The sequence below is a fragment of the Micromonospora sp. NPDC048842 genome (assembly GCF_040649935.1).
Lineage (GTDB): Bacteria > Actinomycetota > Actinomycetes > Mycobacteriales > Micromonosporaceae > Micromonospora > Micromonospora hortensis.
Genome location: NZ_JBEZGK010000001.1, coordinates 458,285 through 515,514, shown reverse-complemented (window position 1 = coordinate 515,514; position 57,230 = coordinate 458,285). Strand labels below are relative to the sequence as shown.

The 57,230-nt window shown below is 68.9% G+C and carries 51 protein-coding genes, 1 tRNA gene and 3 pseudogenes (2 of these 55 running past the window's edge); 33 read left to right on the top strand and 22 right to left on the bottom strand.

What is annotated here, in order from left to right; translation table 11 throughout:
* A protein-coding gene (locus AB0C19_RS02230) for a fibronectin type III domain-containing protein (protein ID WP_357178117.1) crosses the window boundary here: on the bottom strand, positions 1-2,529 show its 5' portion. The gene continues 99 nt to the left of window position 1, outside the view; 2,529 of the gene's 2,628 nt are visible here — the first part of the coding sequence; its start codon is at positions 2,527-2,529; the stop codon falls past the left edge of the window.
* Positions 2,530-2,722: 193 nt separating this feature from the next.
* The gene (locus tag AB0C19_RS02225) at positions 2,723-5,386 is read right to left on the bottom strand and encodes a tetratricopeptide repeat protein (protein WP_357178114.1); all 2,664 of its coding nucleotides are present in this window, start codon (positions 5,384-5,386) and stop codon (positions 2,723-2,725) included.
* 232 nt (positions 5,387-5,618) lie between these two features.
* On the opposite strand from AB0C19_RS02225, the gene AB0C19_RS02220 reads away from it, so the two are divergent.
* From AB0C19_RS02220 to AB0C19_RS02210, 3 genes are all read left to right on the top strand, one after another.
* Positions 5,619-5,705 (top strand) — tRNA-Leu (locus AB0C19_RS02220).
* A gap of 280 nt (positions 5,706-5,985) precedes the next feature.
* Positions 5,986-6,321: a hypothetical protein gene (locus AB0C19_RS02215; protein ID WP_357178112.1), complete on the top strand. Its 336-nt coding sequence runs from the start codon at positions 5,986-5,988 to the stop codon at positions 6,319-6,321.
* The gene (locus tag AB0C19_RS02210) at positions 6,318-7,376 is read left to right on the top strand and encodes a site-specific integrase (protein ID WP_357178109.1); all 1,059 of its coding nucleotides are present in this window, start codon (positions 6,318-6,320) and stop codon (positions 7,374-7,376) included. Before AB0C19_RS02215 ends, AB0C19_RS02210 begins: the two co-directional genes overlap by 4 nt.
* Here the strand turns inward: AB0C19_RS02210 and AB0C19_RS02205 are convergent.
* A complete protein-coding gene (locus AB0C19_RS02205; RefSeq protein WP_357178266.1) occupies positions 7,298-7,702 on the bottom strand; it encodes a hypothetical protein in 405 nt (134 codons plus the stop codon). The genes AB0C19_RS02210 and AB0C19_RS02205 overlap by 79 nt on opposite strands.
* A 404-nt stretch (positions 7,703-8,106) precedes the next feature.
* Between AB0C19_RS02205 and AB0C19_RS02200 the strand changes: the two genes are divergently transcribed.
* Complete coding sequence (locus AB0C19_RS02200; protein WP_357178105.1) at positions 8,107-9,582, top strand: arabinofuranosidase catalytic domain-containing protein; 1,476 nt, start codon at positions 8,107-8,109, stop codon at positions 9,580-9,582.
* A gap of 1,393 nt (positions 9,583-10,975) precedes the next feature.
* Here the strand turns inward: AB0C19_RS02200 and AB0C19_RS02195 are convergent.
* A complete protein-coding gene (locus tag AB0C19_RS02195; RefSeq protein ID WP_357178101.1) occupies positions 10,976-11,764 on the bottom strand; it encodes an SGNH/GDSL hydrolase family protein in 789 nt (262 codons plus the stop codon).
* Between the two features lie 53 nt (positions 11,765-11,817).
* Between AB0C19_RS02195 and AB0C19_RS02190 the strand changes: the two genes are divergently transcribed.
* Positions 11,818-12,459, top strand: coding sequence for a TetR/AcrR family transcriptional regulator (locus AB0C19_RS02190; protein ID WP_357178098.1), 642 nt, complete (start codon positions 11,818-11,820; stop codon positions 12,457-12,459).
* A 36-nt stretch (positions 12,460-12,495) separates the two neighbouring features.
* Positions 12,496-12,658 (top strand): annotated as a pseudogene (locus AB0C19_RS02185) (nucleotidyltransferase domain-containing protein); the annotation flags it as partial.
* An 827-nt stretch (positions 12,659-13,485) separates the two neighbouring features.
* On the opposite strand, the gene AB0C19_RS02180 reads toward AB0C19_RS02185, so the two are convergent.
* The 5 genes from AB0C19_RS02180 to AB0C19_RS02160 all read right to left on the bottom strand — a co-directional run bounded on the left by AB0C19_RS02180 (position 13,486) and on the right by AB0C19_RS02160 (position 18,578).
* Positions 13,486-14,322, bottom strand: a complete 837-nt coding sequence (locus AB0C19_RS02180) for an NAD(P)H-binding protein (RefSeq protein WP_357178095.1) — start codon at positions 14,320-14,322, stop codon at positions 13,486-13,488.
* Entirely contained in the window at positions 14,319-15,212 is an 894-nt protein-coding gene (locus tag AB0C19_RS02175) for an NAD(P)H-binding protein (protein WP_357178092.1), read from the bottom strand. Before AB0C19_RS02175 ends, AB0C19_RS02180 begins: the two co-directional genes overlap by 4 nt.
* Before the next feature lie 794 nt (positions 15,213-16,006).
* Positions 16,007-16,525, bottom strand: coding sequence for a hypothetical protein (locus AB0C19_RS02170; RefSeq protein WP_357178089.1), 519 nt, complete (start codon positions 16,523-16,525; stop codon positions 16,007-16,009).
* 326 nt (positions 16,526-16,851) lie between these two features.
* Positions 16,852-17,919, bottom strand: a complete 1,068-nt coding sequence (locus tag AB0C19_RS02165; protein ID WP_357178086.1) for a HAMP domain-containing sensor histidine kinase — start codon at positions 17,917-17,919, stop codon at positions 16,852-16,854.
* Positions 17,916-18,578, bottom strand: coding sequence for a response regulator transcription factor (locus AB0C19_RS02160; protein ID WP_357178083.1), 663 nt, complete (start codon positions 18,576-18,578; stop codon positions 17,916-17,918). The genes AB0C19_RS02165 and AB0C19_RS02160 overlap by 4 nt, the downstream gene beginning before the upstream one ends.
* An 86-nt stretch (positions 18,579-18,664) precedes the next feature.
* Between AB0C19_RS02160 and AB0C19_RS02155 the strand changes: the two genes are divergently transcribed.
* The 6 genes and pseudogenes from AB0C19_RS02155 to AB0C19_RS02130 all read left to right on the top strand — a co-directional run.
* Positions 18,665-19,600: an ATP-binding cassette domain-containing protein gene (locus tag AB0C19_RS02155; RefSeq protein ID WP_357178080.1), complete on the top strand. Its 936-nt coding sequence runs from the start codon at positions 18,665-18,667 to the stop codon at positions 19,598-19,600.
* Positions 19,597-21,141, top strand: coding sequence for an ABC transporter permease subunit (locus AB0C19_RS02150; RefSeq protein ID WP_357178077.1), 1,545 nt, complete (start codon positions 19,597-19,599; stop codon positions 21,139-21,141). The genes AB0C19_RS02155 and AB0C19_RS02150 overlap by 4 nt, the downstream gene beginning before the upstream one ends.
* 103 nt (positions 21,142-21,244) lie before the next feature.
* The gene (locus AB0C19_RS02145) at positions 21,245-21,973 is read left to right on the top strand and encodes an ABC transporter permease (protein ID WP_357178074.1); all 729 of its coding nucleotides are present in this window, start codon (positions 21,245-21,247) and stop codon (positions 21,971-21,973) included.
* Positions 21,974-22,278: 305 nt separating this feature from the next.
* Positions 22,279-22,416, top strand: coding sequence for a hypothetical protein (locus tag AB0C19_RS02140; protein WP_357178071.1), 138 nt, complete (start codon positions 22,279-22,281; stop codon positions 22,414-22,416).
* 194 nt (positions 22,417-22,610) lie between these two features.
* Complete coding sequence (locus AB0C19_RS02135; RefSeq protein ID WP_357178069.1) at positions 22,611-22,820, top strand: hypothetical protein; 210 nt, start codon at positions 22,611-22,613, stop codon at positions 22,818-22,820.
* 622 nt (positions 22,821-23,442) lie between these two features.
* A pseudogene (locus AB0C19_RS02130) lies at positions 23,443-23,600 on the top strand (GNAT family N-acetyltransferase); the annotation flags it as partial.
* Between the two features lie 28 nt (positions 23,601-23,628).
* Here the strand turns inward: AB0C19_RS02130 and AB0C19_RS02125 are convergent.
* Complete coding sequence (locus tag AB0C19_RS02125; protein WP_357178066.1) at positions 23,629-24,624, bottom strand: DUF418 domain-containing protein; 996 nt, start codon at positions 24,622-24,624, stop codon at positions 23,629-23,631.
* Between the two features lie 146 nt (positions 24,625-24,770).
* Between AB0C19_RS02125 and AB0C19_RS02120 the strand changes: the two genes are divergently transcribed.
* From AB0C19_RS02120 to AB0C19_RS02110, 3 genes are all read left to right on the top strand, one after another.
* A complete protein-coding gene (locus tag AB0C19_RS02120) occupies positions 24,771-25,928 on the top strand; it encodes a histidine kinase (protein ID WP_357178063.1) in 1,158 nt (385 codons plus the stop codon).
* Positions 25,925-26,563, top strand: coding sequence for a response regulator transcription factor (locus AB0C19_RS02115; protein WP_357178060.1), 639 nt, complete (start codon positions 25,925-25,927; stop codon positions 26,561-26,563). The genes AB0C19_RS02120 and AB0C19_RS02115 overlap by 4 nt, the downstream gene beginning before the upstream one ends.
* 649 nt (positions 26,564-27,212) lie before the next feature.
* On the top strand, positions 27,213-28,289 hold the full coding sequence (locus tag AB0C19_RS02110; RefSeq protein ID WP_357178057.1) for a cellulose binding domain-containing protein: 1,077 nt from the start codon (positions 27,213-27,215) through the stop codon (positions 28,287-28,289).
* Positions 28,290-28,316: 27 nt separating this feature from the next.
* Here AB0C19_RS02110 and AB0C19_RS02105 read toward each other — a convergent pair.
* Positions 28,317-28,490, bottom strand: a pseudogene (locus AB0C19_RS02105) (SMI1/KNR4 family protein); the annotation flags it as partial.
* Positions 28,491-28,721: 231 nt separating this feature from the next.
* Between AB0C19_RS02105 and AB0C19_RS02100 the strand changes: the two are divergent.
* The 3 genes from AB0C19_RS02100 (at position 28,722) to AB0C19_RS02090 (ending at position 31,215) form a co-directional block, all read left to right on the top strand.
* On the top strand, positions 28,722-29,012 hold the full coding sequence (locus tag AB0C19_RS02100) for a hypothetical protein (protein WP_357178054.1): 291 nt from the start codon (positions 28,722-28,724) through the stop codon (positions 29,010-29,012).
* Between the two features lie 196 nt (positions 29,013-29,208).
* Positions 29,209-30,246, top strand: coding sequence for a DUF808 domain-containing protein (locus AB0C19_RS02095; RefSeq protein ID WP_357178052.1), 1,038 nt, complete (start codon positions 29,209-29,211; stop codon positions 30,244-30,246).
* A 735-nt stretch (positions 30,247-30,981) separates the two neighbouring features.
* Positions 30,982-31,215, top strand: a complete 234-nt coding sequence (locus tag AB0C19_RS02090; RefSeq protein WP_357178049.1) for a hypothetical protein — start codon at positions 30,982-30,984, stop codon at positions 31,213-31,215.
* Positions 31,216-31,411: 196 nt separating this feature from the next.
* Here the strand turns inward: AB0C19_RS02090 and AB0C19_RS02085 are convergent, their stop codons facing one another.
* From AB0C19_RS02085 to AB0C19_RS02065, 5 genes are all read right to left on the bottom strand, one after another.
* Positions 31,412-32,251, bottom strand: coding sequence for a DUF4253 domain-containing protein (locus tag AB0C19_RS02085; RefSeq protein WP_357178046.1), 840 nt, complete (start codon positions 32,249-32,251; stop codon positions 31,412-31,414).
* A 110-nt stretch (positions 32,252-32,361) separates the two neighbouring features.
* Positions 32,362-32,730 (bottom strand): cyclic-phosphate processing receiver domain-containing protein, encoded by a 369-nt coding sequence (locus AB0C19_RS02080; protein ID WP_357178043.1) that lies wholly within the window; start codon positions 32,728-32,730, stop codon positions 32,362-32,364.
* 77 nt (positions 32,731-32,807) lie between these two features.
* The gene (locus tag AB0C19_RS02075; protein ID WP_357178040.1) at positions 32,808-33,254 is read right to left on the bottom strand and encodes a PH domain-containing protein; all 447 of its coding nucleotides are present in this window, start codon (positions 33,252-33,254) and stop codon (positions 32,808-32,810) included.
* A gap of 429 nt (positions 33,255-33,683) precedes the next feature.
* Complete coding sequence (locus AB0C19_RS02070) at positions 33,684-34,190, bottom strand: hypothetical protein (RefSeq protein WP_357178037.1); 507 nt, start codon at positions 34,188-34,190, stop codon at positions 33,684-33,686.
* Positions 34,191-34,215: 25 nt separating this feature from the next.
* Positions 34,216-34,377 (bottom strand): hypothetical protein, encoded by a 162-nt coding sequence (locus AB0C19_RS02065; protein WP_238684360.1) that lies wholly within the window; start codon positions 34,375-34,377, stop codon positions 34,216-34,218.
* Positions 34,378-34,535: 158 nt separating this feature from the next.
* On the opposite strand from AB0C19_RS02065, the gene AB0C19_RS02060 reads away from it, so the two are divergent.
* The gene (locus tag AB0C19_RS02060) at positions 34,536-35,300 is read left to right on the top strand and encodes an ATP-grasp domain-containing protein (RefSeq protein WP_357178033.1); all 765 of its coding nucleotides are present in this window, start codon (positions 34,536-34,538) and stop codon (positions 35,298-35,300) included.
* Positions 35,301-35,918: 618 nt separating this feature from the next.
* Here the strand turns inward: AB0C19_RS02060 and AB0C19_RS02055 are convergent.
* On the bottom strand, positions 35,919-36,302 hold the full coding sequence (locus AB0C19_RS02055) for a cyclic-phosphate processing receiver domain-containing protein (protein ID WP_357178031.1): 384 nt from the start codon (positions 36,300-36,302) through the stop codon (positions 35,919-35,921).
* Positions 36,303-36,623: 321 nt separating this feature from the next.
* Between AB0C19_RS02055 and AB0C19_RS02050 the strand changes: the two genes are divergently transcribed.
* The 3 genes from AB0C19_RS02050 (at position 36,624) to AB0C19_RS02040 (ending at position 38,898) form a co-directional block, all read left to right on the top strand.
* On the top strand, positions 36,624-37,196 hold the full coding sequence (locus AB0C19_RS02050; protein ID WP_357178028.1) for a sigma-70 family RNA polymerase sigma factor: 573 nt from the start codon (positions 36,624-36,626) through the stop codon (positions 37,194-37,196).
* A complete protein-coding gene (locus tag AB0C19_RS02045; protein ID WP_357178026.1) occupies positions 37,193-38,338 on the top strand; it encodes a hypothetical protein in 1,146 nt (381 codons plus the stop codon). The genes AB0C19_RS02050 and AB0C19_RS02045 overlap by 4 nt, the downstream gene beginning before the upstream one ends.
* Before the next feature lie 143 nt (positions 38,339-38,481).
* Entirely contained in the window at positions 38,482-38,898 is a 417-nt protein-coding gene (locus AB0C19_RS02040; RefSeq protein WP_357178023.1) for a hypothetical protein, read from the top strand.
* A gap of 457 nt (positions 38,899-39,355) precedes the next feature.
* On the opposite strand, the gene AB0C19_RS02035 is transcribed toward AB0C19_RS02040, so the two are convergent.
* Positions 39,356-39,622: a hypothetical protein gene (locus AB0C19_RS02035; protein WP_357178020.1), complete on the bottom strand. Its 267-nt coding sequence runs from the start codon at positions 39,620-39,622 to the stop codon at positions 39,356-39,358.
* Between AB0C19_RS02035 and AB0C19_RS02030 the strand changes: the two genes are divergently transcribed.
* Together AB0C19_RS02030 and AB0C19_RS02025 are read left to right on the top strand one after the other, a co-directional pair.
* Complete coding sequence (locus AB0C19_RS02030) at positions 39,599-40,024, top strand: pyridoxamine 5'-phosphate oxidase family protein (protein WP_357178017.1); 426 nt, start codon at positions 39,599-39,601, stop codon at positions 40,022-40,024. The genes AB0C19_RS02035 and AB0C19_RS02030 overlap by 24 nt on opposite strands.
* A gap of 163 nt (positions 40,025-40,187) precedes the next feature.
* Positions 40,188-42,725: an excinuclease ABC subunit UvrA gene (locus AB0C19_RS02025; RefSeq protein WP_357178263.1), complete on the top strand. Its 2,538-nt coding sequence runs from the start codon at positions 40,188-40,190 to the stop codon at positions 42,723-42,725.
* A gap of 110 nt (positions 42,726-42,835) precedes the next feature.
* Here the strand turns inward: AB0C19_RS02025 and AB0C19_RS02020 are convergent, their stop codons facing one another.
* Positions 42,836-44,917 (bottom strand): MMPL family transporter, encoded by a 2,082-nt coding sequence (locus AB0C19_RS02020; RefSeq protein ID WP_357178014.1) that lies wholly within the window; start codon positions 44,915-44,917, stop codon positions 42,836-42,838.
* A 104-nt stretch (positions 44,918-45,021) separates the two neighbouring features.
* Complete coding sequence (gene sigJ, locus AB0C19_RS02015; RefSeq protein ID WP_357178011.1) at positions 45,022-45,963, bottom strand: RNA polymerase sigma factor SigJ; 942 nt, start codon at positions 45,961-45,963, stop codon at positions 45,022-45,024.
* 329 nt (positions 45,964-46,292) lie between these two features.
* Between sigJ and AB0C19_RS02010 the strand changes: the two genes are divergently transcribed.
* Together AB0C19_RS02010 and AB0C19_RS02005 are read left to right on the top strand one after the other, a co-directional pair.
* A complete protein-coding gene (locus tag AB0C19_RS02010; RefSeq protein ID WP_357178009.1) occupies positions 46,293-46,955 on the top strand; it encodes a DoxX family protein in 663 nt (220 codons plus the stop codon).
* Positions 46,956-47,080: 125 nt separating this feature from the next.
* On the top strand, positions 47,081-48,202 hold the full coding sequence (locus tag AB0C19_RS02005; RefSeq protein ID WP_357178006.1) for an FAD-dependent oxidoreductase: 1,122 nt from the start codon (positions 47,081-47,083) through the stop codon (positions 48,200-48,202).
* Between the two features lie 169 nt (positions 48,203-48,371).
* Here the strand turns inward: AB0C19_RS02005 and AB0C19_RS02000 are convergent, their stop codons facing one another.
* Positions 48,372-49,916: an OmpA family protein gene (locus tag AB0C19_RS02000; protein ID WP_357178003.1), complete on the bottom strand. Its 1,545-nt coding sequence runs from the start codon at positions 49,914-49,916 to the stop codon at positions 48,372-48,374.
* 326 nt (positions 49,917-50,242) lie between these two features.
* On the opposite strand from AB0C19_RS02000, the gene AB0C19_RS01995 reads away from it, so the two are divergent.
* On the top strand, positions 50,243-50,890 hold the full coding sequence (locus AB0C19_RS01995) for a TetR/AcrR family transcriptional regulator (protein ID WP_357178000.1): 648 nt from the start codon (positions 50,243-50,245) through the stop codon (positions 50,888-50,890).
* A 50-nt stretch (positions 50,891-50,940) separates the two neighbouring features.
* Positions 50,941-52,002, top strand: a complete 1,062-nt coding sequence (locus tag AB0C19_RS01990; RefSeq protein ID WP_330438202.1) for an amidohydrolase family protein — start codon at positions 50,941-50,943, stop codon at positions 52,000-52,002.
* 159 nt (positions 52,003-52,161) lie between these two features.
* On the opposite strand, the gene AB0C19_RS01985 is transcribed toward AB0C19_RS01990, so the two are convergent.
* Positions 52,162-52,530, bottom strand: a complete 369-nt coding sequence (locus AB0C19_RS01985) for a DoxX family protein (RefSeq protein ID WP_238684345.1) — start codon at positions 52,528-52,530, stop codon at positions 52,162-52,164.
* A gap of 120 nt (positions 52,531-52,650) precedes the next feature.
* Here AB0C19_RS01985 and AB0C19_RS01980 point away from each other — a divergent pair, with 120 nt between their 5' ends.
* The 5 genes from AB0C19_RS01980 to AB0C19_RS01960 form a co-directional block, all read left to right on the top strand.
* Positions 52,651-53,505, top strand: coding sequence for a sigma-70 family RNA polymerase sigma factor (locus tag AB0C19_RS01980; protein WP_357177996.1), 855 nt, complete (start codon positions 52,651-52,653; stop codon positions 53,503-53,505).
* Between the two features lie 41 nt (positions 53,506-53,546).
* Positions 53,547-54,086: a hypothetical protein gene (locus tag AB0C19_RS01975; protein ID WP_357177993.1), complete on the top strand. Its 540-nt coding sequence runs from the start codon at positions 53,547-53,549 to the stop codon at positions 54,084-54,086.
* Positions 54,087-54,200: 114 nt separating this feature from the next.
* On the top strand, positions 54,201-55,835 hold the full coding sequence (locus AB0C19_RS01970) for an FAD-dependent oxidoreductase (RefSeq protein ID WP_357177990.1): 1,635 nt from the start codon (positions 54,201-54,203) through the stop codon (positions 55,833-55,835).
* A 180-nt stretch (positions 55,836-56,015) separates the two neighbouring features.
* A complete protein-coding gene (locus tag AB0C19_RS01965) occupies positions 56,016-56,369 on the top strand; it encodes a DoxX family protein (protein ID WP_196924178.1) in 354 nt (117 codons plus the stop codon).
* A 165-nt stretch (positions 56,370-56,534) separates the two neighbouring features.
* Positions 56,535-57,230: the 5' portion of a tetratricopeptide repeat protein gene (locus tag AB0C19_RS01960; RefSeq protein ID WP_357177986.1), read on the top strand. It continues 2,346 nt past the right edge of the window; the window shows 696 of its 3,042 coding nt (coding positions 1-696); its start codon is at positions 56,535-56,537; the stop codon falls past the right edge of the window.

Sequence of the window (57,230 nt, the reverse complement as noted above, 5' to 3'; positions counted from 1 at the left end):
CCAGGTGCTGCGCTTCTCGTTGTTGTAGATGTAGGCGTACACCTCTTCGCCCGACTTCTTGCAGTACGCCTGTAGCCGGCTGCCGGGCTTCGCCCAACCCACCTGCTTGTCGTTGTCCTGTCGGGTTACCGAGAAGATCTCGTTGCCGTTGCGGCCGTCCCGGTCCCGGTCACAGTAGGTCGACTCGGGCCCGGACGCGCCGTTGCGGCAGGTCGCGATCCCGTACTGCGCCTGGGTTGCCTGCGCCCTCTTGGCGGTGCCCTTGCCGGCGGCGTTGCTCGCCGTCACCGTGAACGTGTAGTTGGTGCCCGGCGTCAGGCCCGTCATCGTGATGCTGGAGCACGCCCCGGCCTTCGTCGGCTCGCCCGTCGTGGTCAGCGTGCAGGTGGCCTGACCGCCACCGGCATCCACTGTGAACGTGACAGTCGCCCCGGTGGCCGTCGACGACGAGCCGGTCACCGTGATTCGCGGCTCGGCCACAGTGCGGGCGGTGGCGGTGGCCTCCGGGCCCGGCCCGGCCTCGTTGACCGCCTTCACCTTCACCGTGACGTTCTGGCCGTTGCCCAACCCGGTAACTGTCGTGCGGGTGTCGGTCACCTCGCTGACCCGCCCACCGACGTCCACCAGGTACTTCGTCACCGGCCGACCATTGGCCTCGGCCGGCGCCCACTGCACCGTCACCGCGCCCGGCTGGTTGGCGACGGTGCCGGCGCGCAGGTTGAGCGGCCGACCGGGCGCCGCGAAGGGCACCACGGTGTTGCTGACTGGTGACGCCGCCGACCCGGCGCCCTTGCTGTTGACCGCCACCACCGTGAACGCGTACTGGGTGCCGAACTCCAACTCACCGGCGGGCACCACCAGCTCCGTCTTGGTCGACTCGCCGGCCGGGGCGTTCGTCCCCGCCGAACTGGCCGTCACCGCGTACCGCGCGATGGTGTTGCCCTGCCCGTTCGCCGCCGGCCACGTGACCAGCACCGTGCCGTCCGGCCGCTCTTGGGCGGTGACGCTCGCGGGTGGGTCGGGCACCGCCGCGGTCGGGGTCACCGGGTTGCTGTTGCGCGGCGGGCCGTCGCCCTTGGCGTTGACGGCGTGCACCGCGAACCGGTACGTCTCGCCGTTGGTCAGACCCTTGACCTCCACCGCACGCTGGTTCGCGCCCACCTGCACACGTTGGCCGGCGCCCTGCACCACGTACTTGATGATCTCGGCCCCGTTGGCGGCGGCCGGGCGCCAACTCACCCGCGCCTGGGCGTTGCCGGCGGCGGCGGTGACGCTGCGCGGCGCGCTCGGCTTGCCCACCCGCGGCTTCTTCGGCGGGGGCGGCGGTGGGGGAACCGGCGGTGGGTCGCCGCCGAGCACGTCGTTGGCGTACTTGTTGACCTCGCGCACCTGGTGCTTGTCGTCCACGACCCGGGCGGTCGCCGAGTCGGGGGAGTTGATGAACAGGTGGTTCTCCCGGACCTCCAGCTCCAGTGGCCCGTTGGCCCGCCCGCGGATGGTCTCGACCAGCTGACCCGCCGCGTCGAAGGAGTAGATGGTGCCGGTGGCCTCGTCGGCGCAGTAGAACCGGTTCGCCCAGGCCACCGCCGGACTGAGGCGATCACCCTCACCCGGCACGGTGAACCCGCTCTCCTGCCCACCGTCACCCACCAGCAGCACCCGCCGGTCGGCGGTCACCGTGACCGGCACCCGGGGGCCGCTGGTGCGCGCGGGAAGCGCCGCCGGGCCGGACAGCGTCAGCGGCGTCGGGTGCACCTCACCGTGCTGCACCCGCACCAGCTTCCCGGCCGTCCGGTCGAGCACCGCCACCCCGTCGTCCAGGGTGGAGACGACAAGCTCGTGGCTGGCGTCGGCGACGTCGTACGACTCGACCCGCTGCGGGCTGAGCCCGGCGCCCGCGGGCGCGGCCGACGCCGGCGCGGACGGCAGCTTGGCGGCGGTGATCGCCGAGACGGTGCCCTGGCTGGGCACCGCGATCCAGAGTCGACCCTTACCGTCGAAGGTGCCGCCGGTGATGCCCGGCGGATAGCGCACCGGCTCACCCACCGGGGTCAACGATCGCGGGTCGAGCTGCCGGACGATGCCCTGCACGGCGTCGACGACGAACGCCGCGTCCTCGTGCAGTGCCACACTGACGCCCAGGCCGGGGGTGGTCCGGGTGGTCGCGCTGAGCTGGAGGGTGGCCAGGTCCAGGGAGCTGACCTGCCCGGTCTGCAGGTCCCGCAGGATCAGCAGCCGGTCGGTCTGGGTGATCTGCATCGGGTGCTGCCGGGCCCCGGGGATCTCGGTGCGGGTGTCCACCCGGGCGGTGACCCCGTTCACCCGGGCCAGCTCGCTGCGCGCCGCGCTCCACAGCCAGGAACTCGCGTCGTAGTTGGCCACCGCGTTGTCCGCCGCGCCCAACCCGAGGACGGTCAGCCCCATGGCGGCCAACAGCGCGGCCACCGTGCCGACGGTCACCAGCCCGCCGCGCAGCCGGGACCAGGAGCGGGGGGCCTCGGTCTGTACGGCGTCGTCGATGCTGGCCACAGCCGGCTGCCTCCCCTGAGTCGTGGCAGGTGGCGCGCCTTCCGGCGACCCCTCCCCTGAGCCGGGTGCCATCATATGGCGCTGGTGGTGGCGGGGGAACCCGCACCGTCACCCCTGTGGATACCGAGAGTGTGCGTTGTGGACGTCCAGCTCAGCCCGGTTCGCGCTCGACACGGCGCGGTTTCGGCTCGACTCAGCGCGGCGACGCCCGGCCGGAGGGCTCCCCACTCGACGAGGCTTCGCGCTCCCGCGCGGTGCAAACCTGCCCGGAAGTCGCAAAGCTGTCAGTGGAGTAGACCGCCAACACGGTGAAACAGTGATCCACTCGGGAGTTCAACCCGTTGACCGTGTACGTGGTCCGGCCCGGGTCCACGGTGGCGATCACGCCCAACGCCTGCCCTGCCCTGCCCGCGGCGACCATGAACGGCACCGCGCCGCCGGTCGGGTCCGTCCAGGTCAACGTGATCGTGGCCGAATCGTCGCGCAGCTTCAGGTCGCCCGGCGGAAGCCCGGCCGCCGTCGGCGCCGCCGCCGTCGGCGCGGTCCCGATCGGCGGCGGGTCGTCGCGCGTCAACATCACCGCACCCAGGCCCGCCACCGCCACGACGGCCACCCCGGCCGCCACGACCGCGCCGATCAGCGCCGCCCGGTTGCGGCCCGTCGGCCCACCGTCATCGGCGTACGCCGGCCGGTACGCGTCCGGTGCCGGGTGGTACTGCTGACCCGGGTACGGCGCCTGGTGCTGACCCTGGGTCGGGTACGACGTCTGGGGCGCCGGGGTTGGGTACGGCGTCTGGGCCGGCTGGTGGTGGTACTGCTGGACCGGTGGCGGCGCGGCTGGCGGCGCCAGCGCCGGCTCGGCGCGCGGGGGCCAGGCTGGCTGCGCAGCGGGGCTCGGCTGCGCGTCAACGGGGCCTGCCTCGGCGATGCTCGCGTTCGCCTGGGCAGCCGTGAGGTGCGTTTGTGCGGCGGTGGGGTTCGTCTGCGCGGCGGTGGGGTTGGTCTGCGAGGCGGCGGGCCAGCCCAGGCTGGTCTGGACCTCGGCCGGGCCGCCCTGCGCCGGTACGGACGGCAACACCACGGTCTGGTCGGACAGCGCGCCAGGAGCCCGCTGAGTCGGCACTACCGGGGCGTCGAGGATGCCCAAGCCAGAGTCACCCTTCGTGCCGGTACCGCCCACGTCCATCGTGGTCTGCCCAGCCGCCGGGGTCTGCCCGGTGGTGGCGGCCTGGGCAGCCGTAGTGGTCTGGGTGGGGGAGTCGGCACCTGGAGTTGGCAGGGGCTGCGGTGGGGCGCTGCTGCTCCAGGGCGGTGCGGTCAACCCCCAGGGCGGCACGGGTGGTGCGCTCACCGGAGGCGCGGAGACGGGTGCTCCGTAGGGCGGCCCGGAGACGGACGGCCCGAAACCAGGCGGCGCGGACACCGGGTAGGTGTGCCCGGGTGGTGCGGAGTCGGGTGGGCCGTAGCCGGGCGGTCCGGAGACCGGGTACGGCTGGGCCGGTGGTCCGGAGACCGGGTACGGCTGGCTGGGGGGCGCGGAGATCGGAGGCGGGGTCACCGGCGGGGCGCTGATGGGCTGGGCCGGTGGCCCGCTCACCGGGTACGCCGGCCCGGGGTGGCCAACGGCCGAGGAGGGTCGGCCCGATGACGTCGCCTCGGTGCCGGACACGTTGTGCGATTCGCTCGGCGCCGTTGGCCGTTCGGCGGCTCGGGCGGCCTCCTCGGCGAGCAGCGGCTCGATCTGCCGTACCCGGATGGTGGGGTCGTCCCAGCGAGGTGCCACCACCGCCGGTGTCGCCGGCGGGGCGGTCGACGCCGGGGCGGTCGGTGTCGACGGTGGAGGCGGCACGTCGACCACCGGCGGGGTGGCGTGACCACCAACCCGCTGACGTGGTGCCACGGTCGGCCCGGACGGCGGTCGGTCTGGTGACCGCTGCCCGGCCGTCGTCGGCGGGTCTTCAGCCCTCGGCCGGGGCATCGGCCGAGGCGGTCCAGACGCTTGCTCGTCGAGGCGTTGACGGGGTGGCATCGCAATCGCCGGCCGTGGCGCGTCGGCGCGCGGGCGGGGCGCCGTCGCAGGTCGGGGTGCTGCCGTCAGTGGGTCGGGCGGCGCTGGCGCGATCGAGGAAGCTGCCGGCTGAACGGGCGTCGCCCGAGGGGCTGGGACCGGTGCCGGCGTGACGTCGCGGGGTGGCGTGGGTGTGGCTGGCGCGCGTACCGCTGGAGGAGTTTGTGGGGACGCGGCCGGCGGTTGCGGCGCCCAGGGCGAGACGGCGGGCGGCGGGCCACCGGCGGAGGGCCGCATCGCCGCGAGGGTCGCCAGCGACAGGGTCGGGCCGGCAAGCGCCGACCGGGTGCCCGGCTCGGTCACCGGGTCGACCGGGGCCGGACCGGGCGTCGGCGTGGGGTGCTGCTCGCCCGGCGTCGACGGAGGTGGGCCGAGGTAGTCGCGGGCTGCGCGTACCGCCGGGTGGTTCTCCCCCAGTGCGGCGGGCCCGGCGGTGGCGACGCGGGTGTAGTTGCGGCGGGCCTCGTGCCGGTTGCCGAGTTCCTCCGCCACCTCGGCGAGTTCGAAGGCGAGCGCGAGCATCAGCGGGTCGGAGTGCTCCCAGCGCCGCTCGCCCGCCGCGAAGGCCTCCTCCAACACCCGGCGGGCGGCGAGCGGGTCGTCCCCCTCCCGGTGCAGCCGTGCCAGCAGGTGCGCGGTGTGCAGCACCTCGGGATGGTCGTCACCGTACGGCGGGGGAGCGGATTCGACGGCCTCCGCGAGCAGTTGCCGGGCGGCGCTGAGGTCGCCCGCGGCGCGCAGGGCGAGGGCTCGGTGCTGGGCGGCTGCCAGGGGGGAGGGATGGGACACGTGGCAATGCTGCCGTCAGAGGGCCGCCGGACGCTACCCGGACACGCTCCGACAGCGTGTCGGCGCGGGTGTTTTGAGGCGGCTTGAGCAGTGGCGGAAGCGACGGGGGAGAGGCGCCGGAAGGCGATGTGCATGATCCACGAGCGGCGTGTACAGTAACTCCCCGTGCGGCCCGCTGTGCTGGCTACCGGATGGAAGATCATCTGGTCGGCGAGGTAGGCTGAACGAGTAGGTCCGGGTGGCGGAATGGCAGACGCGCTAGCTTGAGGTGCTAGTACCCGTATAGGGTGTGGGGGTTCAAGTCCCCCCTCGGACACCAAAGTTCGTGGATATCCACGCGAGATCAACTTCCTCTCGCGTGGGGACGCGAGCCGCGACGACTCATATGTGCGCACCGACCCCAGGGAGCCGGCGCCACCTGCGCTGACACCCTCGCCCTCGTGCTGGCGGGGGCCTAGGTGAGCCCCGGCAGGCCGCGCCCTCGCCGGCCCGACGAGCAGCTCGTCGAGGCGCTCATACCCACCCCACTGCCGGTCGCATCGCCGGAGCCGGCACCGCTGCCGACATTGCCCGCGCCCGCCGCCCGCACGAGTGATGGCGTGCTGTTCGATGTTGGCCGCCCTGACGCCGCCGGCCGCGTCACCGCTCGTGCACTGTTGCGGGCCTTGGGCTGGACACCGGGCCTCACGCTGCACGCCGACGTCGTGACCGGCGCAATCCTGATCACCCCGGCCGCCGAAGGCGCGCACGTCGTGGGCACCCGCGAAGAGCTGCCCCTACCGTCCGCCGCCCGACACCTATGCGGCATCGCCACCGGCGAACCCGTCCTCCTGGCCGCCCTGCCCCGCCAGAACCGCATTGTCGTGCACCCCTCAAACACCATCACGGCGGTCCTGGCCGACCTGCACGCCCGCATCCTTGGAGAGCCCTCATGACCATGGATCCCGATCGTGTTGCCACCGCCCGAGCGCTGCTCGAGCACCTCGGCCTCACCGCGGCCGACCTCACCGACAGTAACCGGCCCGCCGTGCCGACAGTCGCCGAGTACCTTCCTGTTGTGGTCGCCGCGGCGAGCCCGAGCACCCGACGCACCTACGGCAGCTCCTGGCGACGGATGGTCGCCGCCCTCGGCGATTGGCGCATTGACGCGATGCGGGCCAGCGACCTCGAAACCCTCATGCGGCAGGCCGCCGCAGGCGCCCGCCCTCGCCGCAACTCCCGAAACGGCCGGCACGCCGGCGAGCACCTCATCGCCGCCGCCCGCGCCTTCTACAACCGCGCCATCGCCGACGGCTACCTGACCATCGCGGACAGCCCCGCCCACCGGGTCCGCAAACCCCGCCGGCTGCCCAACACCCGCCGCGCCCTCACCCCCGACGAACTGTCCGACATCAATGCTGCCGCCCGCAGTGGCGGCAACGACATCGTGCTCGACGCCCTACTGCTGCGCCTGCACACCGAGACGGCCTGTCGACGCGGCGGCGCCCTCGCGCTACGCCTGACCGACCTGGACACCGACCACGCGCTCATCAGGCTGCGCGAGAAGGGCGGCACGCAACGCTGGCAGCCCATCACACCGATGCTCGCCAGCCGACCAAACGATCACGCCCGAGCCCGCGGCGCCGTCGCACCGACCGATGCGCTGCTGCGCTATCGCAACGGCCAACCCGCCACCTATCGGCGCTACGACCTGCTGTGGAGACGCATCGGCCGACAGCTACCGTGGGTCGCCGCCCAGGGAATCACCGCGCATTGGCTGCGCCACACCACCCTGACCTGGGTCGAACGCCACTTCGGCTACGGTGTGGCCCGCGCCTACGCCGGACATACCGACCGCCAGGGACCCGCCACCACCACCTACATCAAGGCTGACCTCCAAGCCGTCGCTACCGCCCTGGCAGCTCTTACCGGTCAGCCACACCCACTGGCCGTCGAACAGCGAGAGCGCCCACGGCCTTCGGTGCAGCCTGTCGAGTCGCCGATCCGGTGAACGTGATCAGGTCGAACGCCACCGATCCGCGTCACAAACGAGGCCGCTGAACTCGATGAACGGCGCGTCACGCCGGCCGGCTCGAACGACCGGTCGTGGTCGCCCCCGGACGGGGACAGCAGCACGTCGAGGTCGTGGCGGGCGGCCGCCTCGACGACGCTGGCGACGAAGCCCAACTGCATGTCGGTCAGCCGCTGGCTGGCCGGGGGGATCACCAGCCCGAGGGTGCGGGTGCGTCCCTCCTTCAGCGCACGCGCGCTGGCGTTCGGTCGGTAGTCCAGCTCGTCGATGACCGCCTGGATCCGCTGCCGGGTCCCCTCCGACACGGTCCGCTTCCCGCTCAGCACGTAGGACACGGTGCTGCGGGACACCCCGCCCGGCGGGCGATCTCCCCGATGTTCATACCGCGCCCTCGAATCGATTCTTGCCCCGAAACGGGCACGCACCCTCTTCCCTGCCGAGCATATCCGTCCGGAAACCCAAGCCCCGAGTCAGCAAGTTCCCCGGCCAGCGGGGCGTCGACCGGGTCGGATGCGACGGCCCGCGCCCGGTAGCGCGACGAATAGAGGGGCATTAATGTAAACAGGTATGACGTGTGACGTCGGTCTGGGTCGGTAGCGAGGCTCGAACCACCGCCGCCCACGGCACCAACCGTATCGAACTGGCTCGGTCCGGCAACACAGGCTCAACCCGCCACCACCACGCTCCACCACACCGCCGAGAGGATCCGATGAATGTGAAGAGACGACTGAGCCGTCTGCTCGCCGCAACGGGAACCCTGCTGGTTCTCGCTGTCGGCGCCAGCATCTACGTGGTCTCGGACGCGCCGGGCGTCGCCCACGCCGCCGGCACAGGACCGTGCGACATCTACGCCTCGGGCGGCACCCCGTGCGTGGCCGCGCACAGCACCACCCGCGCGCTGTACGGCGCGTACAACGGCCCGCTCTACCAGGTTCGCCGCTCGTCGGACAACACCACCCGCGACGTCGGCGTGCTGAGCGCGGGCGGCTACGCCGACGCCGCCACGCAGGACACGTTCTGCACCAACACCAACTGCGTCATCACGATCATCTACGACCAGACCGGCCGCAACAACCGCCTCACCCAGGCCATGGGTGGCGGCGTGCCGGGCCCCGGCCCTGGCGGGTCGGACAACCTTGCCGACGCGAAGGCGGCGCCGATCACGATCGGCGGCCAGAAGGCCTACGGCGTCTACATCGCTCCCGGCACCGGCTACCGCAACAACAACACCAACGGCATCGCGACCGGCGACCAGCCCGAGGGCATCTACGCCGTCCTCGACGGCACGCACTACAACAACGGGTGCTGCTTCGACTACGGCAACGCGCAGACGAACGCCATGGCCGACGACATCGGCATCATGGAGACCATCTACTTCGGCAACAACAAGGTGTGGGGCTACGGGGACGGCAACGGCCCCTGGATCATGATGGACATGGAGTGGGGACTGTTCTCCGGGGTGAACGCGCGGTACAACCCCATGGCGCCCATCAGCCACCGCTTCGTGACGGCCATCGTCAAGGGCGAGCCGAACCACTGGGCGGTCCGCGGCGGCAACGCGCAGTCCGGCGGCCTGACGACCTACTTCGACGGGCGCCGCCCCAACGGCTACCACCCGATGAAGAAGGAGGGCGCCATCCTGCTCGGCATCGGCGGTGACAACAGCAACACCGGCCGAGGCACCTTCTACGAGGGCGTGATGACCTCCGGCTACCCGACCGCGGCGACCGAGGACGCGGTACAGGCCAACATCGCCGCTGCCGCGTACGCGCCGGCCGGTGGCGGTAACCCGACACAGGGCGTCCAACTCGTCGGTGCCCAGTCCAACCGCTGCGTCGACGTGCCGAACGGCACCACCGCCAACGGCACCCAGGTCCAACTCTGGGACTGCGTCGGCAACACCGCCCAACGCTGGACCCACACGGCCGGCAAGCAACTGCAGGTGTTGGGCAACAAGTGCCTCGACGCCAGCGGCCAGGGCACCACCAACGGCACCCAGGCCATCATCTGGGACTGCCACGGTGGCACCAACCAACAATGGAACATCAACTCCAACGGCACCATCACCGGCGTCCAGTCCGGGCTCTGCCTCGACGCCAGCGGCGCCGGGACCGCCAACGGCACCAAGCTCCTCCTCTGGGCCTGCAACGGGCAACAGAACCAGCGCTGGTCCACCCGCAGCTGATCCGTACCACCACCCGATCGGCGGTGCCGCCTCCGCGAGTCTCGCGGAGGCGGCACCGCCCGTGGTGCGGCTCATGCGCGGCGAGTGGGGGCGTCAGCACCCGCAGCGCCCAGCGCGAGAGACCCTCAAACGCGGGGGGCAGGCCATCTTGGGACCATCACGATGCAGACGCGAAGGCCGCCGATGTCAACGCCCATGTTGAGCGGACATAGGACGACGCCGGCGGGATTACTCGGCAACCACGGACTGTGTCGACGCCGTCGGGGCCTTAGGGACTTGTGTTCTCACCCAGCACCAATGCCGGTCAGATACGCCGACGCGAGTGAGCTAAGACGGGTAGACAAGGCAAAGGACGTGGCACAGCGAGCAGGATCCCTACTTCCGGGCGCTCCACGAGACGACCGACTCCCTCATTGGCCGGACGGCGCGGGATGCTCTCGTCCCAGTAGCACTGCTTCGACGGCTGCCTCTATCTGACTGGGCGGCCCGCTACGAGAGGCGCGATCCTGCTCCGCTCTAAGGCCCCTCCCGCCCGGTAAACTGGCGTCGTTTGCATTCCAGGCAGCCGGTGCCGCGACGGCACTGGGGACATGGCCACGGCAGCAGATCTGAACCACGGCGAGCCCCCGCCTCCTCCTACCCCGAGGAGCTACTCGAGGACTCGCGGCCAGCGCGTGCTGGCCGACGCGGACTTGCGGGTGCGGGGCCAGCCCGCGGCTCACCGTCGGTACGGGTTGATGATTTCCTTTGGGCGCAGCGCGGGGGCGGCGAGGTCGCGCAGTGTCGGCGAGGTGAGGTAGAACCTGCCGCGGGTCTCGCCGTGTTGTTCGAGCATGTCCGCCCGGACGAGGGCGCGTAGGTCGCGGGTTGCTTGGTCGTCGGTGAGGTTTTCGTCGCGTTGATAGAGGGTGCGGCGTACTCGGCCGCCGGTGGCGGCGAGGTGTAGGGCGCTGACGACCCGCTCGGGCAGTCCGTTGCGTCGGACCCAGGTGTCGAGCAGTTTCAGACTCGTGCCGAGCGTTCTCGTCGGTGGGGCAATGGATCGTGTCCCCGTCGGACACGAACCATAACCCCACGGTGCGCGCTGAGATCCACTGCAGCGCGCACCGTTTGCGTTTCAGGCTGGTAGTTCAGCCGGAGACCGAGTTGCCGGTAGACCTCGGCCTTGTCGGCGGGATCGGCGTCGCGGAGCACGGCGGTGATGTCGCCGAGCGCTCGCACTAGGTCGGCGACCTGGGAGCGGCTCTTCCGGCGTGGCTCTGTCTGCTGGGCCGTTTGAAGATCGGCTTCGGCTCGTGACCGCGTCCAACGGCATCGAACGGCGCTCAACTGCACCCACCCCATCCTGCGGCTCCACGTTGCAGCAGGTCAGAGTCGGCGCGGTGTCCTTGAACTACACCCAACGGCTGGCTTTCTCCGCGGTCGCGTCGTGCGTGTGGCCGTCCTGCTGGTGGGCAACATCCGATTCCGCGGCCATCGGCAGGACCGCCTCGAGGATCGTGGCCGTCTGTGCAGCCAGCGTTCGGCCCCACACGCGGTATCCAGCTGGACCGGGATGGAAGCGATCCGAGGCGTAGAAGTCGTCTCGTTCGACGGGCAGGTGCCCGACCGGCAGGTGGAACACGCTCTTGTCCCGTCGAGCCACGCCGGTGAGTTGCCGGTCCAGCCGGCGCGCGTGCATCCCAAGCAGCAGCCGCACTGGCGCGGGCAGGGCGGGAAAGCGGTGCACGGGGGGCAGCCCCGCCAAAAGTACAGGGATCGGGGCACCGACCCGACGCCTAATCACCGCCACCAGAAGCTCGACATCGCTCCGAAACCGGCGGGGCCGCCGCAGCCGGACCGCATCGTTGACCCCCACCACCACAAGGACCACCTGCGGGCTCCATCGCGTGTGTGGATCTGTAATGCCGTCCATCAGGTCTGTTCGGATCGTTCTGGCCGTCGCTCCCGATCGTGCCACGACCCGCCAGGACAGGTGCCGCCCAGTCAATGCGGCGAGCGCAGCCGCAGTCTGACCGGCCAAGGCCGTCTGATGGTCGGCAGCACCGACCCCGGCCGCCGCGGAGTCGCCGAGCACAGCTAGCCGAAGGGGCTCTCCGCCGCCGGCCACCGTTCCCCAGTCGTCTCCCTGCGCTTCGGCAAGTCGCGGGATCCGTGCCCGGATCCGAGCCGCACCCAACATGCCACCATCCCCTCATAACGCTGTTATGCCAATAACAGCGTTATGATGAACTCGTGTCAAGAGCGAGTACTGATCAGCGGCAGGAACTCGTCGAAGTCGCTGCTCGGCTGCTGACCGAGCAGGGACCCCGGTCGCTCTCCGCGCGGGCACTGGCACGCGAGACAGGCACGTCCACGATGGCCATCTACACGTACTTTGGCGGCATGCCCGGCCTGGTGAGGGCCGTCATCCGGGAAGGCTTTTCCCGGCTGGCCGACCGGTTGGCGACGGTGAAAGCCAGCGAGGATCCCGTCGCTGACAGCTTCCAGTTGGCAATCGCGTACCGGCGATCCGCGCACTTGGCGCCTCACCTGTACGCCGTGATGTTCGGCGGTTCAAGCATCGCAGGGTTCCAGTTGTCAGAAGAAGACCGACACCTCGGTCTCTACACGCTGCGCGTAGCCCGGGATGCCATCACCCGATGCATCCAGACGGGCCGGTTCCGTCCCGCCGACCCCTGGTCCATCACCCAACACACGTGGTGTCAGCTCCACGGGCTAGTCAGCCTCGAACTTGCCGGCTTCCTCACGTCAGCCCACCCATTTAACGACGAGTTCTGCGGGTACCTACGGGACCTTGCGGTTGGTGCCGGCGACACACTCGAGCAAGCCCAGGCATCGATGGCGCTAGCCCTAGACAGGGTGAACAACACCTGACGGCACCTTGTCGAGCGGCATACGGTTCTCGCGGTTGTGGTTCGGGTCGCGGGCGTACGGGCTCCATGACCTGGCCTCCGACTACGACCGGCGTGGTGTGTATGTGGCGCCCACGCGGGCGTTCTCTCATCTCGACAAGCCGCCCACTCACCTCGACGGCCCAGCGGTGGAGCAGTACTCCTGGGGGTTCGAGCGCTTCTGGCCGCCGTGGGCCGCCAAGGTAGTCTGCGCCCTGCCCGCCCGATGGTCACCGACAGAGCCTCGACGGAGTGCGGCGCGACGGAGAAGCTACGGCTACCGACGCCCGTCCACGCTGATGACGTGTCGTCGGGGAAGGTGAAGTCGTAGTTGTAGGTGGGCTCTTCTCCACCACCCTCGGGAAGGCCACAGGTGACCAACTTGTAGGTGTCGTGCACGACGACCTTCACGCCGGTCAGGACAGCCGGTTCGCCACTGCCGTTCCTGAATGTCAGCACCAGGGGCCGGGCTTCCATGGGCGACCGGCCGGCGGCGGGCGGACCGTCGTCGACCTCCACCTCGACCAGTTCGAGCGTCTCGTCGGGCACCGCCGACGAGGCGCTCGGCGGTCCCGCCCCAGGGGTCGACGGTGACGGGCCGGACGGAGTTTGCGGGTCTGCGACTTGCACGACGCCGATCACCACGGCCACGAGGAGACTCACGGCCCCGGTGATCGTGCCGATGGCCTCCCAGGAACTCCAGTGCCGACGATGGAGCGGTGACGGGAAGTCGACGACCGGCGCCGGGTCAGGCCGGGTCGCGGTGTCGTCCTCGCCCGCATTGCCCGCTGCCTGATGTGACGCGTCATCCGTCATCGACCCAACGGTCCGTCCTCGAGGTGTGTTGCCCCGGTCGTGCGCGCCACGACGGCGACTCAGACGGCAGGATACGACAGACGGCAGGTGGGCAGGCCCCCACACTCGGGCGGCGCCCCGCATCTGCGTGAGGTCAGCCTGCGGCCGAGCGGAAGACCGGGTAGTAGCCGGCCCATGCCCCACGATGAAGTGTCTACCGGAAGTCGGCCGCGTGGTCGGTGGCCCATTGCGCGAATGTCCGCGCGGGTCGGCCGGTCAGGCGCGGGACGATGTCGGCCCACTCCTGGTTCGTCGGGGCGGGATCACGCGCGGATTCCGCCCACATGGTGAAGATCCAGTCGACGAACGTCTCCGGATAGCCGTTGCTGATCCACTCGGCCCGGGCCTCCGCCGGATCGAGTTCGTCGAACCGCACCGTGGCACCGATCGCCGTGCCGATCGCGTCGACCTGCGCGACGGTGGTGAGCGCCTCGGGGCCGCCGAAGGTGTAGGCCCGGCCGGCGTGGCCGTCCTCGACGAGCACCGTCGCGGCGACCGCGGCGATGTCCGCCTCATGGGTGGGTTGGGTGACCGCAGCCCCGTATGGGCGGCGAACCACCCGACCTTTCTTGATGGCCGGGGCCCAGTCCAGCCAGTTCGCGGCGAACTCCCCGGGCCGGACGTGCGTCCATTCCAGACCGGAGTCCTCGACCGCACGCTCGACCGCCAGGTACCCGTCCTCGCTGTCGTCGGTGTCGGCCAGCGCCCCGGACAGCACGACGATGCGCCGCACGCCGGCCCACTTCGCAGCAGCGACAACGTCACGCGCCGTCCGTCCGACCGAGAACAGGTACATCCTCTCGACGCCGTTCAACGACGGCTCCAGGGACGGCGGGTCCGTCAGGTCGCCGCCGACGACCTCCACCCCGTCCGGAAGGCTCGACGCCGACGGCGTCCGCGTGAGTGCGCGGACCCGATGACCGGTCTTCACCAGTTCGGCGACGACGTGTCGGCCCACCATGCCGGTGGCACCCGTGACCAGAATCGTCATCGCGTCACCTCTAGCCGGAAGTCGGCGGCGTGATCGTTGGCCCACTGGGCGAACGTGCGCGGTGGTCGCCCCGTCACCTGCAGATAGGTGTCCGTTGGTGGCAGCGCACCCGTCCCGTCGACCGCGTCGGCGAGCAGCGCGATCATCCAATTGGCGGTCTCCTCATCGAAGCCGTCGCGCAGCCACTGCCTGCGCGCCTCGGTTGGATCGAGCTCCTCGAACCGCACCTGCACGCCGATGGCGGCACCGATCGCGGTGACCTGCTCCGCCTGCGAGACCTTCACCGGGCCGGTGACGGTGTATGCAGCACCGACATGGTCGTCGGTCAGCAGCGCCGCGACCGCCATGTCAGCGACGTCGGCCTCGTGGACCACCGGGTAGCCAGCGGCCGCGTACGGCCCGCGCACCACCCGTCCGGTCCGGATTTGGTCGGCCCACTGCAGCGCGTTGGTGGCCAACAGGCCCGGCCGCACATGGGTCCACTCAGCGCCGGAGGCCTCCACCAGCAGTTCCAACCCGCGGTGCGCTTCCCGCTCCTCGGCCAGGTGCCGCCCGAGGGCGCCGTCGCCTCCGGTTCCGGGTGCGAACCCGGCCGCCGCCGCGGAGTGCACGACGAACCGGGTGACGCCGGCCTTGACCGCCTCATCGACGAACCCATGGTCGGTCGCGGCGTACACGAAGGGGAACAGGTACACCGACTGCACTCCGTCCAGCGCCGCTCGCCAGGTCTCGGGACGTTCGAAGTCTCCCTGGACCACCTCGGCCCCATCCGGCAGCCGACCCGGGTGCGGCTGGCGGGTCATCGCCCGCACCGGTCGCCCGGCCCGGACCAGTTGGGCCACCACCTGGCGACCCACGTTTCCGGTCGCTCCGGTTACTAGGATTGTCACGTTGCTCCTTCTCGAATACCTGGAGTGGGCAATAGACCGCCGCTGCGAATCCACGGCCAATGGCGCGGCGGCGGTCACCACGCAGGCTAGGCGGAGATCTCAAAAGTCGCACATCGTACATATGTGCGACATGCACGGCCACCGGCAGTCCGGTTGCGTCGGTGTTCCGGATGGCGCGGGTACCCCTACGCACGGCGTTGCGCCGCCGGTGCCCTGCGCGCCGCCAGGGTCGACGCCGCCCGGCTGCTTCACCTCGAGGCCCGGGGATGGGACAGCTGCGGGCCAGGAACACCTGACCGCGCAACACCCGGCCCGGCTCAAGCCCAGTGAGTATCCGGATCTGGCCGCAAGGCGGGGTGAACCCCTCGTGCGGCTGTGGGTCAGAATGACGCCATGGGCGCTTCTGACGTTGTAGCGGTCGATCTCACTGGAGACGAGCGGTTCCTGTTGAGCCGTGGGCTGGGTGAGTGGGGCGGACCCGCGAGCCCAACGGATGATTTCGCCCGGGCCATGGGGTTCGACAGCAAGGAGGACCTGTGGCGGGGCGAGGGGCGCAGACTGCGAGAGGCGCTGGTTTCCGGGGGGGTCGCTGACGAGGTCGCAGTGGCGAAAGGCGTTGCTGGCCCTTGAGATCGTCTTCGCAAGCGACGTGATCGGTTCTGGCTGCGACTGGTCAATCACCACTGGCATCTCTGATGAGGAGACGATCAAGCTCCTGCGCGTGGTGCAGCGGAAGTTGGGCCGCGTAATTTGGACGGCTTAGCGCACGAGACGGTCACCTTGCCATGGTGTGCTCATCCCGGGCGATGTCGGCGGTACTCCAGCGGGAGGTCGCCGAACCCGAGCCCGTTCTCGTCCAGGGCGTTGTAAACGGTCAGCCAGCCGTCCGCGAATCTCAGGCCCACGGTCACGGTACCGGCCGCTAGGTCGTCGCCGGTCCACTCGAGAAGCTCTACCGCCTCAAGCCGCTGCCCGCACCGGGCTGCCAACACGGTGGGGACACCATCGCGCCACCGCAGATGGAAGCCGTCCGATGTCGGCCACTCCAGCCTCTGGGTCACGTCGATCGAATTCCATGTGATCGACAGATCGTCGAACTTCTGGTGGTTGACTTCCAGGCGTTCTCGTGCAAAGTCGAGCACCACCGGGCAGTCAGCGAACCACTCGTCGTGGTCGTCGTCCCACACCAGCCAGGTATAAGTCAGTCGGCGTCCGACAAGGCTCTGCAGCCGGTCACCGTGACGGTCGGCGATCTCGTCGACCCCGTTGAGCCAACCCGGCTGGTAACCCGCGATACCAAAGTCGAACACCACCGGGGGATTGTGCCCGACACCTGCGCCTTCGCGTGCCTCTGGCAGCCCGGGCCGTGGGCCTCATTCATCCGCTGCGGATTATGTGCGGTGTCCGACGGTGCGGCTTCACCCAGCGTGCCCTGAACGGCGTTGAACTGCGCCCAACGACGTCGAACGGCGCTCAACTGCGCCCACCCCTGCCTGTGGCTCCACGTTCTCGCAGGTCAGAGTCGGTGCGGCGTCCTGGTTCACCGCGCAGTGCTCCGCGGATCTGCGGATCAGTCGATAACGCTCTATGTCGCATGGTGGGGGAGTCATGCGCGCCACGCCTGTCGGCCGCTGCACTCCTATTTGAAAGTGACAGTCACCCGGAGGCCGCCTCCTTCCCGGGGCGCGGCGGTCAGGTCGGCGTCGTGGGCGCCGGCGATTGCGTGCACGATGGCCAGGCCGAGTCCGTAGCCGTCCTCGCCGGTGCGGACCCGCTGAGGGCCGAGCCGTTGGAACGGCTGAAACAGCCGGTCGAGGTCGTCCGGTCCCACGACCGGACCCGTGTTCTCTACCGTCAGCGTCGAGCGGCCGCCAACGACCCCGGTCGCGATCAGCAGCGACCCGCCGTCGACGTTGTGTTTGACCGCGTTGTCCACCAGATTCGCGACCAGGCTCTCGACGAGGTCGGAGTCACCTGTGGCCGGTGCCTCCTCTAGCGTGATCTCGAAGTACAGCCGGTCGTCCAGCCCGTCGATCTGTCGTACGTCCAGCACCTCTTGGGTGACCTCGGCCAGGTCGAACGGCTCCGTCCGCTCGATGCCCTGTTCACTGATGGCCAGGGTGAGCAGTGAGTCGATGAGGCGGGCTTGCGAATCACCGAGGTGCACCACCTCGCGCGCCGCGGCCCGCAGCTCTTCAGGAGACGCGGACCGGTCGGCCAGCGCGACCTGCAGCAGGGCGCGTTGAGCGGTCAGGGGCGTCCGCAGTTCGTGCGAGGCGTTGGCCACGAACCGTCGCTGCGCGGCGAAGCTCGCCTCGAGCCGTTCGAACAGGTCGTCAAGCGTCCGGGCCAGCTCGGCCAGCTCGTCGCTGCGGCCGGTCGGCCCGAGGCGGCGGTGCAGGTTTGTGGCTGAGATGTCGCCCGCGGTATCGACGATGAGGCGCAGAGGGCGCAGGAATCGGCCGGCGACAACCCAGCCGAGCAGGATCGCGACGATGGTCATGGCGATCACCGAGAACACCGCGAGCGGCACGACATTGGAGTGCACCTCCACCTCCGGCAGGTCGGCGGGAGTCTGGCCCTCCCCGGCGGGCGCGCTCCGGCTCGCACCGAGCAGCGGGACGAGCAGCAGCACGGTGCCGGACACCAGGAACGGGCCCGCGTAGAGCAGCGTCAGCCGTCGTCGCAGCGTCCAGCGCGGCTTCATGCCGGCCCGACCCGGTAGCCGGCCTCGCGGACCGTATGGATGACGGGCGGGTCGCCGAGCCGCGCCCGCAGCCGCCGTATCGTTGTCTTTACCGCCGTGGTGAACGGGTCGGCCGCCTCGTCCCACACCCGCTCCAGCAGCGCCTCGGCCGGCACCGGTCGCCCGCCGGCGGCCATCAGGCACTCCAGCACCCCGAACTCCTTCGGGCTCAGATCCAGCCGATGCCCGCTCCGGTCGGCGGTGCGCCGCGCCGGGTCGAGCGTGAGGTCGCCGATCCGCAGGACCAGCGGCAGCATGTTGGTCGGGCGCCGGGCCAGAGCGCGGATGCGGGCGATCAGCTCGTCGAAGTCGAATGGCTTGGGCAGGTAGTCGTCCGCGCCGAGCCCGAGCCCCTCGATCCGGTCGCGGACCGTGCCCGACGCGGTCAGCATGAGCACGCGGCTGGCCGGATGCGCGGTGACGATTCGCCGGCACACGTCGTCGCCGCTGAGGCCGGGCAGGTCACGGTCGAGGATCACCACGTCGTACGGTGTCACCACGAGCCGATTCAGAGCCTCGCCGCCGTCGAGGACGACGTCCACGGCCAGGCCCTCGCGGCGCAGGCCGGTGCCGATGGTCTGGGCCAGGATTTCGAAATCTTCGACGACGAGCACTCGCATGCCTCCACCTTGCCAGGCCGAAGGTGTCAACCAGGTGTCAGCCGTTGACACCTGGTTGACACCTGCCGCCGCGTACAACCAACACCATGCATGACGCCACGATCACCGTCGAAGAAGTTCGTAAGAGATTTGGCCCCAGCCTCGCGCTGGACGGTATGACGTTCACGGTCCGGCCTGGGCACGTCACCGGGTTCGTCGGGCCGAACGGGGCCGGCAAGTCCACCACCATGCGCGTCGTCCTAGGGCTGGACGCCGCCGACGAGGGCCGGGCGCTGGTCGACGGCCGCCCCTACCGGAATCTCACCAAACCGCTGTGTCACCTCGGTTCCCTGCTCGACGCGTCCGCGTTGCAGCCGGGCCGGACCGCCCGCAACCACCTGCTCTGGCTGGCACACTCTCAGGGCCTGCCGTCTCGCCGCGCCGACGAGGTGCTGGAGCTGGCCGGTCTCGGGGGCGTCGGGCGGCGCCGCGCCGGCGGATACAGCCTGGGCATGCGGCAGCGGCTCGGCATCGCCGCCGCCCTGCTCGGCGACCCGCTGGCCCTGATGCTGGACGAGCCGTTCAACGGCATGGACCCCGAGGGCATCATCTGGATGCGCAAGTTCCTGCGGGAGCTGGCCCGCGAAGGGCGGGCGGTGCTGGTCTCCAGTCACCTCATGAGCGAGCTGCAGGACACCGCTGACCATATCGTCGTGGTCGGCCGCGGCCGGGTCATCGCCGACGCGAGCGTTGCCGAGCTGCTCGCGGGCGCCGCCAACGGGAGAATCACCGTGCGGTCCTCCGCGACCGATCGGGCTTTGGATGTACTACAGCCGAAAGCGGAATCTGTCCACCCCAACGGCGACGGCACGCTCACGGTCACCGGTCCGGCCGCAGAGGACGTCATCGCGCTGCTCACCGCCGCCCGGGTGCCGTTCTCCGAGGTCGCCGCCCACCGCGCGACCCTCGAGGACGCTTATCTGGAACTGACCCGCGACGCCGTCGAGTTCCGCGCCGCCGCTGCAGGGGAGGGCCTGCGATGAGCTTCCTGCGTACGGTGCACGCCGAGTGGACGAAGCTGCGCACCGTGCGCGGCTGGGTGAGCGGGCTGCTCGCCGTGGCGGTGGTCATCATCGCGTTCGGCCTCGCCCCGAGCCGGACCGGCTCATGCGGGCAGAACGGACCCGGGTCGGAATGCGTCACGCTGCACGGCCCGGAGGGGCAGGAGGTAGTGGACAACTCCACCTACGTGTACCGGACCCTCACCGGCGACGGCAGTATCACCGTCCGGCTGGCGGACTTCGCCGGGCTTCTGCCCACGTTCGACGGACCAAAGACGCGCGACGGGCTGGCCCCGTGGGCGAAGGCCGGGCTGATGGTCAAGGACGGCACAACGGCTGGCTCGGCCTACGCGGCCGTGATGCTGACCGGTGAGCACGGCGTGCGGATGCAGTACAACTACGTGCACGATGAGGGCGGCTCGGCCGCCGCGCACGTCAAACCGCAGCCGGTGTGGCTGAGACTGACCCGCACCGGTGACACGGTCAAGGCCGAGCAGTCGGCGGACGGCAGGGCGTGGGCGCAGGTCGGCACCGCAAGGCTGCCGGGCCTGCCCTCCACCGTCACGGCCGGGATGTTCGCCACCTCGCCGCAGTATTCCGAGCAGGTGAACGAGTCCGTCGTTCTCAGCGGAGTCTCGGGCGGGCCGAGCGTCGCCATGGGGTCGTTCGAGCGGCCCACGACGACCGGCTCCTGGTCGCCCGACTGGGAGAGCGCCGCCGCCGAAGTCAAGGCGGATGCCGGAGAGCAGCCGAAGCCGGGCGGGACGACCGCACGGTCCGAAGGACCGCAGACCGGGTTCGAGCAGACCGCAGACGGATGGTCATTGACCGGGTCCGGGGACGTCGGGCCGGCCGTGTCGGGCGCGGCCGGCGGCGGCGTGACGATCAGCCAGACGCTGGTCGGCACCTTCCTGGGGCTCATGCTGGTCGCGGTCGTCGGTGCGATGTTCACCGCCGCGGAATACCGCCGGGGCCTGATCCGCACCACACTGGCCGCCGTGCCGGGCCGGGGGCGCCTGCTCGCCGCGAAGGCCGTGGTGCTCGGGGGTGTGACGTTCACGCTGGGCTTGGCCGCCGCGTCGGTCGTGGTCACCTTCGGGCAGGAAGTGCTGCGGGACAACGGGGTGTACGTCAAGCCGGCGTCGACCCTGACCGAGCTGCGGGTCGCGGCGGGCACCGCGCTGCTGCTGGCCGGCTGCGGGGCGCTGGCGGCCGGGCTGGGTGTGCTGCTGCGCCGCGGGGTCACCGCGGTCACGGCGGCGATCGTCGTGGTCGTGCTGCCGTACCTGCTGTCGGTCACGGTGTTGCCGTTGCGGGCCAGCGCGTGGCTGTTGAGCGTCACGCCGGCCGCGGCGTTCTCGCTGCAGCAGAGCGAGTCGCAATACGACCAGGTCGACAACATCTACTCGCCAGCCGACGGATACTTCCCGCTCAGCGCGTGGGGTGGCCTGGCCGTGCTGGCCGTGTGGGTCGCGGCGGTTCTCGGTAGCGCCGGGTACGTGCTGCGCCGCAGGGACGCGTGATGATCGGTGGGGTGTGCGCTGGCGGGGCGGAACTGTCCGCGCCGCCGGGTGCTCGGTTGCGGCCGGTCGGCGCTGCCCGAGTTGTGTTGTGCGGGAGGGACGCGTGAAGGCCGCGGTGCACGCTGAGTGGACGAAGTTTCGGACGTCGTCGGGCAACTGGTGGCTGCTGGCCGGCGCCGTGGTGGTGACGATCGGGCTGAGCGCGTTCGTGTCCGGTGCGATCTCGTGCGTTGCCGGCTGCACGGCGGACCTCTCGAAGGTGTCTCTGGCCGGGGTACAGCTGGGGCAGGCCTTGGTCGCGATTCTGGCGGCGCTGGTCATCGGCAACGAGTATGCGACGGGGATGGTGCGGGTCAGTCTCGCCGCGGTGCCGGGCCGGACTCGGCTGCTCTTCGCGAAGGCGGTGGTGCTGCTTGCTACGACCTCGGTCGCGGCGGTGGCCGGCGTTGCCGGGTCGGTGTTGGCCGGGCGGGCGCTGTTGCCGACGCACGACTTCGTGTGGCGGCCGGTGGTCGGGTCGGTGCTGTACCTGGAGCTGGTCGCGCTGCTGAGTCTTGGTTTGGCAGCAGCAGTGCGCAGTCCGGCGGCCACGGCCGGGATCGTGCTGGCGTTGATGTACGCGTGGCCGATCGTGGCCCTGGCCGTCAGTGACAAGACGTGGTCGCGGCGGTTGGATCAGGTCGGGCCGATGTCCGCCGGCGTCGCCATTCAGGCCACGAAGGACCTGGCGACGCTGCCGATCGGGCCGTGGGCGGGACTGGGTGTCCTCGCGCTGTGGGCGCTGGCCGCCATGCTGGCCGGCTGGTTCCTGCTGGTCGGCCGCGACGCCTGACCGCGTTTTGGAGAGCACTGCCGATCCGCCGGGACACGTGCCTGACCCGCCGAGGAGAGCACGGCGTTGTGGTGCGGTGCCGTGCTCTCCAGACCGGGACGTCTGGGAGAGTCTGGGCGTACGGAGTGATGACGTCGGATGGGCGCCGGGCTGAGGACAGCCATCCGGCCGTGGCTCCGGTGCCTGGGTGCTCTCGGCCGTGCAGGCGACCTGGCGTCCGCGCTGCTAGCTAAGACCAAGCTTCCCGGCCCGCTGGCCCTGCTGGTGAACCTCGTCGGTCCCGATCTCCTGAGCGAAGCGGCAAAATGGCCGGCGACAAGCTCCGAGCGGCCAACGCCGAGGCGCTGTCCAAGAAGGAGTTTCTCTCGGCCACGCTGACCGACTTCCGGATGGATCTGGACAAGGGCGAAGAGAACCAGATCCTGATCCGGAGCGTGCGATGAGCCTCATCTGGGCCACCCGCGGCAGGGCGTGGGGTTTCCGTTTCCTACTCACCGGTGGATTCTCGGACCCCCTTCCGGAGTACGAGGCCGCTTTCGCGGAAGCCGGTGATGCGCCGGAGACCTGCCACCGTGTTGGGGACCGAGTCGCGTTGCGCATCGCGGACCCGCTGGGGCGTAAGGATCAGTCTGGCCGGGTGATCCCGCACGAGTTCGTCGTCTGCGGGTCGCAGGCCGGGGAGATCCATTCGGTGGCGGACGGTCTCGCGCTGGTGTGGCCGCAGGTGGCCGAAGAGTCCGAGCGGGTCTGGGAGACGCCCCGGCCGCCCTTCCTGAAACCGATCCCGGACGTCCCGGTTCGCAGCGGCACCGGTCGCACACCGCCGCGAGTGGTTCTGCGGGACTGACGACGTCCTGCTAGGCAACGACGAAGGCGCCAACAAGGTCGTCCTGCTTAACGGCGGCGCCAACACCAGCGGCGGCGATGCAATAGCTAGGCCTGCGCGAGCTTCAGAGTCGCACTGAGCGCCATCGGCGGTGGGGCAATGGGTCGTGTCGCCCCTCGGACACAAAATCTCAGCATCCATGCTGTGTATCGCGTACTGGTGGTCGAGCGCGCTTGACCACGCAAATCTGATCTCAGCGACGCCCTCGACCGAGCCTGTCTCGATCGGGGGCGGTTGTCGTGGCTGAGCATTCTGTGGCTCCCGTTATTCCGCCCGTGCTGCTGTCGGACCGACAGCAGCACGGGCAGCGTCAGTCGCGTGGCGGCACGATGCTGTACGGCTGTGTCACTGGGAGGCAGCGGGCCGAGCGTTCCATGGCCGCGAGATGCGTTGGCGATGACGGCTGCGCGTTTCGCATCAACGAGCGGTTCGCCGACCGAACGTTCGACGGTTACCGGACGATGTTGGCCGCAGGCGCTGGTGGGAACGGTTGACGCAGCGTCGGGCCGATGGCCGTGACCAGCGCTCGGCAATGGGATGTGGTGCTCGGTGAGGGCCTTGCAATAACGTTCGTCCCGCGGACCGCGTCGAGCTGACGCACTCGACGGCAAACGTCGCGCCCTGCCGGGTGGCGCGGCACGCCGGCTTCACCGCCGCTGCGGTACGAACCGCAGCGAGGCCCGCCATGCGGACGGCTCGCACGACATGTACCTACTTGCCCGCATCGCCAGCGTCGGCTGATGGCTGACAGCTCATCAAGCGCGGCGAGTCAGGCGCGGCGGATCGGCTCCCGCTGCCACCAGGTGAGACACCGCCAGAGCCATTCGAGCGGGCCGTACCGGAAGGACCGTAGCCAGAGCACGCTGAAAATCGCCTGCACGACCCCGATCGCCAAGCCCAGTCCGACCACGGCGCCGTAGGAGGATCGGGAGCCGATGTCGAGCAGCGCATCACCGGTCACGATCAGGAACGACGCGGCGACGTAGTTGGTGAGCGCCACCCGACCGAGCGGCGATAGCAGCGCGCCGAGCGGGCGTCGCAGGGCGGTTCGCATCAGCAGCAGGAACCCGACGGTGAAGAGGAAGGCGAAGGCGAGCCCGGCCGGCAGGATCCGGTAGTTGGCGGTTGGGCCGACTCCAGCCCGGAACTGCAACCACCCAGTCACCGCGGCGACCGGCACCGCGACGGCGAGTGCGACCGCGAGTTGCCGGCCCCGCGACGGCAGCGTGTCCGGGATGTCGTACTCCGCGATTGCCAGGCCGAGCAGGAAGAGGCCCGGGATGATGAAGAGACCGTTGAAGGTCAGCGCGGCGGCGAGGGTCAACACGATGCCCAGCCCGAGCGCCCAGCGGCGGGACAGGTACGACGCCGGCAGGAGCACGACCAGCCCGAACACGGCGTAGAACTTCAGCACTTCGCCGGGCTGGATCAGGGTGTGCAGCGCGCCGAAGAGGCCCAGCCAGAGCAGCCGGCGCAGCAGCACCAGCCGGGGGCGATCGGTGCGCCGAGCCGCCGTACGCAGGAAAAGCGAGAAGCTGATCCCGAAGAGCAGCGAGAAGATCGGGAAAGGCCGTTGTACGAAGAGCAGCTCCCAGACGTACGCGCCGAGGTGCTCACCGGCCGGTCCGGAAACCCGGGTCAGGTGGGTCATCTGGACGATGTTGAACATGACGATGCCGAGGAGCGCGAGCCCACGCAGCGCGTCAAGTTCGTCGATGCGGTGGGGCCCAGCCGGTTGCGCCACGGGATCGGTCGAGTGTGCCATCCGGCAATGCCACCGCAGTCGTACCCGGTCGGGACAGGCCCGGAGGTCGCCTCCGCAACCTTCCTTCGTCGCGTTCTCCGGTCCCTTCGTTGGTACTCATGCCGCTCGCCGCGCCGATCCGGGCCAGCCCGGCTAACCTGCAACGCATGAGCGCGGTGGACCGCCGAAAGGTGCCGCCACTCGCCGTCGACGTGCTGCTGGTCGTCCTCGCGGCGGCGGCCGGCGTGGCCCGTGAGGTCGCTTTCCCGAGCGCCGGTTCGAGGCATCTCCCGGCCCTGGTCTGGGTCTGCGCGGCGGCGCAGGTCGGCGCGGCGGCCACCCTGCTGCTGCGCCGACGCCGGCCGTACTCGATGGCCCTGGTTATTGCCGGCGTCAGCCTGCTGGTGCCAGCGTCGGCGGTCTTCCTCGCGCCGTACGCGCTGATCGTCTACGGACGCGACCGTCGGCGGTCCTGGGCGGTGATCGCGGTGCTCGGGGTGTGCTGGCTGCTCGGCGCGCGGCTCTGGACGGTTGACGACCCGTTCAGCGGGCCCGGACTGCTGGCCATCTCGGCCCTGCTCGGCCTCTACGTGAGTGCCCGCCGCCGGCTCGTCGCGGAGCTGCTCGACCGCGCCGAACGCGCCGAGCGGGAGCGGCTGCTCCTTGCCGAGCAGGCCCGTAGCGACGAGCGGCTCCGGATCGCCGGCGAGATGCACGACGTGGTGACCCACCGGATCAACCTGATGGTGCTGCACGCCGGGGCGCTGGGCACCAGCGCGACGGATCCCGCTGTTCGCAGCGCCGCCGAAGAGCTGCGGACGACGGGCTGCCAGGCGCTGGCCGAGCTGCGCGACCTGGTCGGTGTGCTGAGGCATGGCGACCCACCGACAACCCGCGTCGCAGCGGAGGACCGGGCTGCGGAGGGCGACCTGAACGATCTCGTGACCGACTCGCGCGCGGTCGGTCTGCCGGTCCGTCTCGACGAGGAGGGTGACCCGTCAGCACTGGCACCGGCCGTGCGGCGCACCCTCTTTCGGGTGGTACAGGAATCCCTGACGAACGTCCACAAGCACGCGCCGGGCTCGCAGGTGACCGTGTTGATCCGCTATCAGCCGGATCTGGTCCGCGCGACCGTGACCAACGACCGGCCCGACCGTGCCCCCGACCCGGACCTCGCCGCCGCCGGCGGAGGCTCCGGCCTGGCTGGCCTGCGGAGTCGGGTCGACGTGCTGGGCGGCACCCTGGCCGCGGCGGTGACCCCGGAGGGCGGCTTCGCGGTGCGGGCCACCCTGCCCGGGCACGTGCCGACCACCGCCACGCGATGATCCGGATCCTGCTCGTCGACGACGAACGGATGGTCTGCGCCTACCTGCGGACGATTCTCGAAGCAGCCCCGGACGTCGAGGTCGTCGGCGAGGCGTACGACGGCGCAGAGGCCGTGGAGGCGGTGACCCGGTACCGGCCGAACCTGGTCCTGATGGACCTGCGGATGCCGGGCGTCGACGGGCTCACCGCCATCGAGCACCTCACCCGGGCCTCGGCGCCGCCGAGGATCGTCGCGCTGACCACGTTCGACCTCGACGAGTACGTGCTTCGGGCGATGCGGGCGGGTGCCGTCGGTTTCCTGCTCAAGTCGACGGCGCCGGAGGATCTCGTCAACTTGGTACGGGTCGCCGCCGCCGGGCACACGGTGCTGTCCCCGACCGCGACCCAGCGGCTGGTGGCGAGCCGGCACGACGGAGAACGGGTCCGCGAATTGGTCGCCACGCTCACAACCCGGGAGGTCGAGGTCCTCGGCTGTCTCGGCGCCGGCCGCTCCAACCAGCAGATCGCCCGACGACTGCACCTCTCCGAGGCGACGGTCAAGGGGTACGTCTCTCGACTGTTGGAGAAGCTCGGCTGCGACAACCGCACCCAGGCGGGCCTGCTGGCGCACCGGGCCGGCATCCCGGCGAACTGAGAGCACCCGGCTCAGTTGGGCAGCATGAACCGCGTCCAGTACCCGCCCACATCTGGCGCACCCAAGACGGGCGGCCGTTCGGCGTACTTGACGAGCCTCACGGAAGAGCGGCGAGGGCCTCGACCTGTGGTGATGCGGTCAAGCGGTGCGGCGTGACCTATCAGTAGAGGTCGGAGTGGTCCGGTGTTGCTGCACCCGGGATGGCTGGTGTCGGCCGGCGTCTCGGTTCGCCTACGGCTACGTCTGCGCGTTTACCGTAGATCGATGTGAAGCGTTGCGGGGTGAGCTCGCCAGCGTTCGCCGCAGTTCCCTCGTCTGAGGCATCGATCCCACGGGCAGCGCCCTGACCAGGCCCTTCAGCCTGAAGACCTCTTCGGCGAATCTGGCAAGAGCCAGAGGGCCTGATCTGCTGAAACGCGGGTTGGGCGCGCCGGCCCAACGTGAATGCTGTCTGGCTGCCGTTGAGCGGGAAGCTGCGCTATCCACTCTTCTGCCTGCTCGGCGCTTTGGCCGCTACCGATCAGCTATGGGCGGGCTGTCCGTTGTCCTGCGGGCGGCAGGACTGCCGTGCGTGCCTTGACAGGAAGGCGGAGCAGCAGGACAGTCGACATGCGTCATAGACGTTCATCTTTCTACGGCGAGGTGTGCCATGCGGAAGTCGCTGACTGCTGTGGCCGCCATCGCTGTTGCCATGGTCGCCATGATGGCCGCGATCTCACACGCCAGTGCGGCGAACGCGGCGGCCGGCTGTCGGGTGAACTACGTCGTCACCAGCCAGTGGACCGGTGGTTTCCACGCCGACATCGCGGTCACCAACTTGGGTGACCTAGTCAACGGGTGGACGCTGCGGTTCGCGTTCCCTGCAGTCGACCAGCGGCTCACGCAAACCTGGAGCGCCACCTGGGCGCAGGCGGGCCAGCAGGTCAGCGCGACCAATCTGGGCTGGAACGCGACCCTGGGCACCAATGGCTCCGCGAACATCGGTTTCGTTGGCGCCTGGTCGGGCAGCAACCCCATACCGGCGTCGTTCACGCTCAACGGCGTCACGTGCACCGGCGGCGTCCTGCCCAGCATGACGCCGACCCGGACGGGCACACCGCCGGTCGCTGACTACCCGGCGATCGTCACCTGGCTCAGCCCGACCGCCGGCGCGGTGTACACCACGCCGGGTACCGTCCCGCTGGCGGCGGCCGCGACCGTGGGAGGCGGACACAGCATCACCTCGGTGTCGTTCCGGGTGGACGGCGTCACGGTGGCCCGGGGGGTGAGGACGACCGGTGACCGGTTCGAGGCGCTGTGGACACCACCGATCGGGGAGCCCGGCACCAGCACCACCTTCGTGCTGTACGTCTCGGCCGGCACCGACCAGTCGCTGCCTGGCGCTGCGCCACCGTTGCTGGTCACGGTGGTGACGCCGGCGTCCACCGGCACCAACCACCCGCCGGCGGTGGCGTTGAGCACCCCCGGCGGGCAGACCTACTTCCTCGAGCCGACGACCGTCACGCTGGTCGCCGACGTCGCCGACACCGATCCCGGGGACCTCGTCAGCCGGGTGGAGTTTTACCTCGGCGCAACCCGGCTGGCCGTGACGCCGACCGACAGCGGACAGCGCTACCAGTTCCAGACGGCCCTGTCGGCCGGCACGTCGTCCACCTTCACCGTGCGGGTCCACGATTCCCACGGCGGCCTCGGCATCTCGAACCCGCTGACCTTCACCATCCGTTAGCGCCTCGGCCCGGTGCCCAGCGGGCGATCAATCGTCTCCATCAAACTCGCTTTCGTCGACGAGGCCGCCTAGGAACGTCTCGAAGTCGGGGGCGATGACCGTGATCTGGTAGTTCCACTCCTGGTCGACGTGTACGACTGTCGGCTCGCCGGGGAATCGGTAGTCGAGGGCGATCATGTCGTGGCCCGCTGAGGGGCAGTCGACACCCGTCGTCCAGCGCCGAGCGCTACAGCTTCGCAGGGTCCAACCCCAGCACCATCGGCACCTCGTAGGGCCTCCATCCGGGCCGGTCACGTGTACTCGGGCCGGGACAAGTTCGCTGACAACAACCGTGACGAACATGGGAGCGAGTGCGACCCACCCCAAGACGGCGGCACGCACCAGGCGACGGAGGTCAACCAGGTCTACGTCTTGCGGAGCCTTCAATCGCCCGTGGGCTCGGGCCGAGCGAACCCGAACCTGTTGCGCTGGAACGGTTGGGACGACCGGCAACTGGCCGACCTCGGCTCGACGCTGCTGACGAAACGGCTGCTCGTCGAATCCGAGGCACCCGGACGCCGCCTCGCCGTCTTCAAGGTGCGCTGTTCTCCGCGTCGGTTGCGCCAGGTCAGCGCACCGAGCAGCTCGCCGGGAACGGCGACGTCGAAGCGGATCGGCGTCGCCTCGACATGCACCGGGCTCGCCCCGCATCCGCCGGCGCCGAGCATCGCCCAGTCGTCGTGACCGGGATAGGCCGGGTCGCGCCACGTTGCTGGAGCAGCGCCGCAACAGGCGCGCCGCTGCTTGTTGACGACACGGAGACGGCTCACCACGTAGACCACGCATCGGTCGACATGACGGGGCGGTGACATGCCGCGCGCGGGGACCTGAGCGAGAATGGGCCAGTTCGGACTCTGCGCAACCCTGGAAGGACCCTCCCTTGGCCGGTGGACTCGTAGCCCTGCTGGATGACGTGGCGGTGCTGGCCCGTGCCGCTGCCGCGTCGATCGATGACATCGGGGCGGCCGCCGCGAAGGCCGGCGCCAAGGCTGCGGGTGTCGTCGTCGACGATGCTGCCGTCACGCCGCAGTACGTGCGGAGCCTGGCGGCCGAGCGCGAATTGCCGATTATCAAGCGCATTGCCGTGGGGTCGCTGCGCAACAAGTTCTTCATCATCCTGCCGGCGGTGCTGCTGCTCAGTCAGTTCGTGCCCTGGCTGCTCACTCCGATCCTCATGCTCGGCGGCGCCTACCTCTGTTACGAAGGCGCGGAGAAGGTGTGGGCCAAGATCGCCCATCACGGTGCCCACGGCGCGGGCGAGCAAAAGGTGCAGGACGAGACGACACTGGTGTCCGGGGCGGTACGAACCGACCTGATCCTCTCGGCGGAGATCATGGTCATCAGCCTCAACGAGGTGATCGATGAGGCGTTCTGGTCCCGCCTGGCGATCCTGGCTGTGGTCGCCGTCGTCATAACCGTCTTGGTGTACGGCGTGGTGGCCCTGATCGTAAAGATGGACGACGCCGGGCTGCGCCTGTCGCAACGTTCCGGCGCCGTCGCCACGTTCGGCCGCGGTCTGGTGAGGGCGATGCCGGTGGTCCTCACCGTGCTGACGGTAGTCGGCACCGCGGCGATGCTGTGGGTGGGCGGGCACATCCTGCTGCTAGGCACGAACGAGCTGAACCTGCACTTCCTGTACGAGGCCGTGCACCACGTGGAGGTCGCCGCCCACGACGCCACGGGTGTTCTCGGCGGGCTCGTCGGCTGGCTCGTCAACACGGTGGCCAGCGCGATCCTCGGGCTGATCGTCGGAGCGCTGGTCGTGCTGGTCATGACTCTCACGCTCCACCGCCGCACATCCAAGGCTGCGGCTGCGACTGCGGCGGGCACGACTCGTGCTGACGGCACCATCCCCGCGCCGCCGAGCCGTGCAGCTCGGCGTCGCGACGCTCCTGCGGACCGAGCGCCGCGCGGTTGACCACAACACCATCGCAACTCCACCACGCGGTCAGGCGTCCTGGTGCCGAGCCGCGCTCAACCCGGCTGAGCTGCGCGGGTCGTCCCGGGCCGACCTGCGGCCCTTCGTGCTCTTCCTGGCCGCGGCGTGCTCACCGATGCCGGAGAGACGAGGGGCCTTGACCTCCGGTGATGGAGGTCGAGCGGTGCGGCGTGACCTCCCAGTAGAGGTCGAAGTGGTCAGGCGTGTCGTTCCGGGATGGCTGGCCTCGGCCGGCGTCTCGGTTCGCCTAAGGCCACGTCTGCAGGCATGCTGCAGATCGATGTGGAGCGTTGCGGGTGAGCTTGCTGGACTCCGCCGCAGTTCCGTCATTCGAGGCGCAGATCCCACCCGCAATGCCCTGAGCAGGCCCTTCAGCCTAGAGACCTCTTCGGCGGACCCGAAGAGGTCGGCCCGTTTGCTCCCGGTCGTCAGTCGAGCGGCGTCCGCTCATGCCGATGAGCGCACTCGATCTTTCGTCTCTTCGCGGCATCGTGGCTCTGGAACGTTGTCCGCTGTCGGGGTCAGGAGCGGCGCGGGCGACACGGCAAGCGACCAGGAGAGGGTGACCGACGCCGTATCGTCTTCCTTGACTGCTGTGATCGACCTCATCGATGGATACATGCATCGAGTGCTGAAGGGCAGAGAAGACCCGGTGAGGGTCGTCGGGGAGCTGATGTGTGCGCTGATCGACCTGCCCCCGCCCACGTCGGCCGCTTGTACAACATCTACGGGGACTTGTCGGACATTGTTGACGGCTACCCGTTCGACTACGGCGATGGCACCGAGATGATCGCCCAACGGGAGATTCGCGACGCTGCGTGGGACTGGTTGACCATTGCGCGCAATGCCGAGGGAATAAAGACCTACGTCGACCACTGGGTTGCGAGAATTGCAGCGTTACCGACGACCGACGGAGGACGGCCGTTCCGCCACCCCTGGGTTCAGTGACGCACGGTACCGGCACCGTGCGTGGGGCAGGCCGGCCTCCAGGCGTAGTGCCCGGACCCAGGGCAGGGTGTCCGCACATGCCGCGATCCGCTCGCCGCCGGCCTCACGACGGGTCGGGCTGGCTGGCGGCCGGACATGCCGATGTGCGGACGTCGTTGTAATGCTTTCTTCTGCCTGGCACTGGCACCGTGGCGGCTCAGTCCCACCAGAACGACCACCAGGCCCGGCTCGTGAGGCTCTCGGCGTAACGGATGAGGGTGTCCGTGCTGGACTGCCACACGTTGTCGGGGCAGAACGCAAAGTGTTCCGCAGCGACGCGCTGCGCGTGGTCTGCATCGGTGGGTGGAGCGGCGACGCTGAGGTATAGCTCGGCTGGTCCGAGGCCGACGACTCTGGCACCGAAACGTTCTTCCCAGCTGCGCAGCACCGTGCTGAACTGCGCGGTGTCGTTCTCGTAGTTCAACGGCCCACCCCACCCCAGATCGGCCGGGGCATCCGCGCTGCGGGAACTGGCACTCAGCCCGAGGCGCGGCGCGGTCAGCCACGAGTCGGCCATCAAATGGTCCGCGAACTCGGCAGCCCGAGTCGCGGGATTTTCCTGCAGCGTTCCGGCAAGTGCGAGCCCAGGCCACCGATTGCCAAACGGCGCCGTGACGGCCAGCCGCTCCGGCGCGCTGAGCATGTCGTCCTCATCCACCGTTGTGTAGACAGACCACCACCCCGCCAGCAGTACGTCAGCGTCATGATCGCCCGGCCTGGACTTGATGAGACCCGGGTCGAGTTCACCGGTCGTCCAAGGGCTGCCCGGCTCGTACAAACTGCCTCCGAGGAGCAGTGGCCACAGACCTGTCCGGCCATGGAGCGCCTGAAGTGAGCCCCACAGACCCGCGTCCGGACGTGTGTCGCTGATCCACAGGATCGGCTCCTCGAGAACGCCGGCCTCGGTCTCGTGCACGGCTCGCCCCGGCGGAAGGTCGAGGCTAAGGGAGCCGCTGCCCGAGTCGTCTCGAAGGTACGTCCACGAATTGCCCGTCATCGGACGCAGGGTACAGACCCGCTAAGACAATCAGAGCCACTCGCCTCGTCCGCTGTCCGCTTTTGCCGCCGTCAGGGTGTGACAGCTGTCGGGCGGCGCCCTCGGGCTGGTCAGCTCACGACCGGGGCGTCGAGATAGCCGACGTCTGTGGAGCCCGACGCGAGGTGGACGCGATATCCCCAGTGCCGCAAGACCTGGGCGATCTTCGCGGCGCCGGCCGGGTTGGCGGAGTGGACGTTGATGACGCCGACGTCGAAGGGGCGCTTGTCGAAGGCGGCCCGTTCCAGGACCTCCACGACCGGCCAGATCGTGTCGTCCCCGCCTAGATCGTGGTCAAGCCACAGTTCGTCCAGGCGCCGGTTCCGGTACCGATCGAGGAGTTGAACTCCGGCGGTGCTGGTGCGGGCCACCTCAGCGCTACGGCCGTCCACGAACGAGCGGAGGTCATCGACCAGGACGATCGTTCGGCGGCTATCCACGCGATGATGATGCCTGACACCCGCACGATCCGACATCCGGATTTGCCGCTGGTCGGGCGCCCGCCTCTGCGTCTCGGTCAGGAACGAGCGGCGCTGGCCTTGAGGCTCCGCAACTGTGCGACCTTGCGCTCGGCGTCCTGGCGTGAGTATGAGCCGAGCGCTGAGAGAGGCATGGCGTCGTCGCCGAGGTGGAGGACGGGAGCGTAGAGCGGCAAGCCTGCCCGTATGTCGATCTGTTCGCAGTCGACCGACTGGATCGCGCTCCAGGGTGTGACCTGGTCACGGCTGTCGAAGCCGCGGATACGGACACCGTCGCCGCCGATTACCACGCCGAGTCGAAGAGCTCGCCAGATTCCGGCCAGGCCGCTCGTGGCGAGTAGGCCTCCCAGCACGATGCCGAACCAGTCGCGCTCTGCCAGTACGCCCCCGGAGGTGAAGTACGTGACGCCCAGCAGGGTCCATACAGCGAAGATCACGACTAGGACCGGAATCTGGACGCGTGGCCTGATGACGATGCGGTGCATGGCGGAACATGCTACGCAGGCTTGTCCGGCCAATTGGCGTAGTCCAGTCCGGCTGCGGCGTTGGGGACCAACGGATCGTCGTCACGATCGGTGCACGGATCTTCCGCTGACATGGCGCGGCGATCGTGAGCGTGCTGCCCGATCGACCGATGTGGCTGCGGGAGCAGTGCTGGCACCAACCGAACACTGGCCGGCAGCCCGCAGTTCCGCCCCCGGCGGACTCGATCGGCCGCGACCCACGGGACCGGTGGTACGGGGGTCTGCTCATCGCGATCGCGACATCGATCGCGGCGAGAATCCTCCTGTGCGGACTACGACAGCCACTCGGCGGCTGGTACCTGCCCGACGAACCCACCAACTGAGTGCCTCAGCCCAGCCCATGATCACCACCCGTTTGGCTACGAGTGCTGAACTTTTGGATCGTAGGGATCAGCCGCGGCCGGCGACCTCTACGAGAGTCTCCGGAGCGAGGGGTTTTCCGGTGACGTCGAGTGGCGTCATCGGAACTGCCCGATCGGTCGATCGGATCACCGACGTCGAGACGAGGAACACTCCGGAGTGAACCCGGGCGCGCACAGGTGTAGGCGACCCGACCGCGACGGCCGTCGCGCCAGCAAGGGACAACTGGCCCACTAGCCCATTGAGGACCTCGCTCACGCTGGACTGGTCGCCGCCGCTGCCTGCTCCGACGGCTGCCTGGTGCCGACCGGACAGCATGCTCTCGACATACCAGCCGGACGGCCCGGTCCAGAGCCGTAACGTGTGCTCGTCGTCGAGCGAGACCGTGTCGGCCAGGACATAGCCAGCTGGTGGTTGCCAGTCGCGCTCAGGTACAGCAGGGTTCGGGGCGACGCTGATGACCGCCGCGACGGCCAGGCAGACGGCCGCCAGCCCGATCAGGCTACGCATGTTCGAGCGGAATCCGGCGATGCCCATGATGCGATGCTCGCAGCAATCGGGGTCAGTCGGAGTGTCGGATCTTTCGCATGAGCATCGCCCACACTCCGTATCCGGAACCGACGTTGCCGGTGATCGTGCCAGCGGCCGAGCCCATAAACAGGGCGTTCGCGCAGTCCGGGCAAACTTGCCGGCCGGTGATGGTCTTCTCGAACGGCTTGCTCACGCGCCGACCGCAGTCAGGGCAATCCCTGCCAGACAATCCCATTGACGCCTCCTCCAACAGGTGCTCGAGAGGATATCTCTGCGTCTTCATCGTCGAGGTCGCCGACGAGCAGCAAACCGCTGTAACTGCGACGGTGTATTCAGGCAGGATCATCGGCCGTGACACTCGTCCTGCCGCCGCGCCTGACAGCCTCGGCTCAGAGCCTGCGCGACGCCGCTCATCGACGCGGACTACGCACCGTCCAGCTGCACACCTTCGAAGTACCCGCCGGGTTGCGTGCTGATCACCTTCACGCGGGACCGAGCTTCGCCGACGTCGTCGCACCGGTGCTCGGGATCGCGCCCCTGGAGGCTGAACCTGGCTGGCTGACTAGCCTTCCTCGTGAACTCACCGGCCGCGAGATCACCATGGTCGCCATTGGCGAGGCCTACGAACTCCGTCGACCGGCGTTCATCAAGTCGCCCAACGACAAGAACATCCCGGCGATGATCTACACCGATGGTTCCCGCCTGCCCGGCCCGGATGCTGTCGACCGGCGGACTCCAGTGCTCGTCAGCGACATCGTCGACTTCACCGCCGAGTACCGGCTACACGTGCTCGACGCTGCTGTCTACACAGGCAGCCAGTACGCCGCGCACGGCCGGTTGCACCTCGGCCCTGCGTCGACCGACGCGCTAGCCTTCGGCACCGATCTCATCGCCGGATATGGGCACACGTTGCCCTCCGCCATCGTCGTAGACGTAGGGCTGGTCGATGGCCACTGGGCCGTGATCGAGGCGAATGCCGCGTGGGCCAGCGGCGCCTACGTAGCGGATCCAGACCTGGTCCTCGATGTCGTCCTCCGAGGGGCCAGTCCAACGGCTTCGGTGACCGCCCGCGACAGACAGTTCATCCGACGGCCTCAGCCGACCGCTGCGCTTTAAGCCAGCAGGTCCATACCGGTGTACTGATCTGGCTCCCTTCTGTGTCAAGGCACCGCCGGGAGGAGAGCTCTATCCCGGGTCTCGGCGGGTCCGGGAAGTGACTTCTCCGAAGAGCCGGCTTGGGGATGCGAGTCGGTCACGCTGGAGCCAGTTGTCGTTCGCGTTGTCCTCCCGCCCGCATCGCTTCCATCGACGTCTTGCCGGTGGTCTTCTTCCGGTCGAAGTAGGCGCGTAGCGCTTGTGCGGGTCCATACCGATGACCACACGATCTGACGTGACACTCAACGCGTCCTCCGATGCTCGATCCACCTGGGTTGTCGAGCCGGGAGGGCAACGCTACTTCGAGCCGAACAAACCCCTCTTGAGCCTCTCCCCGCCCTGGGGGCGACGCCCGGGCCGCGCAGGCCAAATGAGAGCCACACGACCAGCGTGGGCAGCCGAAATGAGAGCGACAGCCCGGGCGCCTCGACCGAAGCCTGGCCGGGCCGCGGTCGCAGGTCAATGAAACATGTAGCCGAGGGGCGGATGTTCGCGGTGGTCGCGCGCCTTTTCCATGTCTAGACTCCACCGATGCATGACGGCGGCACCCTGTTGCGGATGATCGGGGCCTCGCAGGAATCAACCAGGAGTTGAGCGGTTCACTGCTTGGCCGTCGAGATAGCCGACCTCGGGTGAGCCCGACGCGACACGGACGTAATACCCCCAGCGTCTTAGGACCAGGGCGACCTTCGCGGCGCCGGCCGGGTTGGCGGAGTGGACGTTGATGACACCGACGTCAAGGGGGCGTTTGTCGAAGGCCGCCCGTTCCAGGACCTCCACGACCGGCCAGATCGTGTCATCCCCGCCGAGGTCATGGTCCAGCCACAGTTCATCCAAGCGCCGGTCCCGGTACCGACCGAGGAGTTCAACTCCGGCGTCGCTGGTGCGGGCCACCTCGGCGATACGGCCATCCACAAACGAACGCAGGTCATCAACCATGACGATCGTTCGGCGGGCGTTCACACGATGATGATGCCTGCCGGGAGACCCTTTCGGTGAATCCGAAGCCGACTGAGACAACGGAGTGCTTCGGAGCCACGGGCAGCAGTTGACGGTGCCCTATGCATCCTGGCAGGGGAGTGCGCGCAGGTCACGGCGGTAGGGCGCGGCGCTCGGCCCTGGCCTGGGCGCCACGCTTGGCCCCGACGCTGACCGCGCCGCAGCCGCTCATGCCGCCGAGAGGTCGCTATTGGGCGGCCGCTTGCCGGCGGACCTCGGGGCCTGAACACTTTCCCGCCTGATCGGCAATGTCAGGGTGAAGCGCGGACTTTGCCGAGGAGGGCCATGGCTTCGGATGCGGATTTGATAGGCCGGTCGCTGGATGGCGATGTCGACGCCTTCGTAGAGGTGGTCGAGCGTCATGAGGCCGCCGTCGGTTCGTACCTCGTTCGCCGGGCGGGGCGGGATGCGGCTGAGGACCTCCTGGGCGAGGTTTGGGTTGCGGCGTTCGAGTCGCGGCGATCGTACGACCGGTCGTACAACGATGCGCGGCCGTGGCTGTACGGGGTGGCATTGAATCGCTTGCGGCGCTACTGGCGGTCCCGGCCCGCCGAGGACCTGGTCGCGGACGTGCCGGACGTGGCTACTGGATGGGATCCATGGTCGGCGGTGGACCTCGGCGTGGACGCCCGGGCGGTGCTCCGGTCGGCCCTGACGCGGCTCAAACCCGAAGAGCGGGAGGTCCTGAGGCTCGTCGCCTGGGAGGACCTGACAGCAGCCGACGCCGCGCGGGCACTCGGCATACCGGCCGGCACCGCGCGGCGGCTGCTGAGCCAGGCCAGGACGGCATTGCGCGACGCCCCGGGGGTGCCCGCGCTTCTGAAGGACCGCAACAGCGCGAAGGAGAGACACCGATGACCGACGAGCTCGATCTGGTCGGTGCGTTGGGCAACGCAGAACCACTACGCCCGGAGGCGTATCAGCGGGCGCGGGCGGTGCTGCGGGCGGCTATGGCCGACCCCGGAACCGTGCGGCTGCTGGGCGCGATATCAGCGGCGGACACGACTATGGAGGCGACTTCAACCATGGAAACGACGACAACCACGCGAGACCACGAATCCAGCCCGGCGCTTCAGCGCCGCCGCCGCATCGGTACCGCGGGCCGATTGGGCATCGGCGCCGGGGTGGGGGTTGCCGCCGCGGCGGCAGTCGTCGCTGTGGTGCTCAACTCGCCGGCGACCGGGGGCATGGAGGCCGGCAAGGATTCGTCAGCCGCCACCTCGGGCTCGACCAGCGTTGACGGGTCGGCCGAGCGCGCGCCGCTGATGACCCTGGCCGGGTCCATCAAGACGGTCACCCCGTCGGCGGGCGACGCGTGGCTGGTGAAGGCGACGCAGGTCCACGGTGCCAAGACCATGCAGGTCGTCTACACGCTGTACACCGACGGTCACGCGATCTATACGGGCAACAGCGTGAGGGACATCAAGCGTGCGATCGCCCGTCACCAGGACCAGATGACGGACGGCGGCTACGCTCCGCTCCTCAAGGCAGCCGTCGCCGCGGCGGACAGCAGCCCAGCCGACGGCCGGACCCAGATGCTCAAGGCAGCCAAGGATCCGCTGGTGGGTCTCGACCCCGCAGCGCAAAAGGCGGTGTGGGACAAGCAGCAGGCGGCCGCTCAGGTGATCATCAAGCAGAAGGGCGGCAACGCCAAGCCGAAGCCGTACAGCCCCCAGGCCGTACAGCGGCACTTCGACAACGCCCTGTGGACGTACAGCACCCAAGCGCTGTCCGCTGGCGACGGCAACACGCAGGTCCGGGCCGGTGTGCTGCGTCTGCTGTCCACCATATCCGCGGTCAGCGTCAAGAACTCGACCACCCACGGCAACGCCACGCTGACGATCACCGCCGGCCCCGAGGTGTTCGGCGGCGAGGGCAGCGAGGTGCTGACCATTGACGCCAAGACCGGCATGCTGGTCAAGGACGTCTCCACCGTGCCGGGCCTCCCGCAGGCCTCCACGACGTACGAATCTTCCCGCGTGACGAAGGCCGACCTGTAGGCCGGGAACTCCCATCCGCCAGCATTCCGGCAGACGGGCGTAACTCGGCCCGGCGTTCGGTAACGGTGCGGGCCGCCTCCAGGCGGCCCGCACCGTCGTTTTGTTTGTTCGCGCGGCCCGTGCCTGATTGCGATGATCGACGCGTGACGTACATCCCGGACCTGGCGCCCTATGACTACTACCCGGGCGCCCCGGACGCCATTGCCATTGGTTGGCTGGATTCGAGCATGTCCTTTACTGCAGGAGCCTGCCCCCGAGACGTTCGAGATCGCTTGGTGAGGCTCGGTGCCAGACCAGTGCGGCTCATGCGTGGGTACCACTACTGCCAGTTCTGCGAGGCAGCGGTCGAGCCTCTGCGCGTGATTCGGGCCGACATTTTGCTCTACGAAGCTCCCGATGTTGCGCGCGGGAACGGCGAGATCTGGCTCACCGGAGTGGACGGGACGAACTTCGCTGCACCGGTGCTGATCGGCCACTACGTTGAAGAGCATCGCTACCTGCCACCTGATGGCTTCATCGAGGCGGTTCGGACCGGTGTCCCCACCCCCGGCGTCGCATAGTGAGGATCCGGCTTCTGCCGCGCTCGGCTGGCAAGTGAAGGTCAGCCGCACCGGCACCGCAAGATGTCCGTTGACCTCTCCACCTAACCTCGCTGGTGACAACCACTGGGCCGACGGGTTGCGGGTGCGCTGTCGGACGTGTTGTCCGCCGGTTCCCCGTCCGCGTCGTTGCGGTATCGCTTGGGCCTGCTCGAAGGTCGCGTCGTCGATGAGTGGCTCATGGGTGATGTCCTCTGGAGACCACCCATTTGCCGCGGACGTTCCAGCGAATCACGCCGGTGTGACCCATTGCCACGTCGTCGACGTCGAGGCGGCCCGCGACACCCAGATCGACCCCTGCGGCGGACGCATCCCACTCGCGCCCGCCGAGCCGTCGTCGTCGGGGCCTCGGGTCTGCCGACGTGGGTAGGTCGACCGGCAGGACTTCCTGCGAGCGCCGTCAGTTCGGGTGTGCCGTTCAAGTGGTGTGCGCGAAACCGATGAAGAAATCAAGACACAAGGTGTCAGGTTTTGGGTCGAGCATGGGTTGCTGGTCGACGCCGTTGGTGCGGCGTAAACCGGAAACTCGAATAAATACGAACAGATAAGGACCTTCGTGCGCGAAACTTCGGAAGAACTCACAGGGCTTCAGGCTCTCCTTGATGCATCCCTGTCCCGTTCCACCTCGCACCTCCGCTCGATCATCAGCACCGAGCGCACCTTGACCGCGCAGCTGCTCACCCACGTCCTCACTGGCATGTGCACCCTCGCCCTGTCCACAGTGACGGCGAAGGGCGAGCCGCGGATCAGTGGTGTCGATGGGCATTTTCTGCACGGCAAGTGGCTCTTCGGCACGGCGCGCGACTCGGCCAAGGCGCGCCATCTCTCGGCGCGGCCCGCCGTGAGCGCCGCACATATGCGCGGTGAGGACCTGGGCGTGTTCACGCACGGCAGGGCCGAGATCCTCAACCCCCACGACGGCGAGCCGGCGGAGGACTGGCCGGACCTGCTCGCGTACCTCAAGGACTTCTATGGCGAGGAGCTCTTCGACTGGGACAACGACGTTGTCTACTACCGGCTGCAACCGCACTGGATGGCCGCCTACGCGCCCGACGTCGCGAAGCTCACTGCGCTGTCCCAGCCCTGATCCCCCAGCAGTGGCCGGATCGGGACCAGCCACGTCATGAGAGATCGGTGAGGCATCCACGCAGGTCCCCTGGACGGCGACCTGCGGCGAAGCGCGTGGGCGAGAGGGTGGACGAAGGTTGACTGAAATCGGATCGGGCGTCGCAAGGGTGGGACGCGACACCATCGACGTGGTGGGGGCTCGTACCAACAATCTGCGGGACGTGTCCGTCAGCATTCCCAAAGGACAGCTCGTCGCCTTCACCGGAGTGAGCGGCAGCGGCAAGACCTCGCTGGCCATCGACACCCTGCACAACGAAGCCCAGCTACGGTATCTGGAAGGGCTTTCGCCCTTCGTACGGCAGTACATAACGCAGCGCAACCGGCCGAAGGTCGACCGCATTCTGGGCCTCGGCGCGACGCTCGCTGTCGACCAACGCCGCCTGAACCGTAACCCCCGTTCCACCGTCGCAACGATCACCGGCATCGACGGGCACCTGGGGCTGCTGTACTCGCGCCTTCCAGGGATCGGCGCAGACCCGGCGGGGGAGAGTGGAAACGAGCATCTGACGACCGCTCACTTCGACCGCAACACGCCGGAAGGGAGCTGTGCGGACTGCCACGGGGTGGGCGGGCGCTGGCAGGCGCAGGAGGACCTGGTCATCACCCACCCGGAGCTTCCGCTGTTCGAGGGGGCCTCGCCCTGGTACGCGAAATGGCGGTCGGGGGAACACGTGTTCGTGCCAGCGCTTGCCGAGAAGCGGGGCGTGGACCTCGGCCGATCGTGGCAGTCGCTGCCCGAGGAGTTCCGCCGTTGCGTGCTCCACGGCACAGGTGACGAGAAGATCGAGGCGACCGTCGACATGACGAACAGGAATGAGCGGGCCCTGGTGACCTACACCTCGAGCCAGCCGCTGCGGGGCGCTCTCGCCGAGGTGGAGCGGGTGTTCGTGAACGCCCAGACGTCCAGCGCCAAGCAGCGCTACCTGCCGTACATGCGCAAGCAGCCCTGCGGCACCTGTGGCGGCAGCGGATACGACGAGGTGGCCCGGTCCGTGCGGCTCGGCGGACTGACCTACCCCGACCTGCTCGAGGTCGAGGTGCGGGAGGTACGCGACTGGGCTAAACGCGTCGCGGATGAGCTGGACGCCCGGCAGCGTGAGGTGGGCGAACCGCTGCTGCAGGACCTCGGCCGCAGGCTCGGAATCCTTGACCGGCTCGGCCTGGCCCATCTCCAACTGTCCCGGAGCGCAGCGACACTGTCCGGGGGTGAGTTGCAGCGCACCCGACTCGCCTCGCAGCTCAGCACCGAACTGAGCGGCATCATCTTCGTCCTGGACGAGCCCGGCACCGGGCTGCATCCGGCGGACAAGGCACACCTGCTCGACATCGCCCTGGAGCTGCGCGAGGCCGGCAACACCGTACTCCTCGTCGAGCACGACCCGGAGCTGATCGCCCGAGCCGATTGGGTGATCGACATGGGGCCCGGCGCCGGCCGATTCGGCGGTGAGATCCTCGTGTCCGGGCCTCCCGCCGACGTGGCCGCTCATCCCACGTCGCTGACCGGGCGCTATCTGGCCGGCGAAGGGCCGCGGCTGCACCGGACCCGCCGCCCGGCCGGGGACGACACCGACTGGGTGGAGCTGCACGGCCTGCGTGCGCACAACGTGACCGCGAGCCTGGTGAGGTTCCCCGCCGGTCGGCTCACCTGCCTGACCGGCGTGAGCGGCAGCGGCAAGAGCAGCCTCCTCGCCGCGCTCGGGGCGAGCGTGGGGGCCGCCCTCGACGGAACGGCGACCGACGCGGTGCGGGAGGTGACCGGCGTCGAGGGATTCAGCTGGGTCGCCGTCGTCGATCAGGAACCGCTCGGGCGGACGCCGAGATCCAACCCGGCGACGTACAGCAAGGCGTTCGACATCGTCCGCAAGCTGTTCGCCGAGACCGACATCGCGCGCGGGCGCGGGGTCGACGCCTCCTGGTTCAGCTTCAACACCGCAGGCGGTGGCCGCTGCGAAACCTGCACCGGTTATGGCCGAAAACTGGTCGACATGCATTTCCTGCCGGACGTGTGGGTGGTGTGCGACGGGTGCGAGGGCCGGCGCTACAAGCCGGATGCGTTGGAGGTTACGTACCGGGGATTGGCCATCGATCAGGTGCTGGAGCTCACCGTCGCCGAGGCCGTGGAGCAGTTCGCCGAGCCCCGACAACTCGCAGAAACCCTGGGAGCTCTGAACCAGGTCGGGCTCGGCTATCTCCAACTCGGGCAGAGCGCCACAGAGTTGTCCGGCGGCGAGGCGCAGCGGCTGAAGCTGGCGTCCGCCATCCAACGCGGTGCTGCGAGCCGCAAGGCTGGTCTCGTCGTTCTCGACGAGCCCGTCTCGGGCCTGCACCCGTCTGACATCCAGCGTGTGGTGGACGCGCTCGACGTGTTGCTGGACTCGGGCAACACCGTCGTCGTGGCCGAACACGACATCCCCGTCGCCGCGTCCGCGGACTGGGTGATCGACCTGGGGCCGGGAGCCGGTCCGGATGGGGGCGCGGTGGTCGCGGCGGGCGCCCCGGAGGCCGTCGCGACAGCCGACACCCCGACCGCCAGCTTCTTTCGGCGGTACGCGGCGGGCCTACCGCTCCTGGAGATACGTGAAGACCTGGGCTGGTCGGCGGGCGGGGCGGGTGCTGCGCCCCTGTCCAGGCACCAGTCGAGGAGGAGCGTCCATGCCTGATATCGGTGCGGAAGCGTGCGCCCTTCGGCCGCCGCCGCACAACAGGCCCAAGGGTTCGGCGTCGGTCGTTCATCGCTGGCCCCGCCGCCGGCCGAAGTTGGCTGCGTGGTCTACGGCCCAATGCGCGACGGTACGCGCCGGCCGGCCTTCAGGACAGCGGGTTCGGGCGTGCCCGCCGGCGGCCGGGGGTCGTCGTGATGCGTGAACAGTCTGCTGGGCCACCACATCCATCGATCAACGTCCACTGTTAGTGCGGTGACCAGCACCGAGCGGACGATCATGGTGTCCAGTAGTACGCCAAACGCCACAGTGAACCCCAGTTGCGCCGCGAACACCAAGGGCAGTGATCCCAGCGCCGCGAAGGTACCGGCCAGGACCAGACCCGCTGAGGTGATCACACCGCCGGTGGCGGACAATCCAGCCCGGGCACCCTGTCGGGTGCCGTGTAGCTGTGCCTCCTCCCGTACCCGGCTGACCAGGAAGATGTTGTAGTCGATGCCGAGGGCGACCAGGAACACGAACACTAGGAGTGGGAAGTTCGCGTCTGCCCCGGCGAAGTCGAACACGTGGTTGAACACCAGCGCGCTCACGCCGAGGGACGCTCCGAGCGACAGCACCACCGTCGCCATGAGCAGCAGCGGTGCGACGATCGCCCGTAGCAGCAGTGCGAGGATGAGGAAGACCACGATCAGTACGACGGGGATGATCACTTTGGCGTCGCGGGCTGCCGATTGTTGTGTGTCGAGTGCGATCGCCGTGCTGCCTCCGACCCGCGCATCCGCACCCTCGATCCTGTGGACCGCGGCTCTGGCCTGCTCGACGGTGCGCATCGCGGCCTTGCTGCCGGGCGCGTCCTCGAGCGTCCCGAGAACGAAGGCGTCACCATCCTTGACCATCGGTGCCGCGACGTCGGCGATCCCTGGGACGCCTGACAGCGCGGTGACGACCTGCTCGGCCGAGGCGGCCTTTCCCACGACGTAGATGGGGTCACCGGACCCGGCCGGAAAGTGCCTGGACTGGATCTCCTCGCCGACGACCGCCCGCGGCTCGTTGGTGAACTGACCCTTGCTCGGGATCCCATCGGCCTTGAGCCCCGTCATCCCGATCGCCATGACGCCGAGGACGAGCGAGGTGGCGACCCACACGATCCGCGGGCGGCGGCAGATGGCGGTGCCGATCCGCGTCCAGATGCTGTCCCTGGCCGTCCCGACCGAACCGTACGACGGTTTCACCGGCCAGAAGATCCAACGGCCGCAGATGACCAGGAGGGCCGGCATCAGGGTGAGCATGGCAAGTAGCCCGACGACGATACCGATGGCACAGGCCGGGCCGAGACCTTTCGTGGAGTTGAGAGTGGCCAGCAGCAGCACCAGCAGGCTGACAGCGACGGTCGCGGCACTGGCGATGATCGCGGGACTGGAGCGGTACAGGGCTTCGGCCATCGCGTCGTGCCGGTCCTCGTGTCGCCGCAACTCCTCCCGGTACCGCGAGATGAGCAGTAGCGCGTAGTCGGTGGCGGCGCCGAACACCAGTACGGTCAGGATGAGGCTGGTCTGCGTGTTGACGACGAGTCCGGCGTTCTTTGCCAGCAGGTAGATCACCGCTTCTGCCGCGACCAGGGCGCCGCCCGCGGTCAGGAGCGGCAGCAGTGGCAGCAGTGGACTGCGGTAGGTGAACAGCAGGATGACCACCACTACCAACGCCGTGATCATCCCCAGGGCGCCTCCTCCGCTGAAGGCCGTTATCGAGTCGGATGCGTAGCCGGCCGGCCCGGTGACGTGGAACCCGAGACCGTTGGCGCTCTGTTGACCTATCGTGGTCATTTCGCCGACCACCGCGTGGGCACCGTCCCAGCCCTCACTGCCGTCGTCGACCTGCACCACGGTCAGGATGGCCTTGCCATCCTGGGACTTCGAAGGCCCCTGTGGCTGCCCCACGACCTTTTCGATGCCCTGGAAGGCTTCGGCGTCAGCTTGGGCCTTGGCCATGTCCGCAGAGGTGACGCCCTCGGGCCGGTCATAGATCACGATCGCGGGCAGGGGCTCGGCGGGCTGGAACTTCTTGGCCTGGTCGAGGACCCTTGTCGCCTCCGCGTTGCTGGGCAGCCAGGCCGAACTGTCGTTCTTCTCAACATCGCCCAGGTTGGCGGCCAGCAGGAAGGCCGGCACCATCAGGGCGACCCAGACGGCCACGATTGCCCATTTCGCAATCCTGCCACTGGGCAATGTCATCACTTTCCGCAACATGGGGATTCCTCAGCGCTCAGTCGACGAAGCCGTGCCGAAGCGGGGAGCCCTCACAGGCGTCCCACCGTCCATGGCCGGAGTTTGTCGGGGTGGCGTACCGCCCAGATGCGCTTGATCCGGTCGCCTACGACGTCGAAGGCGTACACCGATACGGTGACGCCGTCCTGCTGGGCGATCAGGCCGGGTTGGCCGTTGACCGTACGCTCCAGAATCGTCAGGTTTCGAAGTCTGCCCTCGAGGTGGATCAGGGAGCGGACGATCTGTTCGGCGCCTTCGATCGGGTGGAGCACGGCGCCGACAATGCCGCCGCCGTCGGCGATTGCCGTGGCGTTGGGGTCGAGAAGGCCGATGAGGGCGTTGATGTCCTTGGCTTCCCAGGCCTGTTTGAAATCCCTGACGATGTCGACGCGTGGGGCTGTCGAGGTCGCGGGGGTCTGTGTTGCGCGTACGCGCCGGCGGGCCGAGGAGGCCAACTGGCGGCACGCCGCAGGGGTACGACCGACGATGTCGCCGACTTCCGCGAAGGAGTAGCGGAAGACGTCGTGCAGGATGAACGCGACGCGCTCGGCCGGGGTCATCGATTCGAGTACGACGAGGAAGGCCATGGTGATCGACTCGTCGAGGGTGATGCGGTCGGCCGGGTCGATGGTGGTGGCGTCGGACCGTCCGCTGATCCACTCTGTGGGTTCGGGTAGCGGCTCGGGGATCCATTCGCCCACGTAGGTCTCCCGCCTAACCCGCGCCGAGGAGAGCAGGTTGAGGCAGATCCGGCTGGCGACCGTGGTCAACCAGGCGCCGGGGGATCGGATCGCCTCCTGCTGTTGGTGGGACATGGCGTACCAGCGGGCATAGGTCTCCTGGACGGCGTCTTCGGCGTCGGCCAGGGAGCCGAGGAGCCGGTAGGCGAGATTGATCAGCTGACGCCGTTCGTTCATGACCGCGGTCAGGCTCGGATCGGGTCGGCCATGTCCTGGCTCGGTTGGTCTGGTCATGGTGTCGCCGACTCCCCTTGGTCGCGTCTGCCCTTACTTGGTTCGACAAGACAGCACACCGAACTGTGAGGTTCGCGCGTCGCCTCACATTCCGAGGCGCCCTGTTGTCGTACCAGTGAGACGATCAGCCACCCAGCCGGCCCAAAGCGCAGTGAGACGGTGGCCTTTCCCTCCGTCCTGACGATCGCAACTGACCGGAACCCTGGCCCGTCCCGACGGCACCGATTACACCGCCGGCGTGGACAGCTTCTTCCGGCCCCGGCGTCCACCTCCATTGCGCGATCCCGGCAATTTCCGACACATCAGACCGATTTGACGAGGCGACTGAGATGCGAACTCAAGCGACCAGAAAGTTCCAGGAAGCGACCGACGAGAAGTCGGCTACCGTCACACGAAGCGGCTGGAACTGGAGCCGGATCCGCCCCATCGTCTTCTGGGTCACGACGTTTGTCATCGCCCTCGAGTTGGCTGCTGGATCGGTGTGGAACCTGCTGACGATCGAATGGGTGGAAGTGCAGTTGCACCACCTGGGGTACCCGCACTTCCTCGCCTACATTCTCGGCGCGTGGCAGGCCGGCGCGGCCGTCGCGATCGTCGCGCCCGGGCTCCCGCTGCTCAAGGAATGGGCGTACGTGGGCGCCTTCTTCCTGTGGTCCGGTGCCGTGGCGTCGCACCTGTCAGTCGGTGACGGCCTTCAATCGTGGGGGGTGCCGCTGATGTTCGGTGCGTGCGCGATCGCCTCGTGGGTGCTGAGGCCAGCCGACCGCCGGATTCCGGAGACGCGGCTCCGTCGGGCCCGCCCTGCCGACGCTGGGCCGGATGGCTTCGGGTCGTTGGAGATCCGTCCTCGCTCCTGGGAAAGCCGTCCTCGCGCTTGGATCGTCCCGATCGGACTCATCGCTGTTCTGTATGCCGTCTCGTTCCTGACGCTACCCGTGATGGAAGACGTCATGCGTGAGCAGGCAGTTGAGCTCGGCTGGATCGACAGGTAACGAGTAGGGCCTCGACGTTGCGCTGTCATGGGCGCACGACATCCGTGTCAGAACCGTTCAGGGCGCTAGACGGTCACGAATCTGCGCCGTCACCCGTCAACCAGTGCACATGAAGGGAGACGACCATGACTCACCGCCTGGTGGTACTCGGCGCCGGGTACGCGGGCCTCGGCGCCGCCAGGCGCGCCGCCCGCCGGCTGCGCCGCACCGACGTGGAGGTGACGCTGATCAACGCCACCGACCGATTCGTGGAGCGAATCCGGCTGCACCAGCTCGCCGCAGGGCAGACCCTGCGAGACCGGCCACTGCGAACCATGCTGGACGGCGCCGACGTGAAACTCGTCGTGGCCCGGGTCACCGCCATCGACGTCGACGCCAGCACCGTCCGAATGGACGCCGAGCCGTACACGGTCGGTTTCGACACCTTGGTGTACGCGCTGGGCAGTGGCGCGGACGTTGGCAGCGTGCCGGGGGTACGGCAGCACGCGTTCACGATCGCGGAGGCGGCTCAGGCGCAGCGGTTGCGGTCGCATCTGCTCGGTGCCTCGGCCGGCGATGTCGTTGCCGTCGTCGGCGGTGGCCTGACCGGCATCGAGACCGCCACCGAGCTTGCCGAGGCATATCCGGGGCTACGGATCGAACTGGTGACGAGTGACGACCTCGGTGGTTGGTTGTCTCCGCCCGCGCGGCGCCACCTCGGCCGGGCGTTCGACAGGATGGGCATTGGAGTCCGGCAGGGTGTGCGGGTCGAGATGGTCTCGGCGGCAGGCCTGCGCCTCGACGACGGGCGGGATCTCGATGCGGAGGTCGTCGTCTGGACGGCCGGTTTCCGGGTGTCCGCGCTGGCCGATCGGGCCGGTCTGGCCGTCGACGGCCGTGGCCGGATGATCGTTGACGAGACCTGTCGATCGGTGTCGCATCCGCAGGTGTACGGGATCGGTGACGCCGCAGCGGCACCCGCATTCGGCGGCGAGACCCGGATGTCCTGCCAGACCGGCCTTCCGATGGGTCTGTACGCGGCGGACGCGATCGCGGCCGTTCTGAACGGACGGACGCCGACGCCGCTTCGGATCCGTTACGTCTGGCAGAACATCAGCCTCGGTCGGCGGGACGGGATCACCCAGTTCACCCGAGCCGATGACTCCCCGATCGGTGCGGTACTCACCGGCCGGTCCGCCATCGGCTTCAAGGAGGCGATCAGTCGCAGCACGGTGTACCGCCTGCGCCACTCCGGCCCGGTGCGCTGAGGGGAAGGGCGTCGTCATCGTGGAGGTGACGTCGTGGCGCACGCTGACGGCGGCGAGCACCGCAGCGACCAGTCCGGACAGGACGCGTCGAGATTCACGAGGTTCTTCCTGATGGTCAACAGGGTGAGTGCCCTGATGGGTTGACGTGGGCGGGCAGCGCGGGATGCCGTTACTGAGTGGGGACGTTGAGGTCGCGGAACGGGCCGATCTTGACTCTGAGGGTGTCGGCGGTGTCGGGTAGGGCGAAGAGGGTCCAGAACTCGCGGGTCTGGCCTGGTGCGAACTCTTCGGTGTTGATGCGGACGCCGGAGACGGCTGTGCATGCGCAGTAGGAGTCCACGTCGCCGTCGGTGGGAACCTCGAGGCGGCCTGGCCGGTACTGGCGGCGGGCCGCGAGGTCGGTCAGGCGGACGTTGCTGGCGGCCTGGTATTTGTACGCCTCCCAGTCCTGAGCATGGTGCAGGTCTCTGAACCAGGCCTCGGACGAGCCCCTATTGGTGATCTTGTAGGTGAGCAGGCCGAGGCCTCCGGGTAGCCGGCGCAGGCCGGTGACCTCCATCGCGATGGGCTGACCGTCGGCCTGGGCGCTGCCGGTCAGGTCGGTCGAGCCGGTGGTGGTCGTGGTCACCGGTTCCTGGACAGCGGGTTGAGGTTTGGGGAAGGTCACCGTGACGCGGCGATTGCGGCGTTTTCCCTCGTCGCTGTCGTTGCTGTAGAGCGGGCGGCGTGAGCCGTACCCCTCGGTCTGGAAGCGGACCCCGTTCCTGGTCAGCAGGGCCGACAGGGCGTGTTGTACGGCCTGGGCGCGGCGCAGCGACAGTGGGTTGTTGATGGCGTCGGTGCCGGAGGAGTCGGCGTGGCCCGCCACCGTCACCACCGTGGCGGGCGAGGCGTCGATGAGCGTCGCCGTGCGGGCCATGACCGACCTGGCTTTGGGGGTGAGGGTGGCCTTGTCCACCGCGAACAGTACGTCGGCGGAGAGGTTGACCTGTAGGTCCTTGCCGTCGTCGGCGGTTTCCTCGGACTTGTCCAGGGATTCGGAGGGGAGGATGAGGCGGCGGGTGACGGGGGTGACGGGTTCGGCATCGGGGTCGGGGAAGTCGCCGGCCGGAGCGTCGTCGCTGATGGGCACGTTGAGCATCGGTGGGCCCACGGGGGTGACGACGGTTGTTGTCGTGGGGTTGCCCGACGGCGCGGGCAGCACCGCGTAGACGCTGATCGACTGACCAGGGTGGATGAAGCGGCTGGGGACGTCGCGGTCCACCGCGCTGCACAGGCAGGGGGAGCTGGCGGGTTTGTAGGGCAGGAGCCAGGTCCGGGCCTGGGCGTCGAGGACGCCAATGCCGGAGGCCCATCTGATCTCGCCGAGCGGGCGGGTGTGGTCGCCCATCTCGCCGGGCCAGGACAGGTGCTTCTCGGTGCCGGTGTTGGACAGGCGGATCTGGGCGATGAGGTGTTTGCCCTTGACGCGGTTGAGGCCGACGACCTCGACCTTGAGATTCTCGGTCATGGTGCTGCGGGTTCCGGCCAACGCCGCGCCGGTGCTGGCGCCGCCGGTGGCTGCCGGAGTGTTGGAAGCGGGCGGGAACGGGGAGTCCTTATTCGACGGTTCCTCGCACCCGACCATTGCCAGGGTGAGTACGGCGCTCAGGGCCAGCCGTCGGCTGGAGCTGGGGGAGGCGTCCTGCCATCGGAATTGACGGAGCTTGGTCATGATCCTCGTTCTCGGTCGATGCGGTTGGTTGCGAGTGGACCCCGGGGTGGCGCAACAGGTGGTAGTGCACGCCGTTGTTCGGACCGGGCCGCGTCCGTTGTGCCGGCCTATGCCCGGCTCCTGCCTTTCCACCGTGGTCTCACCACACGCACTGGACGAAGCTTCATCCCGTCTTGTGACAGCCACGACCACCTCCCCCGCCGAGGACTGTCCAGGGTGGGAGTTGCCGGCGGATCCTGTAGTGCTCACTACAATTAGAGTGATCGTTACGGTAGATTCGTGGCCCCGGCATCGTCAAGGTCGCGGTGAGGCGAGAGGTGTGCGGAATGACAGGGACACGGGCAACGCGCAGGAAGCGCGCCAACGGCGTGGAGTCGCGGCAACGCATCCTCGACGCCGCCGTGCAGATCGCGAGTGAACGCGGGTATGAGGGGACCTCGATCGCGGCGGTGAGTGCCCGCTGCGGGTTGCCCGCGAGCTCGATCTACTGGCATTTCAAGGACAAGGACGACCTGCTCGCCGCAGTGATCGAGCGCAGCTTCGAGACCTGGCTGGCGGCCGTCGACCTGCCCGGCGAGGAAACCGGTACGCCGCTGCAGCGTTTCGTCGCCGTCGGTGCGGCGGTGGCCGCGTCGCTTGTCAACGCCCCCGACTTCCTGCGCCTGGGTCTCATGCTCGCCTTGGAGCGGCGGCCCGAGGAGCCCCGAGGGCGGGCCGTGTTTCTCCAGGTCCGCGAGGTCGCCCGACAGAGGTTCATCGAGATGATCGAGACGCTGCTGCCGGACCTCGATCCGGGGGACGTGCGGACCGTCGTGACGTACGCCCTGGCCGGGGCCGACGGACTGTTCCTGCAGCGCGAGATCCACGGCGATGCGGTCGATCTCGCGGCGATGTTCGAGCTGCACGCGCGGCTGGTCTACGAGGCGGCCCTCCGGATGGCCCCAGGGGCTTCCCATGACCATGCCAAGCCCTAGCTGAGGTCAGCGGTGGTGGTGGTGTCTAGCGCGTCGAGAGGAACCACAGCATGACCGGCCAGTTAGCCAGGATCGACGTCCATCAGCACATCCTGCCGCCCTTCTACCGCGCCCTACTCGCTGAGGCCGGCATCGCAGCGGCGGGCGGTCGGGCGCTGCCCACCTGGACACCCGAGTCCGCACTGGACCAGATGGACCTGCTCGGCACCGCCGTGGCCCTGCTGTCCGTCTCGACCCCCGGCACCAGCTTCCTCACCAGCCCGACCGAAGCCGGCGACCTTGCGCGGCAGCTCAACGACTACGCAGCGGGGCTGGCCGCCGAGCATCCAACCCGATTCGGGTACTTCGCCACCCTGCCGATGCCCCACATCGCGGCCGCCACCACCGAGGCCCGTCGCGTCCTCGACGAACTACGCGCCGACGGCGTCACTCTGCTCGCCAACAGCAACGGCGACTACCTCGGTGGCCCCGACCAGGATGCACTGTGGCAGACCCTGGACGAGCGCGCCGCCGTCGTCTTCGTCCACCCCGCTGACCTGCCCGGACCAGCCATCGACGGCATCCCACCGTTCGCCGCCGACTTCCTGCTCGACACCACCCGAGCGGCCTACCTCCTCGTCCGAACCGGCGTCCTCCGGCGATACCCCAGAATCCGGTTCGTCCTCAGCCACGCCGGAGGCTTTCTGCCCTATGCCTCACACCGCATGGCCCTGGCCATCGCCGCCGACACCGCACGCAGCCCGCTGGACATCCTGGACGACTTCCGCACCTTCTACTTTGACACCGCCCTGTCCTCGAGCCCGGCCGCCCTGCCCACCCTGCTTGCCTTCGCCCGACCCGGGCGTGTGCTTTTCGGCAGCGACTGGCCCTTCGCGCCCATCCCGGCCGGGCAGTACTTCGCCAACGGAATCGACACCTGCCTCGAACTCGGGCAACTGCGAGCGGTCAACCGCACCAACGCCGAAGCCCTCTTCCCGCGCCTGGCCACCGGCAGCACGCCAGACCCCGACCATCGGGTGGCCGCGCGCCTGCAACGGGCAGCGCAGCGGAGCGCCGCCCGGCTCTTCTTCCGACTCGTCCAATCCGGCAACGGCGAGAGGAAGAGCCCGTGAACGCCACTGTGGACCGTCTGTTCGGCGGCGTCATGAGCCGGGGTGACGCGCGTCATGGGCAGGGGTGTGCAGCCGCCTCATCTCCTTCGGCGGCACGGCTCGGTAGCCCCGGCACACGGACCCTCAGCCCCTGCACCGCAAACGCCGATCGGCGATTGATCAGGCGCTCGTCGACGCGAAATGCCCCACGGCGGCGACGGCGAAGACGAGGAAGACCGCGGGAAACGCGATGTTGTGGAACACCCGCGCGCGGGCGTGAGCCAGGAGCGCGCCGACGAAGAACAGGACGAGGCCGAGGGCTGCGGCCAATCCGAAGGGACGTACGCCGAGAAGGCCGAGCACCAGACCCACGACGCCGGCCCCCTCGACCAGCGCGAGGTAGGGGATCCACCGCGCGGACAGCCCGACCTCGGCGCAGTTGCGCACCACGAAGTCGGCCTTGATCACCTTGGCGGTCACCTCGATGGCGTTGGCGAGGGCGCAAAGGATGGTAGCGACGACCAGGACTCCCTCCAGTACGGCGATCATGACGCGCGCCGGCGCGATCGAGCAATCGGTAAACTCACAGGTGCCTCCACGTGCGCGGGCTCATCAGGTTGTGGTCTCTCGCCCCTACTGACGCCCGGCACGCAGGAAAGGTGACCAGACGTGGAACTCGTCGAACACTTCGAGGCATCGAGGGCCCGACTGATGTCGTTGGCCTATCGCATCGTCGGCTCGCACAACGATGCTGAAGACGCGGTGCAGGCCGCCTGGCTGCGCGCGCGGTCGGCCGACCCGGCGCAACTGACCAACCCCGAGGGCTGGCTCACCACGGTGACGGCACGCCTGTGCCTCGACCAGCTTCGCGCCCGCCATCGCCGGCGTGAGGTCCCGCTCACGGCCGACGACATCCCCGGCGAGCAGCTCGCGGCCGACGAGGCGTTCATCCGCCGTGAGGACGTCTCCCGGGCACTGCTGGTCGTGCTCGACGAGCTGTCTCCTCCGCAGCGGGTGGCCTACGTGCTGCATGACCTCTTCGCCGTCCCGTTCGACGAGATCGGACCCGTGCTCGACACGACGGTGGCCGCGGCGAAGAAGCTCGCGAGTCGAGCGCGGATCCGGCTCAGGGACGCTCGTGCGATCGACCTGCCGGGATCCGCCCACCAGATGGAGATCATCGACGCGTTCCTCGCCGCGGCCCGTGGCGGCGACATCGCGCGGCTCGTCACGCTCCTGGCGCCTGACGTCGTCCGTACGGCCGACCTCGGATTCCTCGCGGACGGCACCGCGCCTGTCGTCCGGGGCGCCTGGCCGGTCGCGAAGGAGACCAGGGCGTTCGTGGACCGCATCGCCGCCGCCGCCCCGGTCCTCGTTGAGGGTCACCCAGGAGCGGTGATCGCCCCTGGTGGCCACCCATTCGCATTGATCCGGATCGGCGTCCACGACGGCCTCGTCACGAGCATCGACATCACGCCCTACGAGCGCGGGTCCGTGTCCCTCCCCGCTGCCTGGGGTACGTGATTCTCGAAGCTGCATACCATACCGTATGGTACGGTCGATTGATGGGAACACGTGAACTCTGGCTCGGCGAGGGTGTCGTGGTATTGACCGACGAGGGGCCGGCGGGTCTGCGGATCGACCGTCTGGCTGCCCGCCTCGGCCTGACGAAGGGGTCGTTCCATCACCACTTCACGGGGGTCGCCGACTACCACGCGGCGTTGCTGACTCATATCGAGCATGGACAGGTCAACCTGTTGGATGGGCTGTCAGGCGAGCTCGCGACAGTCGATCCGGTCCATGCCCTGCGGGCCCTTCCCTCGCGGCTCGACGAGCTGTTCGACGCCGAGCTGGATCGGGCGCTGCGGGCGTGGGCGATCGGGAACGACGGTGCGCGTGGCGTGGTCGAACGCGTCGACAGCGCACGGCTCACTTTCCTCGAGACCCTCTGGAATCGCGTTGTGCCTGACCCGACCCGGGCGCGTGCCGCCGCCCTGCTGCCGCATCTTCTCCTGATCGGAGCGAACGCCATCCGCCCACCGCTCGACGCTGCCAGTCGACGTGCGGTGTTCGACCTACTGCCAGACCTGATTCCCCATGTCTGAGGTCCCACTCGGGCGCCCCCGCCTGCGGACGGGCGCCGTGATTGCCGTCGCTGTTGCGCTCGCGCTGGGCATCGTGACTGCTACCGGGGTTCATCGCCTAGAAGGAGGAGACAGATGCCCGCTGCCGATGTATTGATCGTCGGGGCCGGCCCGACCGGGCTCACCCTCGCTGTCGATCTGGCCCGCCGTGGAGTTCGCGCGGTGCTGATCGAGGCCGCGCCCGCACTGCCTCGTCAGTCCCGAGGCAAGGGCCTGCAACCTCGAAGCCTGGAGGTGCTTGACGATCTCGGTGTTATCGACGCGGTTCTGGGACACGGCCAGTCGCGCCAGGACATCACCCTGTACCGCGATGGCCGGGGCCTTGCGCGGATACCCGCCGGTCTCGCCGAGCCGCGGGCGGACTTGCCGTACCCGAACATCGTGATGATTCCCCAGTGGCGCACCACCACGCTGCTCGCACGGCGGCTGCACGAACTCGGTTCCGCGATTCGGTTCAACACCCGCCTTGAGTCGTTCACCGCTGGTAGCGACGCGGTGCGCGCCGTGGTCACTACACCCGACGGCGGCCGGGAGGATCTGACCGTCCGCTACCTCGTCGGCTGTGACGGCGCGCAGAGCACCGTGCGCCGCACACTCGACCTGGAGTTCGCCGGCTCGTCCGACGAGACGCAGCGCTACCTGCTCGGTGATGTCACAGTTCCCGGTTGGCGCCCCGAAGTCGACGGAGCCGTTCGCTCACACGCATGGCTCGGCACCGACGGGTCATTCCTCGGTCTGGCTGGCCTGCCCGGGACCGGGCAGTGGCAGATCGGCGCGAGCATCGCCGTCGGCGACGACCTCGAGCCCACCCTGGAGGCCCTCCAGCGGCTATGGGACGAACGCACCGGCCACCCGCAGGTTCGCCTGTCCGACGCGACCTGGTTGTCGAACTTCCGGGTCAACGTCCGCATGGTCGAGGGCTACCGCCGCGGTCGAGTCCTGCTCGCCGGCGACGCCGCGCACGTGCACCCGCCCACCGGAGGGCAGGGCATGAACACCGGCATCCAGGACGCCTACAACCTGGGATGGAAGCTGGCCGCCTGCCTCAACGGCCACGACGACACCCTGCTCGACACCTACCAGGCTGAACGCCTTCCCGTCGCCCGTCGTGCGTTGGCGCAAAGCACCAACATCCTCGACGTGGTCACCAACCGCAATCCACTCGTCCGGTTCGCCGTGCAACGCCTGCTCCTGCCGCTACTCAGCCGACCCTCGATCAACCGCAGGCTCGCCGCACGTGTGTCCCAGATCGACATTGGCTACCACGACGGGCCCCTGGCGGACGACGAGCTGTCCGGCGGCCGCGTCCGACCCGGCGATCGGGCCCCCGACGCCCGCCTCGTCGATACCGCAACCGGGCAGCCGCTGCGGCTGTTCGACCTACTGCGCGGGCCACAATGGACGCTGCTCCTCGTTGGTGACGCCTCCGCTGGCCGCCTCGACTGTGATGCTCTTCCCGACGAGGTGCACACCTGCTTGATCACGCCCGCGCGGTCGACGTCGTTCTCCGGCCGGGTGGTCATCGACCGCGACCGTACGTTTCGCCGGGCCTACCGAGCAAAGCCCGGCACAGCGTTGCTCATTCGCCCGGACGGCTACCTCCACTGGCGCGCGCACACCCCCTGCGCCGACGCGGTGGCCAAGCACGTCCTCGGCGCGGGCGCGCACCCCCCACCCGCTGCCGCCACCCGACGACAGCCGGGCACGTGAGAAGGCCAAGACACCGAGGAGGGCTGAGCCTTTCCACTGAGGCAGGGTGGCTGACCGGCACGGCAGCAGAAGTCGAGAACGGGCCGTAGACGATGGCGGGTCACCGTCGTCCGACATGGTGAGGCTTCATTCACGTCCAGTGTGGTTGATCGTGACCCCTTACCTGAGGAGTCCTTCGAGATGGTGCAACCCTGGTGGCCGCTGGCCTTGTTGGCAGTGATCCAGCTCTGCGACGCGCTGCTATGCGTAAAGCCGGTCGCCTTCATTCGGCAATGTTTGACCGACGTCCGGTTCCCCGAACGCTTCTGGAAGTTTCTCCCCCCGCTCAAGGCTGCCGCAGCGGCTGGGCTCATCGTCGGGATCTGGGTTCCGCCGCTGGCGGTGCTCGTGTCTGCGGCGCTGGTCTGCTACTTCGCGGTGGCGGTCTCGGCGCACGTCCGCGCCCGCGATTTCGGCCGCAACCTGTTCCTGAACGCGACAGCCATGTTGGTCATCTGCTCGGCGACGCTGGCCTTCACCGTCCAAACCGCATGATCGAACACGCGACGACGGCGCGGATTTGATCATCGCGCGTAACGCTTCGTATTCGGCTGGTGGGACGTTGGAGCGCCTGCGCCGGATCGCAACCTGCAGCGCGTCCAATGCCAGGTCGATCTGATCGATCGCGGCATAACGGCGAACAATCGGGGGGTTAGGATCGTGGAGTTTCGGATCCTGGGCACAGTCGAGGCATGGGCGGGCGGGAAACAGGTCGATCTCGGTTCGCGCAAGCAGCGCCTGGTGCTCGCGGTCCTGCTGCTGGAACCCAACCGAATGGTGCCGCTGGACCGGCTGGTCGACCTCGTCTGGGGCGAGGATGTGCCGGCGTCCGCACGAGCCTCGATCCAGACGCTCGTATCCCGGCTACGTGCGGCGCTTCGGCAGGTCGGCGACGGGCCCGCCATCGTCGGCCGGGGAGCGGGCTACGTCATACGCGTGGATCCGCTCGCGATCGACGCGCATCGGTTCACGGACCTGATTCTCGCGGCTCGCTCGTCGGAAGACGAGCGCGCGGTCGAGCTGATCGACCAGGCGCTCGCCCTCTGGCACGGCGAGGCACTCGCAGGCGTGGCGTCCACCGAAGTGGCCGAACGCCTGTGCGGTCACCTCGATGAAGCCCGATGGACCGCCCTGGAAGACCGCCTGGACGCCCAACTACGGCTGGGCGACGGCCGACGGCTGCTCGCCGAGCTCACCCGGCTCGTGACCGACCACCCGCTGCGGCAGCGGCTCGTGGGCCAACTCATGCTGGCCCTGCACCGCGACGGCCGCACCGCCGCCGCGCTCGACGTCTATCGCACGCTGCGGAAGCGACTGGCCGGCGACCTCGGCCTCGATCCGGCACCAAAACTGGTG

Excerpts from the sequence above, each read along its gene's own strand:
- AB0C19_RS02195 (WP_357178101.1), bottom strand. The coding sequence starts at position 11,764 with ATGTTGGGTGCGGCTCGGATCCGGGCACGGATCCCGCGACTTGCCGAA.
- AB0C19_RS02210 (WP_357178109.1), top strand. The coding sequence starts at position 6,318 with ATGACCATGGATCCCGATCGTGTTGCCACCGCCCGAGCGCTGCTCGAG.
- AB0C19_RS01975 (WP_357177993.1), top strand. The coding sequence starts at position 53,547 with ATGGGAACACGTGAACTCTGGCTCGGCGAGGGTGTCGTGGTATTGACC.
- AB0C19_RS02150 (WP_357178077.1), top strand. The coding sequence starts at position 19,597 with ATGAGCTTCCTGCGTACGGTGCACGCCGAGTGGACGAAGCTGCGCACC.
- AB0C19_RS02110 (WP_357178057.1), top strand. The coding sequence starts at position 27,213 with ATGCGGAAGTCGCTGACTGCTGTGGCCGCCATCGCTGTTGCCATGGTC.
- sigJ (WP_357178011.1), bottom strand. The coding sequence starts at position 45,963 with ATGACCAGACCAACCGAGCCAGGACATGGCCGACCCGATCCGAGCCTG.
- AB0C19_RS01995 (WP_357178000.1), top strand. The coding sequence starts at position 50,243 with ATGACAGGGACACGGGCAACGCGCAGGAAGCGCGCCAACGGCGTGGAG.
- AB0C19_RS02155 (WP_357178080.1), top strand. The coding sequence starts at position 18,665 with ATGCATGACGCCACGATCACCGTCGAAGAAGTTCGTAAGAGATTTGGC.
- AB0C19_RS02115 (WP_357178060.1), top strand. The coding sequence starts at position 25,925 with ATGATCCGGATCCTGCTCGTCGACGACGAACGGATGGTCTGCGCCTAC.
- AB0C19_RS01965 (WP_196924178.1), top strand. The coding sequence starts at position 56,016 with ATGGTGCAACCCTGGTGGCCGCTGGCCTTGTTGGCAGTGATCCAGCTC.
- AB0C19_RS01990 (WP_330438202.1), top strand. The coding sequence starts at position 50,941 with ATGACCGGCCAGTTAGCCAGGATCGACGTCCATCAGCACATCCTGCCG.
- AB0C19_RS02160 (WP_357178083.1), bottom strand. The coding sequence starts at position 18,578 with ATGCGAGTGCTCGTCGTCGAAGATTTCGAAATCCTGGCCCAGACCATC.
- AB0C19_RS02075 (WP_357178040.1), bottom strand. The coding sequence starts at position 33,254 with ATGCACCGCATCGTCATCAGGCCACGCGTCCAGATTCCGGTCCTAGTC.
- AB0C19_RS02165 (WP_357178086.1), bottom strand. The coding sequence starts at position 17,919 with ATGAAGCCGCGCTGGACGCTGCGACGACGGCTGACGCTGCTCTACGCG.
- AB0C19_RS02010 (WP_357178009.1), top strand. The coding sequence starts at position 46,293 with ATGCGAACTCAAGCGACCAGAAAGTTCCAGGAAGCGACCGACGAGAAG.
- AB0C19_RS02140 (WP_357178071.1), top strand. The coding sequence starts at position 22,279 with ATGGCCGGCGACAAGCTCCGAGCGGCCAACGCCGAGGCGCTGTCCAAG.
- AB0C19_RS01970 (WP_357177990.1), top strand. The coding sequence starts at position 54,201 with ATGCCCGCTGCCGATGTATTGATCGTCGGGGCCGGCCCGACCGGGCTC.
- AB0C19_RS02180 (WP_357178095.1), bottom strand. The coding sequence starts at position 14,322 with ATGACGATTCTGGTCACGGGTGCCACCGGCATGGTGGGCCGACACGTC.
- AB0C19_RS02000 (WP_357178003.1), bottom strand. The coding sequence starts at position 49,916 with ATGACCAAGCTCCGTCAATTCCGATGGCAGGACGCCTCCCCCAGCTCC.
- AB0C19_RS02085 (WP_357178046.1), bottom strand. The coding sequence starts at position 32,251 with ATGACGGGCAATTCGTGGACGTACCTTCGAGACGACTCGGGCAGCGGC.
- AB0C19_RS02125 (WP_357178066.1), bottom strand. The coding sequence starts at position 24,624 with ATGGCACACTCGACCGATCCCGTGGCGCAACCGGCTGGGCCCCACCGC.
- AB0C19_RS02200 (WP_357178105.1), top strand. The coding sequence starts at position 8,107 with ATGAATGTGAAGAGACGACTGAGCCGTCTGCTCGCCGCAACGGGAACC.
- AB0C19_RS02070 (WP_357178037.1), bottom strand. The coding sequence starts at position 34,190 with ATGGGCATCGCCGGATTCCGCTCGAACATGCGTAGCCTGATCGGGCTG.
- AB0C19_RS02005 (WP_357178006.1), top strand. The coding sequence starts at position 47,081 with ATGACTCACCGCCTGGTGGTACTCGGCGCCGGGTACGCGGGCCTCGGC.
- AB0C19_RS02050 (WP_357178028.1), top strand. The coding sequence starts at position 36,624 with ATGGCTTCGGATGCGGATTTGATAGGCCGGTCGCTGGATGGCGATGTC.
- AB0C19_RS02120 (WP_357178063.1), top strand. The coding sequence starts at position 24,771 with ATGAGCGCGGTGGACCGCCGAAAGGTGCCGCCACTCGCCGTCGACGTG.
- AB0C19_RS01985 (WP_238684345.1), bottom strand. The coding sequence starts at position 52,530 with ATGATCGCCGTACTGGAGGGAGTCCTGGTCGTCGCTACCATCCTTTGC.
- AB0C19_RS02045 (WP_357178026.1), top strand. The coding sequence starts at position 37,193 with ATGACCGACGAGCTCGATCTGGTCGGTGCGTTGGGCAACGCAGAACCA.